Consider the following 48366-nt stretch of genomic DNA (forward strand, 5'->3'; position numbering starts at 1 on the left):
CTGACCAGACATGAAGATCACGCGGTAGCCGTCACACACCACGCCAGCGGACTTGACCCTGAGCGAACGGTTCCCGGACGCCCGCTGAGAGGAGGCACGGACGAACTCGCACCGAGCTGGTGCGCGTCGACGCGACCTGCCTCGGGGCCACGGATACAGTGGCTGACACGTGAGGTGCGTCACCCCGCGCCCGCTCCGTCGCGAGGACAGGACCGCATGCTCTACACCGCCTACGACCTCCAGCGCCGCATCGCCTCTCCGCTGGTGACCGCGTCGGAGAGGACCGCACGGGCGCTGAACGCGGTGCCGGCCCCGCTCGCCGGGTGGGGCGTCCGTCACGCCCGGGCAGCCTGCGACATCCTCGCCCATGCCCGTCCCACCCACGACCGTCCGCCATTCGGGATCGACGCTGTCCCGGTAGGCGCCCAGATGGCCGTCGTGACGGAGCACCCGACGCTCCGGACGCCGTTCGCCACGCTCATCCACTTCCAGAAGCCGTCGGTGACCGGGCAGCCACGCGTGCTCGTCGTCGGGCCGATGTCGGGGCACTTCACGACGCTGATCCGGCCCACCATCCAGACCCTGCTGGGCGACCACGACGTGCACGTCCTGGACTGGCACAACGCCCGGGACATCCCCGTCGCGGACGGCAGGTTCGGGCTCGACGAGTACATCGAGCACGTCATGCAGGCGCTCCGTCACCTCGGTCCGGACACCCACGTCGTCGCGGTGTGTCAGCCCGCCGTCCCCGTCCTGGCGGCTGTCGCACTGCTCGCCGCCGAGGGCGACGTGGCCCAGCCGAGCAGCCTGACGCTGATGGCCGGACCGGTCGACACCCGGGTGAACCCCAACCGGATCAACACGATGGCCGCGACCAGACCGCTGTCCTCCTTCGAACGCAGACTCATCGACACCGTGCCGGCGCGGTACGCCGGCGCCGGCCGCCGGGTGTACCCGGGCGTCGTCCAACTGACGGCCTTCATGTCGATGAACCCCAAGCGGCACCTGGGGGCCCACCTCCGGCTCTACCTCGACCTGGTGACCGGCGAAGACGAAAGGGCGGCCACGACCCGCGCCTTCTACGACGAGTACGGCGCGGTGATGGACGTCCCTGCGGAGTTCTACCTCGAGACGGTCGGCCGCATCTTCCAGGAGAACCGGCTGGCCACCGGGCGGCTCACCTGGCGGGACATCCCGGTCGATCCGGGGGCCATCACCAGCACCGACCTGCTCACCATCGAAGGTGCCCGGGACGACATCTGCTCGCCCGGCCAGACCCTGGCCGCGCACGGCCTCTGCACCGGGCTCCCGGACCACCGCAAGCACCAGCACCTGCAGCCTGGGGTCGGCCACTACGGCGTGTTCAGTGGCTCCCGTTGGGAGGCGGAGGTCTACCCCGTCCTCCGTGACTTCATCGCCGAGGTCGAGTGCCGGGAGCCGCTGGCCCCCTCAGCCTGAGCCGCCCCGGCACTGGCCGGAGGTGGCGGTGGCCTTCGGTCCGCGCCGTTGGGTCGTGAGCTCCTCGCCCGCGCCAGGGTCTCGGCCAACATCCCGGTTTCGTCTGTCCTCGCCATCGGCATGTCCACCGGCTCCCTGCACTTCTGCATCGGCTGCCTTGTCCAGGACCGGTGGCGTTCGTCGCGGCCAACCTCTTCGTCGTGTTCTTCGGAGTGTCCTGGGGCCCGGCGGTGTGGGTAATGCTCGGCGAGTGCCGCAAACGACGGGCAAGCAGCTCGAGGACATGGCCTGACGGAAGATGCTGCGATGGAGGTCCTGAGCAGCCGCATCCTGCTGCGACCGACCGAGCCGGCGCGGTCACATGCGTTCTACGGCGACGTCCTCGGCCTGGCCGTCTACCGGGAGTTCGGCCCACCGGAGCATCGCGGCGTCGTCTACTTCCTGGGCAACGGCCTGCTCGAGGTCTCCGGTCATGCCGAGCAGCCACCTGTGGGGCTCGGTCTCTGGTTGCAGGTACGGGACGTCGCCCAGGAACACGAGCGGCTGGCGGACGCCGGTGTCACGGTGACGCGACCGCCTCGAGCCGAACCCTGGGGACTGGTCGAGATGTGGATCGAGGACCCCGACGGCGTCCGGATCGCCGTGGTCGAGGTCCCCGACGACCACCCGCTGCGTCGCGACCAGCGCTGAACCCCCATCGGCGCACGCCAACCGGCATGCCGGGCCGCCACCGGCGGGACCGCCGAGGTGTCGCGACCGCCCGGACGCGGCGGGCACAGCGGGCGCAGCGGACGGACGGGCGTGACGGCTGCGGCCGGTGGATCGGCGTCCGACCGGCTGTCGGCACGAGATCGACGGCTCGCCGGAGGCTCGGGTCACAGCCGGGACGTCACCACCGTCCTGGACGTCACCCGAGCCAGCGTCGCCATCGGAGAGTTCGGCTCCACACGTCGACTACTCGCCCAGCGTGCGGACAGCCTCGGCGATGTCGCTCGCGGTCAGCGTCGACACGTCGGCACGGTCGAGCGCATCCACACTCCGGCCCTTGTCCCGCGTCAGCCGCAGCGCCTGGCGGTTGAGCGCCTGTTCGAACAGCGTGCGCGCGAAGCGCGCGTTGCCGGACTCCTCATCGGAACTCAGGCCAGCGAGGGTGCGGCGGAGCGTCACCTCAGCACCGGGCTCCAGGACGTACTCGTGCTGGGCCACGATGTTGGTGAAGATCGCTTCGAGTTCCTCCGTCGAGTAGTCGGGGAACTCGATCTCGCGAGCGAACCGCGAGCGGAGGCCGGGGTTCGAGCGCAGGAACGACTCCATGAGCCGGGGGTAGCCGGCCACGATCACCACCAGGCGATGGCGGTGGTCCTCCATGCGCTTGAGCAGGACCTCGACCGCCTCGGGCCCGAAGTCCAGCCGGCCGTCGCCCTCCGGGGCCAGCGAGTAGGCCTCGTCGATGAAGAGGACACCGTCGAGTGCCCGGCGGACCACGCGGTCGGTCTTGATCGCGGTCGCCCCGACGTACTGCCCGACCAGGGCAGCCCGATCGACCTCCACCAGGTGGCCCTTCTGCAGCAACCCGACCGCCCGGTACATCTCGGCCAGGAGCCGCGCCACCGTGGTCTTGCCCGTACCTGGGTTCCCGAGGAACACGAGGTGCTGGGACGTCGCCGCCTCGGGCAGGCCGTGCACCTTGCGGCGCGCCTGCACCTGCAGGAAGGCGACGAGCGCCCGCACCTGCTCCTTCACCGCCTCGAGCCCGATGAGCCCATCGAGCTCCGCCTGGATCGCCGCCAGCGGCCGAGCCGGCCCGGGGCGGCCGCCGAAGAGGTCGCTCACCAGGTCGTCCACGCCCCGCAGACCGGACCGCGGCAGTTGATCCCCCAGGCGACCGACGGTCTCACGCAGGTCGTCGAGTGGCTTGCGGTTGGAAGCCATGCCGGGAGCTTATGGGCCATGGAGGCAGCGAGCCCATCGCCAGTACCGCCGCGGCCTCGGCGGCCGAACTCGGTGAGCTCCACCTCGACACCGACCTGCTGGGACGCCGCGAGACGGACCACGTCGCGGCGGGCGCCCCCGCCTGACGTGGCCCGGCGCGATGTCGAGCCGGCTCAGCCGACCGGCACCGGCACCCGCGCGGGAGTCGCCTCGACCTCGCCTTCCACACGCACCACGGGGAGCAGCCGGTCGAGCCACCCCGGCAGCCACCAGTTGGCCTTGCCCAGCAGCGCCATCGTCGCCGGCACGAGCACCATGCGCACCACCGTCGCGTCGAGCGCGATGGCGACGGCGAGCCCCAGGCCGATCATCTTGACGAACGGTTCCGGGGTCGCGACGAACGACAGGAACACCGCCGTCATGATGAGCGCTCCGCAGGTGATGACGCGGGCGCTGGACGCCAGCCCGCGCGCGACCGCCTCGACGTTGTCCCCGGAGGCGTCGTAGGCCTCGCGGATGCGCGAGACGAGGAAGACCTCGTAGTCCATCGACAGGCCGAACAGCACGGCGAAGAAGATGGCCGGCAGCGGCGAGGCGATGAGGTAGGTGCCCTCGAGCCCGATCAGGCCGCCCAGCCAGCCCCACTGGAAGACCGCGACGACGACGCCGTAGGCCGCGCCGATCGACAGCAGGTTCATGACCACGGCCTTGAGGGCGACCGTGACGGACCGGAACACCACGACCAGCAGCAGGAACGACGCGGCCAGGACCGACCCCAGCAGCAGCGGCAGGGTCGAGCTGAGCGAGGTGTCCAGGTCGATCGCGAGGGCGGCCTGGCCGGTCACGTGCACGCCGTCGGGCGCGCTGGACCGGATCCGCTCGAGCGTCCGCGCTGTGGCCGGGTCGGCCGGCGCGGTGGTCGGCAGCGCCGTCAGCACGGCGGTGTCGCCGTCCGTGGAGAGCCTCGCCTCGGCGACCGAGCCGATGCCGGGGTCGGCTGCGATGCGCTCGGCGAGCAGCGGGACGTCGTCCACGCCCAGGCCGGAGCCCGAGAGGTCGGCGACGACGAGCAGCGGCGCGTTGATGCCGGGCCCGAAGCCCTCGGTGAGCAGGTCGTGCGCCTGCCGGTGCGTGGTGCCCACCGGCGCGTCGCCGGCGTCGGGGAAGCCGGTCTTCATCGACAGCGCGGGCGCGGCCAGCGTCAGGAGCAGCAGCGACGCCACGACCAGGTACGGCCAGGGCCGCGCGGAGATGCGGTGGGACAGCCGCCACCAGACGGTCGCCTCGACGGGACGCGCGGGACGCCGCCGTCCGACCACCCGACCGGCGTCGATGCGGTCGCCGAGCAGCGACAGCAGCGCGGGCAGCAGGGTGAGCGCCGTCGCCACGGCGAACAGCACGACGAGCGACGTCGCGAGGCCGATCGACGCGAGCACGCCCATGCCGGTCAGCACGAGGGCGGCCATGGCGAGCACCACGGTCACGCCGGCGAAGAACACCGCGGTGCCGGAGGTGCCCATCGCGGCCGACAGGGCCGTCGCGTTGTCCTGGCCCGCGATCCGGTTCTCGCGGTAGCGGGACACCAGGAACAGCGCGTAGTCGATGCCGACGCCGAGCCCGACCATCGCGGCGATCACCGGCCCGGAGGTGGAGACGTCCATCGCGCCGGCGAGCAAGGTGATGCCGCTGAGCCCGGCGGCCACCGCGATCAGCGCCAACGCGATCGGCACGAGCGCGGCCACCACCGTGCCGAACGCGACGACGAGGACGACCAACGCGACGAGGACGCCGACCGCCTCGGCGCCCGACGGCTCGGGCTCGGTGTTGAGGAACACCGCCTCACCGCCGACCTCAGCGGTGAGCCCGGCGTCGCGCGCCGGGGCGAGGGCCGCGGCGAGCGCCTCGGCCGGCTCCGGCCCGAGCTCTCCGGACGGCGCGTCCATGACGATGTCGGCGAAGCCGATCTGCCCGTCGGGCGAGACGGCGCCGCTCGCGAAGGGCTCGGTCACCGCGGTGACGCGCTCCACCGCGCGCAGCTGAACGAGCGTTGCCTCGACGTCGTCCCGGTAGCCGGTGAGGAGCTCGCCCTCGGGCGCGGCGAACACCGCGACGGCGGAGCCGACGGCCGCCTCGGGGAAGCCCTGCTCGAGCAGCTCGGTGGCGGCGGCGCTGTCGCTGCCCCGCACGGTCAAGTCGTCGAGGTAGGCGCCGCCGAGCGTGCTCGAGAGCGCGACGACGAGCGCGGCGAGCAGGGCCCAGGCACCGATCGTCCGCTTCGGGCGGCGGGCGCTCGCGGTGCCGATCCGTCGGATCCAGCCGTTCATGGTCGCTCCAGGGAGTCGGTGGGAGGCGGTCACCTCGGACTGTCCGCGAGAGCCGCGCTGCCGTCGCCCGGCGCGGGACGGGCTCGGGGCGGCGCCGTCTCCCCCTGGAGGAGGAGACCGGCGCCCGACTCCGGACCGGCGACAGCAGCGCCGGGCGCGCCTACGTTCAGCGCATGCGACCCGGCCCGTTCACCCGCTGGCCGCGGGCGGCCGACGCCGTCCTCGCCGCGGTGCTGTTCGTGCTCACGGTGTTCTTCACGACCGGGCCGGACGACTCGTGGGTGCTGCGCGACCTCGGCGACGTCCCGCTCTGGGTCGTGCTGCTGTTCGCCGTCGGCAGCGGCGCGCTGTACTGGCGCCGCCATGCACCTGTCGTCGTCCTCGCCGTCGTCCTCGCCGCGTGGGCGCTGACCCTCGGCAGCGGCCACGCCGACCTCGGCGGCCATGCGCTCTTCGCCCTGTACGCCCTCGGGCGCTACGGGTCGGTCGAGCGGTGGGGACACGTCGGGGTCGACGTCGCGCTCGTCGTGCTGGTGCTCGACGGCGTCACCGGCGACGTCCCGTGGAGCGGGGTCGGGTTCGGCGTCGTCATCTTCTTCGCGGTCTGGTACGTCGGCCGCCGGCTCCGGCTGCGCGCCGAGCGCGCCGTGCTGCAGGAGCGTGAGCTGAGGGAGCGGGAGCGTCGCATCGTGACCGAGGAGCGGTCCCGCATCGCGCGCGAGCTGCACGACGTCGTCGCCCACCGGGTCAGCCTGATGACCGTGCAGGCCGGGGCGGCCAAGACCGTCGCGGCGGACGACCCGGTGGCGGCCGCGCGCGCGATGGGCGCGGTCGAGGAGGCCGGCCGGCAGGCGCTGGACGAGCTGCGGTACCTGCTCGGCGTGCTGCGCCCGTCCGCCGTCACGGACGACACCGCCCCCCAGCCCGGCCTGGCCGACCTCCCCGCGATGGTGGCGCGGATGCGCGAGGCAGGCCTGGACGTCGACCTGGACATCGACGGCGTGACCTGCGGGCTGCCTGCGCGGGTGGAGCTGTCGGCGTACCGCATCGTGCAGGAGTGCCTGACGAACGTGGTGAAGCACGCGGGTCCCGGCGCACGCACCGGCGTCCGGCTCACGACTGAGGGACGGGATCTCGTCGTGGAGGTGAGCGACGACGGCAGCGGAGCGACGTCGCTGCCCGGCGCCGGGCACGGCATCGTCGGCATGCGCGAGCGCGCGCAGCTGCTCGGCGGCTCCCTCGACGTCGGCCCGCGTCCGGACGGCGGGTTCGCCGCGCGGGCCCGCCTGCCGCTCGACGGCGGGGCGGCATGACGATCCGGGTGGCCGTCGTCGACGACCAGGCGCTCGTGCGTGGCGCGTTCGCGATGGTGCTGAACCACCAGCCGGACATCGAGGTCGTCGCGGAGGCCGGCACCGGCGTCGAGGCGATCCACGTCGCCCGCCGGGACCGGCCCGACGTCGTGCTGATGGACATCCGCATGCCGGAGATGGACGGCCTGGAGGCCACGGCGCGCATCGTCGCCGAGCTCGGCGACGCGGTGCGGGTGCTCATCCTCACGACGTTCGAGCCGGACGAGTACGTCTACCGGGCGCTGCGGGCGGGAGCGAGCGGCTTCCTCCTCAAGGACCTGCCGCCCGAGCAGCTGGTCGTTGCCGTCCGCACGGTGGCCGACGGCGGCGCGCTGCTGGCGGCGTCGATCACCCGGCGGCTGATCGAGCGGTTCGCGGCGCAGCGCTCGCCCGACACTGCCCTCGCCGGACGGCTGGAGAGCCTGACCGCCCGCGAGCGCGACGTCGTCACCGCCGTCGCGAGAGGGCGGAGCAACGCCGAGATCGCGCGCGAGCTGTACATCGGGGCGGCGACGGTGAAGTCGCACGTGTCGAGCGTGCTCACCAAGCTCGGCCTGCGCGACCGCGCCCAGGTGGTGGTGTTCGCCTACGAGGCGGGGCTCGTCGAGCCGGGCGCCTGAACGCCGGGCGACGTCAGTCGGCCCGTCCGGGCGGCCCACAGTGCGGGCAGAAGCCTTCCCCCATGGAGCTCGGAAGCCGGATGGGGTGGCCCTGGACATGTCCATGCGTTGGCCCACGCCCCCACGACGAAACAGGTGGTACGTCGCGTGACAAGTGCACCGACGTGTCACGTCGGTGGCCAACCCACTCGACGAGGCGCAGGTGCGGCGGCTCTCGCCGCTCAGCGCCGGTGACCGGTCCGCGGACCTACACCGTCGTCCTCTCCGCGGCCGCCAAGCGGGCGACCTAGCGCGACCTCCCCCAGCCGGTGGCAGTGGCGGTCGTCGGTCTCCCTCTACGGCCCGCTGGCCTCGGATCCCCACCGCGGCGGCAAGCCCCTGCGCTTCGAGCTCGATGGCCGTTGGTCCGCACGGCGGGGCCAGTACCGCGTCCGGGTCGTGCGCATCTCGCACCGCGCGGATGCCTGTGGCTGACCCGTTCGTGCGCACGGGTGGAGGCGCGTGCGGAAGTACCGTGTCGCGCCTCGGACACCAGCAGTGGACCCCTCGGTCACCGACCGCGGGGGTCCGGCGTCCATGGGCGGCAGGTCCGGGTACCGCGGACGGCCACGCCGCCGCACCATGGGAAGCGTGGTGGAAGCGCTCGAGCAGGCCCGTGCGGCCATGGACGTCCAGGCCTGGGACGTCACCTGCAGGCTGCTCGTCGCCGTGGACTCCCGGGGTGGTCTGGCTGAACCGGAAGATCTGCAGCGGCTGGCATTGAGCGCTTGTCTCACCGGCCGGGACGAGGTGGCTGACGCCGGCTGGGAACGGGCGTACCACGCCTTCCTCGACCGCGGAGAGGTGCTGCCGGCCGTCCGGTGCGCGTTCTGGCTGGGCCTCGTCCTGAGCACCGCCCGGGACGACGAGGCACGCGGGAACGGCTGGTTCGCCCGGGCGCACAGGATCCTCGGTGAGCGAGCGCCTCGGAACTGCGCCGAGCGTGGCTACCTCCTGCTCCCGGCGGCCCTCCGGGACCTGGACGGCGGTGATCCCCAGGGCGCACTCCGCGCGTTCGCGGACGCGGCCGCCATCGGCGAGCGCTTCGGCGATGCTGACCTGTCCACGCTCGGTTGCCTCGGGCAGGGGCAGGCGCTGATCCGCACCGGCGAGACCGCGCGGGGGCTGGCCCACCTCGACGAGGCCATGGTGACGGTCGGGACCGGCTGCGCCTCGCCGATCGCGGTCGGCATCGTCTACTGCGCAGCGATCATCGCGTGCCAGCAGGTTCTCGACCTGCGGCGGGCCCAGATGTGGACGGCGGACCTGGAGAGCTGGTGCGATGCGCATCCGGATCTCGTGCCCTTCCGGGGCCAGTGCCTGGTGCACCGATCCGAGCTCGCCCGGTGGCGGGGCGACTGGGACCAGGCGGTCATCGAGATCGACCGCGCCTGCCGGTGGCTGACCGGCTCGTCGGATCCAGCGGCCGGGATGGCCCACTACCAGCGCGGCGAGCTCCACCGGCTGAGAGGAGAGGACGCGCTCGCCGAGGCGTCCTACGAGGAGGCCATCGCCGTCGGCCACGACCCGCACCCCGGCCTCGCGTTGCTGTGGTTGGCCCAGGGACGCACGGAGGCAGCGGCCACTGCGATGCGCTGCGCCGTCCAGGCGTCCTCCCCCGACCTCCCGGGTGTCGTGTCGGAGCTCCGCGCCCCCCGGCCGCGTGTGCTGCTGCTGGACACGTACGTGGAGGTCATGCTCGCGGCGGGAGACGTCGCGGCGGCCCGCGCGGCGTGCGTGGAGCTGGACGGGGTGGCGGACGTCGTCCGCACGGGCGCGGTCAGGTCCATGGCTGCCCGCGCCCGCGGGGCGGTGGCCGTGGACGAGGGGCGGTACGCACCAGCGCTCCAGGCGCTCGGCGACGCCCGCGCGGGCTGGATGCAGCTGTCCGCGCCCTGGGAGCTGGCCCGGACCCGCATCCTGCTCGCCCGGGCCCTGCGCGCGCTCGGCGACGACGAGACCGCGGCGCTGGAGGAAGCCGCGGCCGAGCGGGTCTTCCAGGCGACCGGTGCCGCACGTGAGCTCGAGGGCTCGACGGCCCAGCCGGCACCTGGTCCGGCAACTCGGCTGACCTCGCGCGAGCTGGACGTGATCCGGCTGGTGGCTGCCGGCCACACGAACCGCGCGATCGCCGAGCGGCTGGTCATCAGCGACAAGACCGTGGCACGCCACCTCCACAACGCCTTCACCAAGCTCGGCCTCCCCAACCGAGCCGCGGTCACGGCCTACGCCTACGAGCACCACCTGGTGCACGGGGACGTGCACAGGACGGTGTAGCCCCAACCGGCGCGCAGATGCACCGATCGGCCGACGCGGGGCAGCCCGGGTCCTTCCTAGCGTGGGAACCCAGAGCACCGCCGAACCGAGGAGGGGCCGTGGACCACCTGGGGAAGCACGCGATCGTTCTGGGCGCCGGCATGGCCGGGCTCGCGCACGCCGTACCGCTGGCCGAGCACTTCGACCGTGTCACGCTGGTCGAGCGGGACTCCCTGCCCGCCCGGGCCGAGACCCGGCGCGGCGTGCCGCAGGGGCAGCACATCCACCTGCTCGTGCCCGGAGGGCTGACCCGCCTGGAGGAACTGCTCCCTGGGGTGGTCGACGATCTGTCCGGCCACGGGGCCGAACTCATCGGGTCGCCGGAGTGGCGCTTCCACATGGGCGGTGGCCGGCTGGCGCTGAGGGGTTCCGACTTCCACATCACCGGGGCGACGCACCCCCTGATCGAGGACGTCGTCCGCGCCCGGGTGCTGGCGCTCGCTGGTGTCGAGGTGCTCGACGGCTGGACCGCCCGCGAGCTGCTGACCACCGACGACCGGTGCCGGGTCACCGGCGTGCGGCTGCGGTCGGAGGCTGCTCCGGCCGAGGAACGCACCCTGGAGGTCGACCTGGTCGTCGACACCACGGGCCGGGGCTCCCGGTCACCGCGCTGGCTCGCGGACCTGGGGTATCCGCCGCCGGCCGAAGAGCGCCTGAAGGTCGACGTCCACTACACCACGCGCCTGTTCCGCAGGAGTCCCGGAGACCTGGGCGGGAGCCGCAACGTGCTGGTGGACGTCCCGCACGACGGACGCCGCGGTGGCGTGGCCCTGGCGGTCGAGGAGGGACGCTGGCTGGTCACGCTCATCGGGATGCTCGGCGAGCGTCCGCCCGCGGACCTGACCGGCTTCACCGACTACGCCGCCGGGCTCTGGAACGGCGACGTCCACGAGGTCATCTCGGGCGGGGCACCGACCGGGGAGGCCGTCCGGGCTGCCTTCCCCTCCTTCTCCCGCCACCGCTACGACCGGCTGCGGCGCCTGCCCGAGAGGTACCTCGTCGCCGGTGACGCGGTCTGCTCCTTCGATCCGCGCTTCGGTCAGGGCATGACCGTGGCGATCATCGAGGCCCTGGAGTTGCGCCGCGTCCTGGGCGCGCACAGCCTGGACCACATCGGTCCCCGGGTGCTGTCGGCGGCTCGGTGGGCCGTGCAGGACGCCTGGGACCTCGCGGCGGGCGGCGACCTCACCCACCCCGAGGTCGAGGGGCCGCGGCCGCCGTCGTGGCGGCTGACCACCGCCTACCTGCAGCGCCTGCTGCCGGTCGCGCACCACGACCCGGTGGTGGCGACGGCGCTCATCCGGGTCATCGGGATGCTCGATCGTCCGCAACGGCTGATGCGCCCGCAGGTGCTCCGGCGCGTGCTGGGCGGGTCCCGCCTGAACGGCGCAACGGCGGCGCAACGCCGTCCTGCTTCTGAGACGGTCCGACCAAGCACGTCCTGAGCCACGCTCGATCGGTGTCCATGGAGGCATGGCGATGGCGGCCGTGGCCATGAGCCTCAGGTGGCGGTGCGCCCAGGACGACGGCCGGCTTCAGCCACCCCCGGACGACGCGGCCCCACGACCGGTGACGGCTGGCGCCGGTCCCGATGACACCCTGGGACTGCCAGGCCCGATTCCCGCCGCCTCGAACTCCTCGAACAGGCGCTCCATGGCCAGGCGGCCGTAGACCTGCTGCTGGGTGGCCACCCGCTGGGCGCGGCCGCGGCCGAGGAAGCTGACCATCCAGTGCAGCACAGTGGTGATGCGGCTCCTGAAGCCGACCATGTAGAAGAGGTGAACGGCCAGCCACATCACCCAGGCGAGGAAGCCCCCGAACTCGACGCTACCGATCTGCACGACGGCGGAGAAGCGGGAGACCGTGGCCATCGAGCCCTTGTCGAGGTACCGGAAGGGCCCCCGCGGGCGCTTTCCGGCGCGCCGGCGCTCGATCGCGTCCGCGGCGTACCTGCCGCCCTGGATGGCCACCTGAGCCACCCCGGGTAGTCCGTCCAACGCCGCCATGTCACCCACGACGTGCACTTCGGGATGGCCGGGCAGCGTGAGGTCCGGCTGCACGACGATCCGTCGGGCATGGTCGATCTCCGCGCCGGACTGGTCGGCCAGGATGCGGGCGAGGGGGCTGGCTTGCACTCCGGCAGCCCAGATCGTGGTCGCGGCGTCGAACCGGTGGCCGTGGCCATCGCCGTCCTCCATCTCGATGCCGTCGGTGTCGACATCGGTGACCGTGGCGCCGACGTGGACCTCTACGCCCATGCCGCTCAGCCGACGGCGAGCGAGGCCACCGAGCTTCTCCCCGAAAGCCGGCAACACGCCCGGGGAGGCATCCAGCAGCACGACCCGGGCGCTGGTCGGGTCGACGTGGCGGAAGTCCTCGCGCAGGGTCCGCCGCGCCAGCTCGGCGACCTGACCGGCCATCTCCACACCCGTCGGACCGGCGCCCACGACGACGAAGGTCAGCAGCCGGTCGATCTCTCCCTGGGTCTCGGCCAGCTCGGCCAACTCGAAGGCCCCGAAGATCCGGCCACGCAGTTCGAGCGCGTCGTCGATGCTCTTCAGGCCGGGCGCGAACTCGGCGAACCGGTCGTTGCCGAAGTAGGACTGGCCGGCCCCGGCGGCCACGATCAGCTCGTCGTAGCCGTGCACCGTCGTGCGACCGAGGACGTTCGAGGTGACCGTGCGGGCGGTGAGGTCGATGCCGGTCACCTCACCCAGGACGACGCGGGCATTTTGTTGCCGGCGAAGGATCTCCCGGGTCGGTGCGGCGATCTCCCCCTCGGACAGGATCCCGGTCGCCACCTGGTAGAGGAGGGGTTGGAACAGGTGGTGACCGGTCGCGTCGATCAGCGTGACCTCGACGTGGGCGCGGCGCAGGGCCTTGGTGGCGAACAGCCCCCCGAAACCCGACCCGATCACCACGACCCGTGGCCGTGGGTGCGTGCGGTGCTGGTTGTTCATCGTTGCTCCACGTGACGAGTGGGATGGATTCATGCACGGCGGGTGGGTGACCAGGCCCCGCCGTCAGCCGCAGCCGAGGAGGCGATCCCAGTGGTCACGAGCCAACGGCGGTCTGCTGGTCCGCGGTGTGTCGTGCCTGGATGACGGTAGGGAGGCCACCCGCGCCACACAGGTGCCGGCGGTAACCGGTCCCGGCCATGACTTCCGGCACCCGCACAAGGGCCTCGCCGTCCCTACGCTCCGGGTGGGAGGTGGCAGCCATGATGTCCCGGGCCGCGGTGCGGACCATCGCCGTAGCCGCGCTCGTCTCGCTCGTCGCCGTGGGCGCGGTGGTGCTCATGGCGCAGTTGGACCACGAGCCGGGCTCCTCGCCCGCCCACCCGGCGTGGTGGTGGACGGCCTACCTCCTCTACGTCCTGGTCTTCCTCGTCATCGGCGATTGGCTACCGCGGCCGCCCGGGGTGGCCGACGACGCGTTGGTCGTCGCGGCGGTCGTGCTCGGCATCGCCGTCTTCATGCTGTTCCCAGACCCCGGTTGGACCGCGATCGTGCTGGTCGTCACGGCGGCGGGCGCGGCATTCGTCTGGCCATCGCGCGCCGTCGTGGCCGTCATCGCCCTCCAGACCTCTGCAGTGGGGCTGGCCTTCGGCATCGGTGTGGCGACCAAGGGCTGGCCCCTCTCCCTGCTGGTGCTCTCCGTGCTGGCGGACGGCAGCTTCCAGTTCTTCGCCGCGCTGCTGGTGCGGACGGCGCGGCGGGAGGCAGAGGCCCGCACGGACCTCGCCGTCGTCCACGCCGAACTGCGCGCCGCCTACACGCTGCTCGAGGTGACGAGCCGGGACGCCGAACGGCTGCGCATCTCGCGCGACCTCCACGACGTGGTCGGTCACAAGCTCACCGCACTCGTCCTGGAACTCGAGGTCGCCTCTCATCTGGTCGGCGAAGAGGAGGGCGAGCACGTGACCCGGGCCCGGACGATCGCCAAGGACCTGCTCGGTGACGTCCGTGCGACCGTCGGCCGGATGCGGGAGAGCGGGCACCTCCTCGAACCCATGCTCCACTCCCTGGCACGTGACGTGCCGGGACTCGAGGTGTCCCTGCACGTGGAGGCGGGCCCGGTCGAGGGAGACCAGGCCCAGGCGGTGCTGCGCTGCGTGCAGGAGGCCATCACGAACACCTTGCGGCACTCGGGGGCGAACCACCTGCACGTCGCCGTCGTCGCCGACGCCTCGGGCATCTGCGTCGAGACACGGGACGACGGCTGGGGTACCGCGGTCATCGTCCCTGGGAACGGCTTGACCGGGATGCGGGAACGGTTCCAGGCACTCGGTGGCAGCCTGCACGTCGTCTCCAGCCCCGGCCACGGCTTCACTGCAACCGGACGTCTGCCGGCGAGGATCCCCGCAGGACCATCGACATGACCGACGCGCCGGTCCGCGTCCTCCTCGTCGACGACCAGACGCTGGTGCGACAAGGCATCCGCGGCCTCCTCGCTCTCACCCCGGAGGTCGAGGTGGTCGGCGAGGGCGCCGACGGTGATGAGGCCCTGCGTCTGCTCGACGAGTGCGACGTGGACGTCCTGCTCCTGGACCTGCGCATGCCCGGCCGCGACGGCATCGCCACGCTGGCGGCGATGCGCGAGCGCGACGTCCACGTCCCCGTGCTGGTGCTGACCACGTTCGACGACGAGGAACTCGTGCTGCAGGCCCTGCGCGGCGGCGCCCGTGGCTACCTGCTCAAGGACGTCACCCTGGAGCAACTCGTGAACACCGTGCGGTCTCTCGCCTCGGGTGGCACGGTCTTGCAGCCGGCGCTCACCGAGCGACTCCTGCGGGCGATGGTCGAGCGGCCAGAGATCATCGAGGGAATCCAGCGGCCGGAGCCGCTCACTGCCCGCGAGGTCGACGTGTTGCGGCTCGCAGCCGCCGGGTGGTCCAACCGGGAGATCGCCCACGGACTGCACCTGGCCGAGGGGACGGTGAAGAACCACATGTCCAGCGTCCTGCTCAAACTGGGGGTGCGGGATCGCACTCGAGCCGTCCTCCGCGCGCTCGAGCTCAGGCTCCTCACCTAGTGGTACGAGACAGCCTTGCTCAGCAGGTGGGAGTCGGAGACCGGGGTAGCTGCCAACGGGTCAGCGGGTTCGAGCCGACTCGCGCAGGGGGTGCCGGCGTGGACCTCGGTCGTGAGCCACCGGTCGACGCCGCGCCGCCTACGACCCTCGCGACTCCTGCGTCATCGCCCGCGGGAGTTCGCGGACCGGCGCGCCAGCCATGCGATGGGCAGGAACAGCCAGAAGGGCGAGACCGGCATCAGGAGGGCGCCCCACAGCCCGGTCGCGACGAGGACCGTGGCCGTCGCGGGAGGCGGGCGTCCGTGCACCTTCTCGTGACCCCGGACGATCGCGCCCAACCCGATCACGAGGAGTCCCGATGTGACGTACCAGAACCCCACGGCCCTGCGTTCGGTGAGCACGGGATCCGCGTCGACCGAGGCGATCACTCCCCCGTCCATGACACTGCGGACGGATTCGGGATAGGAGGCGTTCACGGAGGCGACGTGCGCGACGCCCAGCACCATGGTCCACAGACCCGCGCTGCGCACAGGAGGCACACCGAGCCGGCTCAAGGCAGCCGCCGACGGCGCGGTCCCCTGCCGGAGCCCTCCCGTCACGACCCGCCGCGCCGTCCTCCGGTGGAGGATCCCGACGATCACCCAGACCGCCCGGGTGAGCACCGGCCGCCGGTACCGCAGGACGGTCGTGAGCACCCTGCGCCCCGGTTCGGCATTGCGGGCGACCATCACGGTGTCCATCAGCCGGTCGGAGTCCTCCAGCACGACCACAGCGGCATCGGACTCGACGATGCGGACCGAGCCGAGGCCGTCGGCGTTGCCGGCGATCCGCTTGATCCAGGTCGGTGTGGCGTCCACTCCCGCGCGTACCCATTCCTCGGGCGAGCAGCGATCCGGCCCCTCGAGCCGCAGCTCGAAGGCGTCGGCGTAGTCATACCGCCGGGCGGCGGCGATCGGGTCGGTGACCTCCACGCGGCGCCCCAAGGTGGGGGCCCGGCCCGTCCTCCCAGCCGCCCGGCCCGACGGGGATCCGGCACTGCGGCGTGCTGCGCCGCGTCGCCCACCGTCAGCACCTGCCGCGCACCCGGGGACGGTGCAGGCTGTGCGGTCGGTTCGAGTCTTCATCGTGCTGTCCTCCAACACCTCGGGGGGGTCTGTCTCGACAATGGAGCGAGTGGTGGCCGGCGGCTTCGGCGGCGCTCGCCCACTGCCGTCGCCGACGCTAGGAGGCGCCGAGCGCTGACACAGGTGCGTGTGGTCAGCACTCCTGGCCATGACTTCCGGCATGGCTGCCCCATGGGCGGCTGGAGGCGTACGGAGGCGTGGTGCCCGACTGCTGCGCTCCCAGGGCGGGCTTCGGCGTCGGGGCATCGGGGTCCATGAGACGACGGGGATGCCCGTATGCGCCGCGCCTGGGCAGGACCGGCCCGGGACGGACCGGACGTCGTCCCGGTGGCCAGCATCGCCTGGTGCGTCGTCACCCCACCGTTCCCGCGCCGGGCGAGGTCCCGGTCGACACGCCGGGGACCGAGGAAGGTCGAACCTCTCTGGCTTCGGGGTCGGCGCCGTTGGCCGCACGGCCGCCGTCGACGGGAAGGACGGCACCGCTGATGAAGCCTGCTGCCGGGGAGAGCAGGAAGGCGACCGAGGCGGCGACCTCACGGGAAGTGCCCACGCGTCCGAGAGGGTGCAGGAGCGCCATCTGGTCGTCGGCGTCCGGGTGCTGGGCCCGGTACTCCTCGTAGCGCTCGGTGGTGATCGAGCCGAGGGCGACGGCATTGGCGCGGATGCCGTCGGGGCCGTGGTCCACAGCGACGGCGCGGGTCAGTCCTTCGATGGCCGCCTTCGCCGCCGCGTACGGCAAGGCGCCCCGGACGGGGCGTTGGGCCTGGTGGGAGGAGACGTTGACGATGGCTCCGGCTCGCCCGTGGGCGAGGAAGTGACGGACCGCGGCGGAGCAGCCGGTGACGGTCAGTGCCAGGTTCGCGGTGATGAGCTCGGTCACCTGCAGCGCCGAGGACGAGGTGAGGGTGGCGTCCCGGAAGACGGCGGCGTTGTTGACCCATCCGGTCAACGGGCCGGCGGCCTCGGCTCGGCGGGCCGCCTCGGCGGTGACCTGGGGGTCGCGGGCGTCCCCGGTGACGAGCTCGACCCGCTCGTGTCGCCAGTCGAGGCGGTCGGTGACGTCGATGACCACGACGTGACCGTCTTCGGCGAGGTGTTCGGCGATGGCCCGGCCCACTCCTCGGGCGGCGCCGGTGACGACGAAGGACGGCCAGGCGGTCACGTTCCCTGCCTCTCCCGGGAGCTCTCAGGTCCGGACGGTGTTCTGCCCGGTGGCGATGCGCAAGCCGGCCGCCGTAGCGGACGGTGGCGGTACCGAGCCCGCCAGGGGACGACCGTGCGCAGGTGAGCCTCCAGGGCTTGCCTCGATGGCAGACCCCGCGACTGGTCACCCGTACGGCATCGTCGGCGAAGAAGGCGACGTGTGCCTCGACGTCCTCCCCCGCGTGGCCTCGGCGGATGCGACGACGAAGTCCTGTCTTCCCGTGCACGACGCTAGGAGCAGCGCAGGGCCCACACAGGTGCCGGCGGACACCACCTCCCCACCATGGCTTTCGGCACGTGCGCCTCCGGACGGCTGTGGCGGGCGGGCGACCTCTCATGACCACCGTGCGAGACGTCCCGCCGAGCCTCTGGGCCGGCAGACTTGACTGCACGGGAGACCCAGGTGCTGGTGCTGATCGCCACAGGCGCGTCCGCGAACCAGGTGGCTCGCATGCTCACGGCCGTAGCCGTGTGCGTAGGTGGCGTGTCGCCCCTCGGACACCGCGTTGAACCCTCACCGCCCAGGGCCGTGGGGGTTCTGTCGTTCCTGGCTCCGGTACGTCCGGTCTCGGATGAGCCGCAGCGGACGCCCCCGCTGAGGCTCATCCGAGACGGTGGGCAGCGGTTGCGGCCAGCGCACCCAGACTGTTCGTCGCCAGGTGGAGGAGGGCCGGGGCCAGCAGGCTGCCGCTCCGGAGGCGCAGCCAGGCGAAGAGGACCCCCGCCGCCGCCGTGAACGCACATCCCAGCAGGACGGCGACGACGAGTCCCGCAGGCCCGTCGGTCAGGGTGTTGGCCGTGGCCGCGCTCAGCGTGGGACGGATGTGCCAGATCCCGAAGAGGACCGCCGAGACCGCGACGGCCGTACGCGGCCCCACAACACGCATCAGCGCCGCCAGCAGGACGCCACGGAAGGCCGTCTCCTCCCACAGGACGGTGCCGAGCGGGATCCGGACCAGCGCCTGGTAGGCGACCTCGGCGGAGCTGGCACCGGCGAGCCGTGCGTCCGCCAGGAGGGGGCGGACCGCCGAGACCGCTAGGCCGGCCGCATAGCCGGCGGCGACCACGGCGGAGCACGCTCCGCCCCATCGCAGTCCGGCCCGGACCCTCCTCGGATCGAGTCCCAGCTCCTTCCAGGTGAAGCCGACGGACCGAGCCCCCACGAGGAGCAGGCCCGTCGCCGCCAGGTTGACCGGGACGTAGGACTGCGGGTAGCCCGGCGTCCGGGTGATGACGACGTTGTTCCAGGCGGCGAGGAGCACGGCGACGGAGGCGGCGAACAGGAGCGCGCCCCGGCGGCCTGCTGGGCGAACGTGCACGCGTGAGGTCTTCCCCGTTCGCGCGCCGGCTCACCTTCGCGGCCATGGCGCTGTCCTGCGTCGCTGCTGTACTGGTCTGGGGCGAACTGTCGGTGGGGGCGCTCGTCGTGATCGGTGCCGCCGGGACCGCCGTCGTCGTCGTGGCGCTGGTGCGGCAGTCGGGCCAGACCGCTCCACCGGTGGGGCGACGAGGGCTGCCGTGGCTCGCCCTCGTGACCGCCGCCGTGTCCTGGGAACTCGTGACCCTCGCCGACGACCAGCTGCCGACGGCGAGCGATCTCGCGGATCCGTTCCTCGCCGAACCGCTGCTGCGCGGCGCCGCCACCGTGTGCTGGCTGGCCATCGGGGCCTGGCTGCTCGATCGTCCGCGCCGCCGGCCACAGCGATGACCAACGGCGTCCTCCTGAGCGCTGCCGGCTTCCTGGGGTTGCTCGTCGTCGGTGTGGCGATCGAGGTCTGCGCCCGGCTCGGACTCGGTCCGGCCACCGCGGGTCGAGCTCTGTGCGCCGCCATGCGGACGACGCCCGGCCGCGCAGTCGTCCTGCTCACCTGGCTCTGGCTCGGCGTGCACTTCCTGGCCCGTTGATGCGCACGACGCTCGTCCGGGCGGTCCGCCATGACGTCGCAGGCGTGTGCGGGCGGGCGGGCTCAGTCCCTCGTCACGTCACGTCGGAACCGCCCTGGACGATGCCGTCCTCGTACCAGCGCCGGGATCGGAACTGCCCGGGCTACCTCCGCCGCGCGGTGCCGACGATGTGCGGCGCCATGGGCAGCTGGATCCGCGTGTCCGGCATGCGACGACGCTCCAGGCGCTCCACGGTGAAGCCGGCGGCGGTGATCGCCGCGGCGGTGTCCCGTCCGACGTGGCATCCACCGCTCAGCAGCGGCCAGACGGTGCGGTCGAGGGCGTCCTGCACGATCGTCAGCGGCGGCCGCTCGGCCCGGACGTGCTCCCAGAAGACCAGCCGCCCGCCGGGGCGGAGCACCCGGTGCAGCTCGGCCAGCGCGCGCGGCTGGTCGGCCACGCTGCACAGGACCAGCGTGACGACGGCCGTGTCGAACTCGCGGTCGCCGGCGGGCAACGCCTCCGCGACGCCGTCCACCACGCTCACCGGCACGGGTGCTCGTCCGGCGGCCTGCTCGGCGAGTCGGCGCAGATGCGGCTCCGGCTCGACGGCGACCACCTGACCGACCGCGTGCGGGTAGTGCGCGAAGTTGCTGCCCGATCCCGCCCCCACCTCGAGCACCCGGCCGGCAGTGTCGGCGAGCAGTCTCCCCCGTACCTCGGCCAGCCCGAACCGCTCCCCCGCCGCGGCGAGCCGACCGAAGACACGGGCGAAGACGGGGTGGTGGACGGGAGCGACAGCGGACGGCACAGCCCCAGGATCAGTCACGCGCCTGGGCCTCCGCCGCCGGGTTCAGCGGAAGACCACCGTGCTGTGACCGTTGAGCAGCACCCGCCGCTCGCTGTGCCAGCGCACGGCCCGGGAGAGCGCGAGCGCCTCGGCGTCCTGGCCCACGGTGGCCAGGGCGCGGGGGTCGTGGGTGTGGTCGATCCGGATGACCTCCTGCTCGATGATCGGGCCCTCGTCCAGCTCGGGGGTCACGTAGTGGGCGGTCGCCCCCACCAGCTTGACGCCGCGGTCGAACGCCTGGTGGTAGGGCTTGGCGCCCTTGAAACCAGGCAGGAACGAGTGGTGGATGTTGATCGCCCGTCCGTAGAGCGACGCGCACGTCTCGTCGGAGAGGACCTGCATGTACCGGGCGAGCACCACCAGGTCGACGCGGTAGGCGTCGACCAGTTCGAGCAGCCGGGCCTCGGCTTGGCGCTTCGTGGTCGGGGTCACGGGCACGTGCTCGAAGGACAGGCCGGCGGCCTCCGCCATCGGCCGCAGGTCCTCGTGGTTGGAGACCACCGCGACCAGCTCTCCGCCGAGGTTGCCCGCCCGCCACCGGAAGATCAGGTCGTTCAGGCAGTGCCCGAGCTTGGAGACCATCACGAGGATCCGCTCCGGCTGATCGCCGGCGACCCGGTACGACATCCCGAACTGGTCGGCCACCGCGCCGAATGCCCGGGACAAGCGGTCGACGTCGCTGTCCTCGGCGCAGACGAACGCCGTGCGCAGGAACAACTGCCCGCGGAGCGGGTCGTCGAACTGCTGGTGCTCGACGATGTCGCAGCCCTGCTCGAACAGGAACGAGCTGACGGCGTGCACGATGCCCGGGCGCTCGGCGCAACTGAGCGTGAGGGTGAAGGGGTGGGACACGGGTGCCTCCTCAGCACTCGACGATGTTGAGCGCCAGCCCGCCACGGGCGGTCTCCTTGTACTTGTCCTTCATGTCCGCGCCGGTCTCGCGCATGGTCTTGATCGCCTTGTCCAGGGAGACGTGGTGCCGGCCGTCGCCCCGGACGGCCATGCGGGCCGCGGTGATGGCCTTGATCGAGCCGACGGCGTTGCGCTCGATGCACGGGATCTGCACGAGCCCCCCGACGGGGTCGCAGGTGAGGCCGAGGTTGTGCTCGATGCCGATCTCGGCGGCGTTCTCCACCTGCTCCGGGGTCCCCCCGATGATCTCGGCGAGGCCTGCGGCGGCCATGGAGCAGGCGGAGCCGACCTCCCCCTGGCAGCCCACCTCGGCACCCGAGATGGACGCGTTCTCCTTGAACAGCAGCCCGATCGCCGCGGCGGTGAGCAGGAAGCGCACCACCCCGTCCTCGGAGTAGGAGTCGACGAAGTCGCGGTAGTAGTGCAGGACGGCGGGCACGATGCCGGCGGCGCCGTTCGTGGGAGCGGTGACCACCTGTCCGCCGGCCGCGTTCTCCTCGTTCACCGAGAGGGCGTAGAGCGTCACCCACTCCATCGCCCGGAGCGGGTCGGACTCGTCCGGGTGCTCCTCCAGCTGGGTGCGGAGTGCGGCGGCGCGCCGGCGCACCTTGAGCCCCCCGGGCAGGACGCCGGAGGCCTGGGTGCCGCGGTCCACGCACTCCTGCATCACCGACCAGATGTGCAGCAGTCCGGCGCGGACCTCCGCCTCGGTGCGCCAGGCCAGCTCGTTGGCCAGCATCACGTCGCTGATCCGCAGGCCCGTCTCCCGCGTCCGGGCCAGCAGCTCCTCACCGCTGTGGAACGGGTACCGCACCGGTGTCGAGTCCTCGACGATGGCCGGGTTGCCCGCGTCGTCCTCGTCGAGGACGAACCCGCCGCCCACCGAGTAGTACTCCCGTCGGCTGATCTCGTCGCCGTGCGCGTCCAGCGCCCGGAAGAGCATGCCGTTGCTGTGGAAGTCGAGGCGCTTGCGCCGGTGGAGCACGACGTCGTCGTCGATGGAGAAGGAGATGAGGTGCTCGCCCGCCAGCCGGAGCTTGCCCTCGGTACGAACGGCGTCGACCCGGGGTTGGGCGGCCACCGGGTCGACCAGGTCGGGTCGTTCGCCCTCGAGGCCCAGGACGACCGCCTTGACGCTGCCGTGTCCGTGTCCGGTGGCACCGAGGGACCCGAAGAGCTCGCAGCGCACCCCGGCGACACGAGGGAGCAGCGCCTCGTCGTGCAGCCGGGACGCGAAGGAGCAGGCCGCACGCATGGGCCCGACGGTGTGCGAGCTGGACGGGCCGATCCCCACCTTGAACAGGTCGAAGGCGCTGATGGTCATGCAGGCTCCTCGCAGCACCGGCGGCCGGAGCGATCGCGGTCACTGGTTGATATACCAGTTGTAGGATCAGCGTATGTCTTTCACCACATGGAGGCAAGTCTCGGCGATCGTCAGCCCCTACGATCAGGGCGTGACCGCCGTACCGCTGGACCTGGACCCGTCCGCCGTCACCTCCTTGGCGGACAAGGCGTACGTGGCGATCCGGGACCGGCTGATCATGCTGGCCATCAGCCCGGGCGATCCCATCGACGACGACGCACTCGCACAGGACCTCGGCGTGGGCCGGACCCCGGTCCGCGAGGCGCTGAAGCGACTGGAGGTCGACCGTCTGGTCGTGTCGTACCCACGACGCGGCACGTTCGCGACCGGCATGGACATCTCCGATCTCGCCCACATCTCCGACATCCGCGCCCAACTGGAGCCGCTGGCGGCCCGCCGCGCCGCGGACCGGGCCTCCCGAACCGGGCCGGCCGAACTCGAGGAGCTGGCCCTGCGCATCGAGCACCTCGACGTGGGCCAGCTCGACCGGACGGAGCTGATGCGCTGGGACCTGGCCGTGCACCGGACCATCTACCGGGCCGCCGGCAACCCGCACCTCGAGGACGTGCTCATCCGCTACGACAACCTGGCGACGCGCATCTTCTGCCTGTTCCTGGACCGCCTGCCGAAGGTCGACGAGCACGTCGGGGAACACGTGGACCTGCTCCGGGCGATCGCGGCCGGTGAGCCCGACCGGGCCAGTGACCTGGCCCGTGAGCACGTGCTGGGCTTCGAGCGGGCCATCCGTGCGGTGATCTGACAGCCGCCGGGCCCCGTCAGACCGTCTCGACGGCCGCCAGGACGGCGAGGACGTCCCGCGTGGCCGCCACGTCGTGCACGCGCAGCACCGCAGCACCCCGCTGGGCGGCGATGACGGCCGCGGCCAGGGAGGCGGGCAGCCGCTCCCCCACGGCCCGACCGGTGAGCTGCCCGAGCATGGACTTGCGGGACAGCCCGACCATGATCGGCACACCGAGGCTGCTGAGCCTGCCGAGGGACGCCAGGAGCGCGAGGTCGTGCGACAGGTCCTTCCCGAACCCGAAGCCCGGATCGACCACCAGGTGCTCCGGCCGGATGCCGGCCTCCACGCAGGTCCGCAGTCGCTCGGCGAGGAAGGCACGCACCTCGGGCACGACGCCCTCGTAGCGGGGCTCGCGCTGCATGGTGTCCGGCGAGCCCTGCATGTGCATCAGGCACACCGGCACCCCCGACTCCGCGGCGGCCTCCAGTGCACCCGGTGACCGGAGTGCCCGTACGTCGTTGATCATGCTCGCGCCGGCGGCGACGGCCTCCCGCATCACCTCGGGCCGCGAGGTGTCCACGGACAGCGGCACCGCGAGCCGCCGCACCAGTTCCTCGACCACCGGGACGACGCGATCCAGTTCCTCGGCGAGGGTCGGCGGGTGGGACCCGGGCCGGGTGGACTCCCCGCCGACGTCGATGAGGTCCGCCCCGTCGTCGGCGAGCGTGCACCCGTGCTCCACGGCTGCGGCGACGGTGGGACACCGCCCCACGTCGGAGAAGGAGTCGGGAGTGACGTTGAGGATGCCGCAGACCAACGGCCGCCTCGCCGCGAGAGCCCCGCCGAGGGAGTGCGGCGAGCCGGCACTGCCCGCCGGCAGACCGGGCACAGCGTGCGCCAGGGTCATGACGTCGTCCGATCTGTCTGTCCCCGGCACGCCGTCCGGTGGCATGCCGAGGAAGGGGTCCGGTCTCAGCCGCGGATCCGGGTCATCTCCGGGTCCACCAGCGGTTCGGCGGCGACCGTCGCCCGGATGCGAGTGCCGAAGTACTCGATCTCGACGGCCGTGCCGACGGTCGCCGAGGCCGGGAGCCAGGCGTAGGCGATCGACCGGCCGACGGTGTGCCCGAAGGCCGCGCTGGTCACGTAGCCGACCGGACGCCCGTCGACGAACACCGGCTCGTGGCCGAGGACGACGCTGCGTCCGTCGTCGATGGTCAGGCAGGACAGCCGGCGGCTCACCGTGTCCTCGCTGAGCCCCTCGACGGCCTGGCGGCCCACGAAGTCGGTCTTCTTCTGCTTGCGGACGGCGAAGCCGAGACCGGCCTCGTACGGGTCGTGCTCCGTGGTCATGTCGTGGCCCCAGGCGCGGTAACCCTTCTCCAGCCGGAGGCTGTTGAAGGCGGCCCGGCCGGCGGCGACCACGCCGAGGTCCTGGCCGGCCCGCCACAGCACGTCCCACAACCGCTGACCGTTGTCGGCGCTGGTGTAGATCTCCCAGCCGAGCTCGCCGACGTAGGACAGCCGCATCGCCGTGACCGGCACTCCCCCGATCCGGGCCGGCTTGGCGCGGAAGTACTTCAGCCCGTCGTTGGTGAAGTCGTCGGAGCTGACCCGCTGGACCAGGTCGCGGGCCCGTGGGCCCCACAGGCCGATGCAGCACGTGCCCCCGGTGATGTCCCGGATCTGGACGGTGCCGTCCTCGGGCGCCTGGCGTTGCAGGTGGTCGTGGTCGAGGGGTCCGTTGGCCCCGATCTGGAACAGCTGCTCACCCAGCCGGGCAACGGTGAGGTCGCTGCGGACGCCGCCGGCCTCGTCCAGGACGAGGGTGTAGGTGACCGCCCCGACCGACTTGTCCATCTCGCCCGTCGTCAGCCGCTGCAGGAGGCCGAGGGCGCCGGGACCGCTGACCTCGAGCCGCTTGAGCGGCGTCATGTCGTACATCGCCACGGCCGTGCGCGTGCGCCACGCCTCGGCGGCCGCGATGGGCGAGTGGAACTGCGCGCTCCACGGGTCACGCGCCGGCGGGGTCCACTCCGGAGGCAGCTCCGCCAACAGCGCCGCATTGGCCTCGTACCAGTGCGGACGCTCCCAGCCGGCCCCCTCGAGGAAGACGGCGCCGAGCTCGCGCTGCCGGGCGTGGAAGGGGCTGACCCGCAGGTCGCGCGGGGACAGCCGTGGCTGCAGCGGGTGCAGCATGTCGTAGACCTCCACGAAGTTCTGCTGCGAGGTCTCGCTCACGTACTCCGGCCCGAGCTGGACCTCCTCGAACCGGTGGACGTCGCACCCGTGCAGGTCGACCTCCGACCGCCCGTCGACGAGCAGCTGGGCCACCGCCCTGGCCACCCCCGCCGAGTGGGTGACCCAGACCGCCTCCGCGATGAAGAAGCCCCTGACGTCGCGGGACTCGCCGACCAGCGGGCCGCCGTCCGGGGTGAAGGAGAAGACCCCGTTGAAGCCGGAGTCGATCTTCGACGAGCGGAGGGAGGGCAGGAGGAGCTGGCTCTCCTCCCAGACCGGGGCGAAGTCCTCCTCGGTGAAGGGCAGCATGGACGGCATCGACGACTCATGCACGCCGTCCCCCTGCGGCAGCTCGCGCAGGTCGACCGGCATCGGCCGGTGGGCGTAGGAGCCGATGCCGAGGCGGTCGACGCGCTCGCGGAAGTAGAGGTCCTGGTCCTGGTGGCGCAGGATCGGCAGGCTCGCCTCGCTCAACTCGTCGTTGCGGCCGACCAGTTCCGGCACCTGCCCCGTCCAGGCGAACTGGTGGGCGAGCGGCAGCAGCGGCACGTCCATCCCGACCATGGCGCCGAGCTCCACTCCCCAGAAGCCGGCGCAGGACACCACGATGTCGGCGGGGATGACGCCGTCCGGGGTCCGGACGCCGGTCACCCGGCCGCCGGTCTGCTCGACACCGGTCACGCGGGTCGAGCCCTGGAAGCGGGCTCCCCGGGCCTCCGCGCGACGGGCCAGCGCGACGACCGCCCGCGAGGCCTTCGCCAGGCCGTCGCTGGGGATGTGCAGGCCGCCGAGGATCCGGTCGCGGTCGACCAGCGGGTGCAGTCGCACGCACTCGTCCACGTCGACCACCTGCGCCTCGACACCCCAGGAGGTGGCCCAGCCCTGCTTGCGGTGCAGGTCAGCCAGCCGCTCCGGCGTGGTCGCGATCTCGAGCCCGCCGACCTGGTTGAAGCACCAGGCGCCGTCGACGTCGATGCTCGAGAACTTCTCCACGGTGTAGCTGGCCAGCGCCGTCATCGTCTTGGACGCGTTGGTCTGGAAGACCAGCCCGGGCGCGTGGGAGGTGGAGCCCCCGGTGAGCGGGAGGGGTCCCTGATCGACCACGGTGACGCGGTCCCAGCCACGGGCGGTCAGCTCGTCGGCCAGGTTGGCGCCGACGATCCCCGCTCCGATGATGACCACACGTGGGGTGCTGGACATGGCTTTCGCTCCTGACGTGCCGGTGGATCCGGGGACGGACGACGAGGGTCGTTCAGCTGTCGTGGGTGGGGGTGAACTCGAGGGCCGCGTCCAGCAGCCAGTCGGCGAGGTAGCCGGCGAAGGACGAGCGGACGAGGACCACGAAGTCGTCGCCGGCGTCGGAGAGGGCCATCAGCACGACGCCGGCCTGACCCAACAGCGTCTGCGCGCTGCTCCCCCGGCCGAAGACCCGCGGGTGCAGGTCGATCGAGCAGCCCTTGGCGAGCACGTCGCGCACCCGCTCGCCGGTCAGCCGCAGGCCGATCCGCTGGGCGGAGACGTCGGTCACCGACCCGCCCAGCGGGACGACCGCGGCACGGATCCGCGCCTCGAGCTCCTCCGGGGTGTCCGTGGTGCTGCTCAGCAGCCACTCGTCCGGACCGAGCCAGACCGCCCGGCCCGATCCGGCCGGCACCCAGGTGTTGGGCGTCGTCGGCAGGCCGGCGCCCAGTGCCTCCGACGCCGCACCGACCGCACCGAGCCGGACGACGGCCATCGCCACGAACGGTTCGACGGTGATGCCGACGGTGTCGGGCAGCCGCTCCAGGGCGGTGCTCCACGCCTCGAGCGGGTGGGTTCGCAGCAGCTCAGCCATCGCGACGGGCTCCTTCGGGGTCGACCAGCACCGAGCCGGTGACCTCGACCGGGACGAGGGTGCCGTCGACGGGGACGTGGACGGTGTCACCGATGCGCGACCGGCCCCCCTTGACCAGGGCGAGGGCGAAGGGACGCGCCAGCTCGGCGCTGCGGTAACTGGAGGTGACGTGGCCGAGCATGGGCACCGGCGGTGGTGGCAGCTGGCCGTCGGCGTGGAGCTCCACGATCTGCGAGCCCTCCGGCAGCACCGTCCGCCGGTCGACGGGCAGGAGCCCGACCAGCTGCTTGCGCAGCGGGTCCTGGTTGGCCTGGCGGGCGAAGGAGCGCTTGCCGACGAAGTCGGGCTTCTTCTTCGACACCGCCCACGCCATGCCCAGGTCGTGCGGGGTGACGGTGCCGTCGGTGTCCTGCCCGATGATCGGGTAGCCCTTCTCCGCGCGCAGGACGTGCATGGTCTCGGTGCCGTACGGCGTGATCCCGTACGGGCGGCCGGCCTCGAGCAGCCGCTCCCACACCGCGACCCCGTACCAGGGGTTGACGTAGACCTCGAAGGCGAGCTCGCCGGAGAAGCTGATCCGGGCCAGCCGGACCGGCACCCCGTCGAGGGTGGCGTCCCGCCAGGTCATGAACGGGAACGCCTCGTTGGCGACGTCCACCTGGGGGAAGACGGCGCCGATGACGTCGCGGGAGCGGGGGCCGACGACGGGGAACGTGTTCCACTGCTCGGTGACCGAGGTGCAGTGCACCCGCAGGTCCGGCCACTCCGTCTGGGCCCACTCCTCCATCCAGTCGAGGACCTTCGCCGCACCGCCGGTGGTGGTGAGCAGCAGGAAACGGTCCTCGGCCAGGCGCAGCACGGTGCCGTCGTCGATCACCATGCCGTCGACGCCGCACATGACGCCGTAGCGGACGGAGCCGACCTTGAGGCTGCTCATCAGGTTCGTGTACAGCCGGTCGAGGAGGACGGCGGCATCGGGGCCCTGGACGTCGATCTTGCCCAGCGTCGAGCCGTCGAGGAGCCCGACGCCGGTGCGGGCGGCGGCGCACTCGCGGAGGACCGCAGCCTCCATGTCCTCACCGGGCCGCGGGTAGTGGCGGGGACGCTTCCACTGACCGACGTCCTCGAAGACCGCGCCGGCCGCCACGTGCCAGTCGTGCAGCGACGTGACCCGCTCGGGGTCGAAGAGCCGACCGCGGTCGCGGCCGGCGAGGGCAGCGAAGGCCACCGGGGTGTAGGGCGGGCGGAACGTGGTGGTCCCGGTGGCCTGCACCGGGACCCCGAGCAGCTCGGCGGTGATCCCCGAGGTGAGGACGCCGGAGGTCTTGCCCTGGTCGTGCGCGGTCCCGATCGTCGTGTAGCGCTTGATGTGCTCGATGGAGCGCAGGCCGGCGCCGACCGCCCGTTCGATGTCGGCGACCGTCGCGTCGCGCTGCAGGTCGACGAAGGAGGTGTGCCCGCCGGCGCCGGAGGTGTCCGGCACCCGCCACAGCACCAGGGGCGCCGCTGGCGCGACCGGCTCCGGCGCCGTGGGCAGCCGGTCCTCCCCCGGCGGCGGGACCGCCAGCGCGGTCAGGGCGGCGCGGGCCACGCGCTGCCCGTCGGTCAGGCACCCCGCCAGGTCGAACACACCGGCCGCCGCACCGGTGACCGACAGGCCGTCGAGCTCCTCCGCGGGGAGGAACGCCCCGAGGGCCTCGTCGTAGCGGAGCCGTCCGCGGGCCTGGCTGAACAGGTGCACCGCCGGGTTCCAGCCACCGCTGACCAGCAGCACGTCGCAGGCGATCGCGCTGACGGCGCCGACCTCTCCGTCCGCGAACGCGGCGACGCGGGCGTGCGTGATCCGCTCGACGCCCTGCGTCCCCGTCACGACGGCCCCGGACAGGACCCGGATCCCGGCGCGCTCGCACTCCTCCCGGCGCGGCGAGCCCGCCGGCCGGGCGTCGACCACTGCCTGGACGCGCACGCCCGCGCGGTGCAGGTCCAGGGCGGCGTCGTAGGCGCTGTCGTTCGTGGTGAACACGACGGCCTGGCGGCCGGGCAGCACGCCGTAGCGGTGCAGGAACGTGCGCGCGGCGCCGGCGAGCATGGTGCCCGGGCGGTCGTTGTCGCTGAAGACCACCGGCCGCTCGTGGGCCCCGGTCGCGACGACGACGGAGCGGGCTCGGAGGCGCCACACCCGCTGACGCGAGACGTGTTTGGGCGCCGCCGTCCCGAGGTGGTCGGTGCGCCGCTCCAGGGCAAGGACGAAGCCGTCGTCGTAGCTGCCGAAGGCGGTGGTGCGCTGCAGGTGCAGGACCTCGGGGTGGCCGGCGAGCTCGGCGACCGCCGCGGCGACCCACTCCAGCGCCGGGCCGCCGTCGAGGCGGTCGGTGCCGCTCAGCAGCGAGCCGCCCGCCTCGGACTGGTCGTCGACCAGGGCGACGCGGGCACCGGAGCGGGCGGCGGTGAGCGCGGCGGCCAGGCCCGCCGGCCCGGCACCCACCACGAGCACGTCGACGTGGTGGTGGACGGCGTCGTACCGGGCGGAGTCGGAGATCTCGGCGAGGCGGCCCTGCCCCGGCAGACCGTGGGCGACCAGCCCGTCGTGGAGTTCCACCGTGGTGGCCAGCAGCATGGGCTCGGGGAAGGGCTCCTCGATCTGCACCAGGCCACCCGGGTCCTCGGCCCAGGCCGCGGCGATGCCGCGGGGTGGGCCCAGCTTGATGCTCGTGGCGACCTGGTGCCGGCCGGCGGCGAGCAGGGCCGAGGCGAGCGTGTCACCGGGATGGCCGGTGTGGGTCTGCCCGTCGAAGGTGAACTCGAGGGTCGTGGCGCGGTCGATGCGGCCGCCCTCGGCGGTGCGGAAGGGGCTGGTCATGGGGCTGTGCTCCTGCGTGACCTCGCGAGCTCGGTCGCGTGCGGCTGGGGGGCGTCGAGGCGGTGGACGCTCTCGAAGCGGTAGGTGGCGGTGTCGCGGATCGCGTTGAACCAGCGACGGCAGCCGGCGCTGTGGCACCAGCGCTCGGCGAAGCGGCCCTTGGTGTTGTCGCGGAAGAACACGTAGTGCGCCCACTCCTCGTCGGAGACCTCGGCGGGGTGGTCCGGGTACGGGACGTGGGCCTGGCCGCCGTAGTGGAACTCGACCTCCTCGCGGGGGCCGCACCACGGGCATTCGATGAGCTGCACGGGGACTCCCTGGTCAGTGGGCCACGGCGGCGGCGCCGTGCTCGTCGACCAGCGCGCCGGTGACGAAGCGGTCGAGGGTGAACGGCGCCACGTTCGCGTGGGGCTCGCCGTGGGCGATGGTGTGCGCCAGTGCCCAGCCGACGCCGGGGGTGGCCTTGAACCCGCCGGTGCCCCAGCCGCAGTTCAGGTAGACGTTGTCGTAGGGGGTCCGGCCCACGATCGGCGAGGCGTCGGGGCTGGTGTCGACGATCCCGGCCCAGGTGCGCAGCAGGTGGGCGCGGGCGAACACCGGGAAGAGCTCGACCGCGGCGGCCATCTGACGTTCGATGACGTGGAAGGCGCCGCGCTGCCCGTAGCCGTTGTAGGAGTCGACGCCGGCGCCCATGACCAGCTCGCCCTTGTGCGCCTGGGAGACGTACACGTGCACGGCGTTGGACATGACCACCGTGGGGTGCACGGGCTCGAGCAGTTCGGAGACCAGCGCCTGCAGCGGGTGGCTCTGCACCGGCACCCTGATCCCGAGCATGTCGGTGAGCACCGAGGTCTGGCCGGCGGCGCAGAGGGCGACCGTGCCGGCGGCGATGGTGCCGCGCGTGGTCTGCACACCGGTGACCCGGTTGCCGTCGGTGGCGAACCCGGTGACCTCGCAGTCCTGGATGAGGTCGATGCCGGCCTCGTGGGCGCGGCGGGCGAAGCCCCAGGCGACGTAGTCGTGCTTGGCGATGCCGGCCCGAGGCTGGTAGGTGGCCCCCAGGACGGGATAGCGGATGTCGGTGGAGGTGTTGACGATCGGGCAGACCCTGCGGACCTCGTCGGGCTCCAGCCACTCCGCGTCGACACCGTTGAGCTTGTTGGCCTCGACCCGCCGCACGCTGTCGCGGACGTCCTGCAGGGTGTGGGCGAGGTTGAGCACGCCGCGCTGGCTGAACAGGATCGGGTAGCCGAGGTCCTCCTCGAGCCCCTCCCACAGCTTGAGCGACTGCTCGTAGATCGCCGAGCTCTCGTCCCACAGGTAGTTGGAGCGGATGATCGTGGTGTTGCGGGCCATGTTGCCGCCCGCCAGCCAGCCCTTCTCCAGGACGGCGACGTTCGTGATCCCGTGGTTCTTCGCCAGGTAGTGCGCGGTGGCCAGGCCGTGCCCGCCCCCGCCCACGATCACCACGTCGTAGGACCGCTTCGGCTCCGGGTCACGCCACAGGAAGTCGGGGTGCTCCGGCAGGTCCGCGCCGGGGGTGCGTGGGGCGTGGGAGGGACCGGGACTCATCGGGGGACCTCCGTCAGGTCGGGGTAGAGCGGGTGCCGGCCGGCCAGCCGGGTGACCCGCGCGCGGAGCCCCGCGAGCTGCTCCTCGCCCACCGCGGGCCGCAGGGCTGCGGCGATCACGTCGGCGACCTCGGCGAAGTCGTCGAGGTCGAAGCCGCGCGCCGCCAGGGCAGGGGTGCCGATCCGGACACCGGAGCTGACCATCGGCGGGCGGGGGTCGAAGGGCACCGCGTTGCGGTTGACGGTGATGCCGATCGAGTGCAGCCGGTCCTCGGCCTGCCGGCCGTCCAGCTCCGAGTGCCGCAGGTCCACCAGCACGAGGTGGACGTCGGTGCCGCCGCTGACCACGTCGATGCCGGCCTCGCGGGAGTCGGGGGCGAGCAGCCGCTCGGCCAGCAGTCGGGCGCCGGCCAGCGTGCGCTCCTGGCGCTCCCGGAAGGCCGGTTCGCCCGCGAGCTTGAAGGCGACGGCCTTGGCGGCGATCACGTGCTCGAGCGGGCCACCCTGCTGACCGGGGAAGACCGCGGAGTTGAACTTCTTGGCCAGCTCCCCCGTGGCGAGGATGACGCCGCCGCGCGGCCCGCCGAGCGTCTTGTGGGTGGTCGAGGTGACCACGTGTGCGTGCGGGACGGGCGACGGGTGCAGCCCGGCGGCGACCAGCCCCGCGAAGTGCGCCATGTCGACCATCAGGTAGGCCCCGACCTCGTCGGCGATCCGCCGGAACTCGGCGAAGTCGAGCTGCCTGGGGTAGGCCGACCAGCCCGCCACGATGAGCCGGGGCTGCCGCTCGTGGGCCAGCCGCTCCACCTCGGCCATGTCCACGAGGTGGTCGTCGGCTCGGACGTGGTACGCCGCGACGTCGTAGAGCTTGCCGGAGAAGTTGAGCCGCATGCCGTGGGTCAGGTGCCCCCCGTGGGCCAGGTCCAGGCCCAGGATGGTGTCGCCCGGGTCCAGCAGGGCCGACATGGCCGCGGCGTTGGCCTGCGCACCCGAGTGCGGCTGCACGTTGGCGTACTCCGCGCCGAACAGCCCCTTCAGCCGGTCGATGGCCAGCTGCTCGATCACGTCGACGTGCTCGCACCCGCCGTAGTAGCGCCGCCCCGGGTAGCCCTCGGCGTACTTGTTGGTCAGCACCGAGCCCTGGGCCTGCATGACGGCCACCGGCGCGAAGTTCTCACTGGCGATCATCTCCAGCGTCTCCTGCTGCCGGGTCAGTTCGGCCGAGATCGCGCGGTGGACCTCCGGGTCGGTGTCCGCCAGTGAACGGTCGAGCACGGGGTCCGGGACGGCCACGGCCCGCAGAGCTCCTTCGACCTGCGCCACCATCCGGCTCCTCCTGTCAGAGATTGGAGAACGGGGACTGGTATATCAGTGGTGCACCACAGTAGGGTCGAGGACGAGCGGGGTCAAGGAGTCCGTGGCAGCGATGTCCCGCTCGCCGGCACCGAGGCGGTTCCCCGACCGAGGGAGCCGGACCACCGCCTCCGCCACGCACGTCCCGAGTGAAGGAGACCCCGCCATGGCCCACGAGGTGAAGGGCGTCGTCGGCCGCAAACAAGGGCGCACCGGTGACCGTCGAGACGATCGTGGTCCCCGATCCCGGCCCGGGTGAGGCCGTCGTCGATGTGCAGGCCTGCGGCGTTCGACCTGTACCTCCAGGGCCGCTGCCCGCTGGACGAGTTCGTCAGCGAGGCCATCGGTCTGGACGACGTCGAGGAGGCCCTGGACGACCTTCCGCCGGGGCGAGGTCCTGCGCTCGGTCGTGGTCCTGGACAAGTGAGCGAGCGCGTCGTCCCGGTCGCCCCCCCGTCGGGCCGACCGCACGACGGGGGACATGTGCGTGGCCACGGGCACGCGCCGCGGGGCCGGGAAGACGTCGCTCCCCCGACCCCGCGGCGGTCGGTGCCTGCTCAGCCCGACAGGCGCTGCGTCAGCCACTCGTGGAAGGCGCCGATGTGGTGCTCGGAGGGCACGAGGACGCCGCCGTTGGCGTAGGCACGTGAGGACATGGCCGGCTGGGTCCGCTCGCACGCGGCGAAGTCCTGCTGGTTGACCCGGTGGAACAGCTCCACCGACCGCGTCACGTCCCTGCCGGACTCGACCACGTCGCGGGTGTACAGCCAGTCGCACTGCACGATCGTCCGGTCGGCCGAGACCGGGAACATGCGGTGGAAGATGACGTGGTCCGGCGCCAGGTTGACGAAGACCGTCGGCCGGACCGTGATGGCGTAGTAGCGGCGGTCCTGGTCCTCGTCGACGCCCGGGAGCCGGTCGAAGCCCTCGCTGCCGTCGACGGTGAAGCCCTTGACGTCGTCCCCGAACTCCGCGCCGTGCCCGACGAAGAACTGTGCCGCGTACCCGTCGGCGAACTCGGGGAGCACCTCGGTGAGCTCCGGGTGGATCGTCGCGCAGTGGTAGCACTCCATGAAGTTCTCGATGATGAGCTTCCAGTTCGCCTCGACGTCGTAGGTGATGCGGCGCCCCACGGACAGCGAGTCGACGTCGTAGCTGTCGATCACCTCCACGCTCCCGAGGCGCTCGACGACGGCGCCCACGACCTCGTCCTCGAAGGACGGGGGCTCCTTCGCCAGGCACACCCACGCGTAGCCCAGCCACTCACGCAGCGCCACCGGCACCAGGCCGTACTCGACCCGGTCGACGTCGGGCATCTTGGTCAGGTTGGGGGCCGCGATCAGCTTGCCCTCGAGGTCGTAGGTCCAGGCGTGGTACGGGCACTGGAAGGCCCGCTTGACCGTGCCCGAGTCCTCCGTGCAGATCTGCGCACCGCGGTGCCGGCAGATGTTGAGGAAGGCGCGCAGCTGCCCGTCCCGGCTGCGGACCACGAGCACGCTCTCCTTGCCCACCTGGACCTTCTCGAAGGATCCGGGCGTCGGCAGGTCGCTCGATCGCACGACGCAGAACCACATGTCCTCGAAGACGCGCGACTGCTCCAGCGCGAAGACGGCGGGGTCGGTGTAGTAGCGGCCCGCCAGCGTGGAGATGAGGCTCGCGGGCTGTTCGGTGATGGTCATGCGGCACCTCGGATGGCGTCGGCGACCCGGAGGTACGCCGGAACTCGGACAACACAGGCCCTGCGACTGCTCACGGACGTCACCCGTCAGCGAGCTCGCGACGACCGGTGTGTTTCACATTACACATCTGGTCTCGCATGCCGCAACAACTCGCGGAGTGTGGACAGCACTCGAACAGCCCCGATCGCCGCCCCGTCCGCGTCAGGCGCACGCAGCGATGACCAGGGCGAGGTGACCGACGAGGTCAGGACCGCGCGTCGACCCCGTTGCCGGGAGGAGGACCCGCTGGGTCAGCGCGGCTGACCGAAGAAGCCCAACCTCCGACTCAGCTCGTCCGCGCCCGCCATCACCCGCCGGGCCAGCCGGGGATGGTCCTCCTGGTGCATGCGGAAGGCCGGTCCCGAGACGCTGAGGGCCGCGATGATGCTGCCATCGGCGCCCCGGACGGGTGCGGCGACGGCGTTGAGCCCCACCTCGAACTCCTCGACGGTGCAGCCCCACCCCTGCTCGACGATCTGGTCCAGGTTCTGGCGGAGTGCTTCGGGATCGGTGAGCGTGGCCGGGGTGAAGCTCTGCATCCCCCGGGAGAGCAGGTCCTTGCGAAGGGCGTCGGGAGCGTGGGCCAGGAGCACCTTGCCGCTCGACGTGGCGTGCAGCGGCGTGCCCTGCCCCACCCAGTTGAGGGTGCTGAGCGCCGCCGGCCCGCGGGCCTGGGTCACGTTCACCGCTCGATCGCCGTCCAGGATGGCGATGTTGACCGTCTCCTCGAGGTCGGCGGCGAGCGCCTCGCAGATCGGCCGGCCCTCCCGGGCGATGTCCAGCTGCGCGACGGCCGCGCCGGCCAGGCGCACGACCCCGAAGCCCAACCGGTACTTGCCCCGATCAGCCAGTTGCTCGACGAAGCCCCGGCTCTCCAGCGTCGCCACCAGCCGGAAGGCCGTGGACTTGTGCACGCCGAGTTCGGCGGCCACCTCCGTGACGCCCGCCTCGCCCTCGGCCGCGAGGATCTCGAGGACGCTCAGCGCGCGGTCGACGGACTGGACACCAGCGACTGGGCCGCGATCTTCGCTCTCGCTCTGCGGCTCACTCATGGAGCCAGCCTAGGTGGACCACGGCGGAGCACCCCTTTCTTCCTCTTGACGATGGGATGAAGCCCGACGATGCTGTTGCGCTATCAGCGCAGCGTTGCGGTCATCGCAACATGTTTCGCCTGGAGCGCCCATGATCCCGGTCTGCCCCACGACAGCGTTGCCACCCGGCGAGGCGATCCGCGTGGAGGCTCCTGAGCCCATCGCGGTCTTCAACGTCGACGGCGACTTCTACGCGATCGACGACACGTGCACGCACCAGGACGCCTCGCTGGCCGACGGCTGGCTGGACGGGTGCGCGGTGGAGTGCCCCCTGCACGCCTCGTGCTTCGACCTGCGCACCGGGAAGGTGTCCGGCCCGCCGGCGAAGACCCCGGTCCGGACGCACCGGGTCGTCGTGCAGGGCGGCACCGTCTACGTGCAGCCGGGGACCGCCGCGGACGGTGCCGCATGAGCCGTACGGTCGCCGTGGTCGGAGCCTCCCTGGCCGGCCTCTCGGCGGCCCGAGCGCTTCGCGAGCAGTGCTACGACGGCCACATCGTGGTCATCGGCGACGAGGCGCACGCCCCCTACGACCGCCCACCCCTGTCCAAGGAGTTCCTGGCGGGAAGGGCGTCGCTCGACGACATCGCACTGGGCACGCCGGACGACGCGGACCTCGACCTCGAGTGGCGGCTGGGTACGACGGCGGTCGGCCTCGACCACCTGGGCCGCTCGGTGCTGCTGGCCGACGGCAGCGAGGTGCGGGCCGACGGCGTCGTCCTCGCCACCGGAGCCCGCGCCCGACGCCTGTCCGGCAGCGAGGGGCTGGGCGGGGTGCACGTGCTGCGCTCGCTGGACGACGCGGTCGCCCTGCGCGAGGACCTGGCCACGGCCGGACGTCTGGTGGTGATCGGCGCGGGGTTCATCGGCGCCGAGGTCGCCTCCACTGCCCGCACGCTGGGGCTGGAGGTCACCGTCATCGAGACCCAGCCCGTCCCGCTCGCCGGCCCGCTGGGTGCCGACATGGGTGCGGTGTGCGCCCAACTGCACGCCGACCACGGCACCCGCCTGCTGGTCGGCACCGGTGTCGCCGGGCTGGTCGGCACCGGCAGGGTCGAGGCCGTCGAACTGACAGACGGCACCCGCCTGCCCGCCGACGTGGTGGTCGTGGGGATCGGTGCCGTCCCGAACATCGAGTGGCTCGCCGACTCCGGCGTGTCCCTCGGCAACGGCGTGCTCACCGACGCGCACTGCGCCACCAACGTCCCGGGCGTGGTCGCCGTCGGCGACTGCGCTGCGGCGTGGTCGGCCTCCCGCGAGCGGCACGTCCGCATCGAGCACTGGGCCCACGCCCTCGAACAGCCGGCCACCGCGGTCGCCACCCTGCTGGGCACCGACCGGCCGGCGTCGACGCCCGTGCCCTACTTCTGGTCCGACCAGTACGGCGCACGCATCCAGTTCGCGGGGTCGCGCCGCGAGGACGACGTGGTCCGCGTCCTGGAGGGCAGTTGTGCCGACCGCAGCTTCCTGGCGGTCTACGAGCGCCACGGGCACCCCGTAGCCGTCCTCGGGATGAACCAGCCCCGCCTGTTCACCCTTTGGCGCCGCCAGCTGCGTGCCGCCGTCCTGACGCACTCCTGACCCCGACCGGTCCGTCCACAGCACTGCCCTGCCCGGACCGGTGGGCGCCGATCGGGTGGAGTCGCCGGGAGCCGTCCTCGCACGGACCCCCACCGGTTCGTCACCGCCCCGACACGCTGGGTCGACTCGCGGAAGTTTTGTGCTCCAGGTCACTGTTTTCTCTTGTTCCACGGTGGGCCGTCTGGTTCCCTCATGCGCACCTGGTCGCGTAGTACGCAACGGCTAGGAGAGAGCCATGGAACACCCGGGTCCCGAGCAGGTCTCACCTCCCAGCTCCCCGAGTGCCGGGCCGACGGGTGGCCCTCCGACTGGCGCCGCGTCGACCGCTGCCCGGGAGCCCACCGCCCCGCCGCAGACCGACCGGGTCGTCTTCGGCGTCTCCCTGGCGCTGGTGGTGGCGTTCGCACTCTGGGGGGCGCTCGCCAGCGACAGCCTCTCGACCGCGGTGAGCGCCGCGTTCGGCACGGTCATCACCAACGCCGGCTGGGTCTTCGTCGTGACGAGCTCGGGGTTCGTCGCCCTCGCGGGGTTCCTGGCGCTGTCCCGCTACGGACGCATCCGGCTGGGGAAGGACGACGAGCGCCCGGAGTTCAGCACGGGCTCGTGGATCTCCATGCTCTTCGCGGCCGGGATGGGCATCGGGCTGCTCTTCTGGGGCGTCGCCGAGCCGCTCTCCCACCTCGCCGCCGCCCCGCTCGGCCTCGAGGAGGGCGGGACCCCGGAGGCTGCCCGGCTGGGGCTGCAGTACACGATCTTCCACTGGGGCCTGCACCCCTGGGCGATGTACGCCGTCATGGCGATGGCCCTCGCCTACGGCGTCTTCCGCAAGGGCCGGCCGAGCCTGGTCAGCTCCGCGGTCGTCCCGCTGGTGAACGAGAAGCGCACGGGCGTCCGCCGTGCCGTCGACATCCTCGCCATCTTCACCACGGTGTTCGGCGCGGCCACCTCGCTCGGTCTCGGCGCACTGCAGGTCAACAGCGGGCTGGCCGCCAACTACGGCGTCCCGCGCAACAACGGCGTGGCCGTGGCCATCATCGCCGGCCTGGCGCTGCTCTACGTCCTGTCCGCGGTCAGCGGCGTGCACAAGGGCATCAAGCTGATCAGCAACACCAACGTGGTGCTGGCCGCCCTGCTCGTGGCCTTCATCTTCGTGCTGGGCCCGACCACGCACGTCCTCAACACCATCACCGACGCCACCGGGGACTACCTGACCGCCCTCCCCGCCATGAGCCTGGCCTCGGGGGTCTGGGGCGGCCAGGAGTGGCTCGCCGGGTGGACGTTGTTCTACTGGGCGTGGTGGATGTCCTGGACGCCGTTCGTGGGGACGTTCATCGCGCGCATCTCCCGCGGCCGAACGATCCGGCAGTTCGTCACCTTCGTGATGATCATCCCGACCATGGTCAGCATCGTGTGGTTCGGCGTGCTGGGCGGCACCGCCACCCACCTCGAGCTCACCGACCAGGCCGAGCTCAGCCAGGCCCTGCTCGACGACGGCACCGAGGGTGCCCTGTTCGCCCTGCTCGGTGAGTTCCCGGTGGTCACGCTCACCGTGCTGCTGGTGATGGTGCTGATCACGCTGTTCTTCGTCAGCAGCGCCGACTCCGCCTCCATGGTCCTCGGCATGCTCTCCCAGCGGGGCACGACCTCGCCCGCCCGCGCGGTGGTCATCCTCTGGGGCATGTGCATCGCGGCCGTCGCCGCAGCGCTCACCCTCGCCGGGGGGCTCCAGGTCATCCAGTCGGCCACCATCCTGGTGGCCACCCCCTTCGTGGTCGTGCTCATCGCCATCTGCGTGAACCTGGTCCGCGAGCTCCGCCAGGAGCCCTACACCTCGACGCTGGACCCGCAGGTCCGGCGAGCCGTCGTCGCCCACCTCCACGACATGCCGCACCCGAACGGAGCAGGGCCCACCTCGCCCGGGGTCCCGGTGGTCACCGACCCCGACCGTGAGCCGGCCGGTCAGCAGTAGGGCAGCGGGGAGCTGATCACTCTCGGGGCGTCCGGTCCGCCGGACGCCCCGAGTGCTGCGCCGTCACACCCGTCGGCCGCACGGACCGGAGGTCGGTCGGCACCGGCACATCAGCCGCCCGGCTCGGCGGGCAGGGCACCGCGGGCGACGGCCTGCACCAGCGTGTGGTGGTCCCGCTCCGTCTGGTCGGCGTAGGCGCGGGCGAAGCGGCACAGCGCCACGTCGACGTTGTCGGACTTGCCCAGGTAGCCGGCGATCATCGACGCGCCGCTGGTCCGGGCGTGCCCCTTGGCCAGCAGCCGGCCGCACACCCCCGCGTAGTCGCTCAGCGCAGCGGCGTCGAGGGAGTCGACCGCGATGGTGCCCTTCATGTTCCTGAACTGGCGGACGTAGTACTGCCGGGACCCGATCGTGGCCCAGCCCAGCAGCGGGTCGCTGACCGTCTGCAGCGCCTGCTGGTACTCCACGACCCGCTGCCCCTGGTGGGCGTGCCAGGCCGACTCGCCGTGGACGTGCTGGGCCACGACCGACCGTCGGGCCTGCTTCAGCTGCAGGAACACCACGTCGTCCGGGCTGCTGCCCTCGCACAGGGCCACGTAGGCACGCAGCCCCACGCTCCCCACCCCGACCACCTTGTGGGCGACGTCCACGACCGTGTACCCGCTGAGGACCCGTCGCCAGTGGGACGGCAGCGTGTCGACGTAGCCGTCCAGCCCATCGACCACCTCGGCGGCCTCGTCCCGGTCGAGCCGGGTGATCAACGGCGGCTCCTCGATGATCCGCCGCCCGTCCTCCCGCTCCTCGGTGAACCGCGGCAGCGCCCGGTCGCTGACCCGCTTGCGGGCCCGCCGCGAAGCGCGCCCGATCTCCTTCCGCAGCGACCGGTCCTCCACCGTGGTGTGCAGCCGTGAGACGTCCAACCGCTCGAACGACCGTGCCAGCAGCGGCTCCCCGGCCAGCCAACGCACGTGCTCCCGGTAGCGGCGTCCCATGGACGCGACCGCGTCCGCGCACTGCTCCTCGGTGGCCGAGTTCTGCCGCCCGGCGACCCAGACGCTCGCGGCCAGCCGGCGGAGGTCCCACTCCCACGCACCCGGGTGCGCCTCGTCGAAGTCGTTGAGGTCGATGACCAGGTCACGCTCCGGCGAGGCGTAGAAGCCGAAGTTGCCCAGGTGCGCGTCCCCGCAGACCACCGGCCGGATCCCGGTGGCCGGGAGACCGGCGAGGTCCGCGGCCATCACCACCGCCGTGCCCCGGAGGAAGCCGTAGGGCGAGGCGGCCATCCGGGCCACCCGCACCGGGACGAGGCGCTCCACGCGTCCGACGTGGGACTCGCGGACCTGGTCGACCACGTCGGGCCGGTCGACCGGGGCACTCCACCGCCCGAGCTCGGACCGCGGCACCTGCTTGCGCAGCGACCGCCCGAGGGCGTACCGCTCCGCGCGAGGTGTGGCGGGACGCCGCAGCGATCCGTAGCCCTCGCCGTCAGCTGCCGTGAGCACCACGTGCCCACCCTGTCGCGCACCGGCCACGGGACTCCCCAGACAGTCGACGGACGGCTCTCGGCCCTCGGTGCATCCTCCTCCCCCAGCCGCTCGACCGTCAGGGCGTGGGAACCGCTGGCAGCCGCGAGGTGATCAGGTGCGGACCCGGTCGGCGTCGGTCGCCGTGAGGTAGGTCTGCAGGGTCACGTCGTCGAGGTGCAGGAGCTCCGGGGCAGGCCTGCGGTCGGCGCGGCGTGGGGGCAGGGACACCGGCACCAGGGTGATGGTCCGCAACGCGTCGCCGGCGGCGAGGAGGCGCTGCAGCGCATCGGTGATGGTGACGTAGGTGTCGAAGGACGTCAGCGGGGGCGCGAGGCGGAGGTCCTCACCAGGTGCCGGAGCGTCGCAGTGCCCTTCGCCGCCGTAGCACCCGCCGTGGCCGAAGACGGTGTAGCGGCCGGCATAGCCCCGCTCGGCCGTGCGCGGTGTGGTGGCGGTGGCGTCGGGGTCGTTGAGGAAGAGCCTGACCTCGTAGGACGTGCTCGAGTGGTCGACACCGGTGACGACCAGGTCGGCGCGGCTGAAGGGCGCCGGTGGGACGTCCACGGGGAAGACGAGGTCGATGACACGGGTCTCGTCGTCCCGTCCGGCGCGTGCTTGGTCGAGCGTCGCCATCGCGGCCTCCTCAGCCGATGACCTGGGCGGCGTACTCGTAACCCAGGCTGGAGATGTCCAGGGTGTCGCGCACCGTCGTGGGGAACGGCGGCAGCGGTCGGTCGAGGAGCCTGACCGGCGGATCGCCGTTGCGCGGGGAGAGCTGCCACAGGTACCACAGCCGGTCGATCATCGCGTGGTGCGCCCAGAAGACCGGGTCGAAGGCCGCAGTCGGCGCTGCGGACATGGCTCCCCCGACCCAGCCGTGGACGCCGTTGTGGATGCTCTCCAGGATCCGGCTGAAGTCGGTGAAGGTCGTGGCGCGCAGCGCGCGCTGCACGGTCGGGTCCCGCGGCAGTTCGGCGGGCTCCTCCGGGTCGCGCAACGTGACCGGGTCCTCGCCCTCGCTGATGGCACCGGGGAGGTTCTCCCGCACCAGTCGCAGGTCGTCGGGGCCGAGCACGACCGGGCCGGCGCTCAGCGGGTTCGTCGGGCCGTCCGCAGTCGACCGGAACGGGGTGGGCAGGCCCCGGTCCTGCGAGACCGCCGAGGACCAGTCCCACCACGGGAGACCCACCTCGACGGTCTCGTCGCCACGCGCTCGACGCAGGGCGGCGGTGAGCGCCCGTTCGAAGTGGTACAGGTACGCCCGGTGCCACGGCAGGAAGAGCGCGGTGCCGTGTTCGCAGTAGACCGGCAGCGGCAGGCCGTGGATCCCGGCGAAGAACCCGAAGCCGCGATCGTCGTCGATCCGGTAGACCGCCTCGAACGCCTCGCGCAGGTCGACCAGCTCGGACGGCGTCAGGTTCTCGGCGTTCTTCCGCACTCCCACGGGCACTCCTCAGCCACATCTCCCGCCCTGCGGTCATCGTCGCGGCTGGCGACCGGGGTGTCCACCACCTGTCAGGATCCGCCGGCACAGTCGTTGACCTGGCCCCAGGGGCCGGGCACACGCTGGGGTGAGGCAGTCCCGACTCGAGCGAGGAGACGCGTGCACACCCATCTGAGCGCCGGTGAGTTCACCGCGCTGACCGGCTTGTCGGCCAAGGCACTCCGGCTGTACGCAGAGCGAGGAGTCCTCTCCCCCGACACCGTCGACCCGCACACCAACTACCGCAGCTACTCCCCCGCGCAGTTGCGCCAGGGCGTCACGGTGGACCTCCTCCGCCGGGCGGGGGTGCCGGTGACCGAACTGACCCGATGGGCCGACTACCCCTTCGCCGATCGACGGCAGGAGCTGGCCTTGCGCCGGGCGATGGAGGACTTCTCCCTCGACGTCGCCGAGGAGATCAGCCGCTCCGACCTCGCACGCCTGACTGTGCAGAGCACGCCGGCCGACCCCCTGCCGTGGGCAGGCGTCTCGTACGGGTTCCCGGTCCCCGGCGAGGCCCAGGAACGCATCGAGGTGTTCGGTGCCCAAGCCCTCGTCCTGCCCGCTGTCGACGCCGCCTTCGAAGAAGCCATGACCGACCTCGGCCTGGCCCCAGCGACGCACCGGTGGACCGCTGTCCCCGAGGCGACCGGCCCGGCAGCTGCCCAGCAGGCAGCCATGGTGATCGCCCGCCCCTGCTCCACCGACCTGTCGGCTGCCGGACGGCGGCACGTCGCCGAACGCGTCCAGCAGCACTCCGGTGTCGCGGTCGCCGTCGTCACCGGCACCCTCCCCCGTCGGCTGGAGATCACCTTCCCAGTGGACGGCCTCGACGAGCGCACCCCGGTCCAGGAGGCTGCGCACGACTACCAGCAGCTGCTCGCCTTCGCGCACCACTGCACTCGCGAGGGACTGACCATGATCGGGAAGTCGGCACGTCAGGTCGTCGCCGGTTCCTCGCTCAGCACACCGGCTGCGCCACCGACCACCGTCTTCGACGCCCAGCCGAACGCCTGACGGCCGTCGGCAGCTCCCTAGGAGGCGGGTGTGGCCTCCACCGTGGGCGCAGGCGCGTCGAACTGCTCGGCTGCCGGTGGCTCGTGCGTCGGCATCATCGGGCCGTCACCGGCCGGGTCGAGCACGTCCTCCTCGAACCACGCGTACCGGCCGGAGAGCACCTGCTGGGCGGCCCGGTACTGGTCTCGGTCGTCGTTGTCCCACAGCTCCGCGAACAGCCGATCGGCCCGGCGACGGGCCTGACGGCAGAACAGGTCGGCCAGTTCCGCGGCCTCCTGCCGGCGGGCGGGCTGCTCGCTGCCGATGGTGTCCGCGTACACGCAGGCGCACGAGATGGCGTACAGCTCGGCGCCGATGTCGACGATCCGGCCGAGCAGGTGGCCCTTCTGCTCGAGGCGGGCCCGATGTCGGCCCATCGCGTAGAAGGTCGAGCGGGCGAGCTTGCGGGAGTGTCGTTCGACGTAGCGCAGGTGCCTGGCCAGCTCCCCGAACTCGGCGTAGGAGCCGGGGCGCTGTCCGGCGCCGGTGGCCAGTGTCGGGAGCCACCGGGCGTAGAAGGTCCCCGCCTTCGCGGCGGCCTTGACCTTCTCGGCGTGGCGGGCGTCCCCGAGCACCAGGTCCCCCGCGACCTCGAGGTGCGCGTCGACGGCCTCGCGGGCGATCAGCAGGTGCATGATCTCCGTGGACCCCTCGAAGACCCGGTTGATGCGCATGTCCCGCAGCAGCTGCTCGGCCGGCACGGGCTTCTCGCCGCGCCGAGCGAGCGACTCGGCGGTCTCGTAGGCGCGCCCGCCCCGGATCTGGACCATCTCGTCGACGGCGGTCCAGCCGAGCTCGGACGAGTACAGCTTGGCGAGGGCTGCCTCGATGCGGATGTCGTTGCGCTTGTCGTCGGCCAGGCGACTGGACACGTCGAGCACCGCCTCGAGGCCGAACGCCGTCCCCGCCAGCCAGGCGAGCTTCTGCGCGACCGGGTCGTGCTCGCCGATCGGCCGCCCCCACTGCCTCCGTTCGACCGACCACTCGCGAGCGATCTTCAGCGAGTACTTCACCGCCGAGGAACAGAACGCCGGCAGCGACAGGCGGCCGGTGTTCAGCGTGGTGAGGGCGATCCGCAGGCCCTTGCCCTCGCCGCCGATCACGTCTTCGGTGGGGACGAGGACGTCGTCGAAGCGGGTCACAGAGTTCTCGATGCCCTTGAGGCCCATGAACTCGTTGCGGTGCTCGACCGTGATGCCCGCGCGGTCGCACGGGCAGAGGAACGCGGTGATGCCGCCCCGATGGCCGTCCGACCTCGGGACGACGGCCATGACCACGACGACGTCGGCGATGGCGCCGTTGGTCGCCCACAGCTTCGTGCCGTTGATCCGGTAGCCGGTGCCGTCGTCGGTCGGGACGGCGGTCGTGCTCATCCGCGCCGGGTCCGAGCCGACGTCCGGCTCGGTGAGCAGGAACGCCGAGATGTGGTCCCTGGCCAGCCTGGGCAACCAGTGGCGCTTCTGCTCCTCGGAGCCGAACAGCCGCAGCGGCTCGGGCAGGCCGATCGACTGGTGTGCGGAGAGCAGCGTCGAGATCGACGAGTGCCACGTGCCGGCCATGGCCAGCGCCCGGTTGTAGTACACCTGGCTCAGCCCGAGGCCCCCGTACTCCTCGGGGATCTTCATGCCGAGCGCGCCCAGCTCCCCGAGGCCCCGGAGGACGTCGTCGGGGATCTTCGCCTCGCGCTCGATCCGCTGCCGGTCGACGCGCTCGGTGAGGAACGTGCGGAGGCGCTCGAGGAACGCCTCGCCCTTCTCCACCGCGGCCACGTCGAGCTCCGGTTGCGGGTGGACGAGGTCGAGCCGGAAGTCGCCGAGGAACAGCTGCTTGCCGAACGACGGCTGGGTCCACTCGGTCTCGCGGCTGGACTCGGCGACCTGCTTCGACTGCTCGTACGACGGTTGCGACGCCATGCACCAGCATCGCCCCCGCGCCCCCCGTGAGGCAACGCCCCTCGGCGCCGTCGGTGACAGGAGCAGGGTGGCGGTGGCCGTGCCGCCGGCGCGCGGGCCCCAGCGGCAGGCTTAAGGTCGCGCGTGGACTTCGCCGACCTGAGCCGGCCGTTCGTCATCGCCCACCGCGGCGGCTCCCTGCAGGTTCCCGAGCACACGATGGAGGGCTACCGGGTCGCGGTGGGCCAGGGCTCGGCGGTCATCGAGCAGGACGTGTCGAGACTCGCCGACGGCGGTCTGGGTGTCATGCACGACGGCACCGTGGACCGCATGACCACCTCCAGCGGCAACGTCGCCCACCACACGTCGGTGACCTGGGGACAGCTCGACATCGACGCCTCGGTCACCCTCGGCGGAGGCTGGCCCGACGGGCTGCGCCCGCCGCTGTTCGAGGAGGTGCTCACCGAGTTCGGCAACCGCGTCCTCCTCTGCGCCGAGGCCAAGAGCAGCGATGCGATGGGCCCGACGATCGACGCGCTCGAACGACACGGGATCCACCCGGCGTCCGTGCTGCTCCAGTCCTTCGCCCTCGCCGACTGCCGGCTGGCGCTCTCCCGGGGCTGGCACGTCATCTGGCTCGGCAGCACCGACGTCGCCCGGGCCGCCGCCGAGGGCATCGGCTGGATCGGCCCGCCGGCAGGTCGCGTCACGGCGGCGGTCTGCGACGCCGCACATGGGGCGGGGATCGAGGTGGCCTGCTACACGGTGAACCGCCGCCACCAGCGGGACGCCGTCGTCGCCGCCGGCGTGGACGCGATCTTCTCCGACGACCCCCGCTACGTCGCTGGGGACGCGGGCCGCCGCACCTCGGACCTCTTCGCCCGACAGACCTGGCTGCCCGGGATGCTGCCGGACACCAGCCGCGGCCGGTTCCACCCGGACGACTCGTCCTGGGGCCTCGACGCTTGCGACACCGTCCACTCCACGCTCATGGGCTTCCTCGCACCGCCGGACCCCAAGGCGTTCACGCTGGACCTCGACGTGCGGGTGGACCAGGCGTGCCGCAGGAGCGGTGGGCTCGTCTTCCTGAGCACCGACGACCGCCCGTACCGGCCGTCGTCCCGGTCATCGCCCGGCGCCGACGGCTACCTCTGCACGCTGCGGGGGGACGGCAGCCTGGACGTCCAGCGGGTCGTCGGGGGTGTCGCCACCACGCTGGCGTCCTCGACGGGGGGAACGGCGCCGACGCCGGGCACGTACGCCCGGCTGCGGATCACGGTCACCGGCGCGGGGCTCTCCTTCGCGCGCGCCGACGCCGACGCCGAGACCCTGGCCGTGGCGGACGCCACCTGTCGTCCCGTGCCCGTCGTCCACCTCGGCAGCGCGTTCGCCGGGGTCCGTTTCAGGAACGTGGTGCTCACATGACCGACCCCTGCGAACGCCCAGGCCACGGCCCGGCCGACCCGGAGGGCTACCTCGTCGAGCGGACCCCGGACGGCTACCGGTGGACGTGCCGCGCCGACGGCCGCACCGCCGGGCCGTTCCCCAGTCGCGAGGAAGCCGTGGTCTCCGCCGAGGCCGACCAGACCGCCTGAGGCACCGGGAGGCATGGGGTGTGAGTCCGCTGCCGAGCTCTCGCCGACCGTGGTCGTCGGGAGCGAGTACCTGACCGACCCGTCGTCGCGGCAGGTGCGCGAGGCGATGGCCCGCCGCTGACTCGTACTGCGTCGGCGAGCGCCGTGGCGAGCCGCCACAGCCGCACGGCCAGCGGGGTGTTGCGGCCTGCAGCGGCCGCGGGTGAGATGAGCCATGGTGTGGGCTCGGGGAGACGGGCGCGGGACGCGGACCGCAGCGCCTGGCCGTCGTCCCCCGGCCAGCGACGCCGACTCGCCCCGGAAGATCTCCGCCCTCGGCTGGCGCCGCATCCTCCGGCGTGTCCGGGTGCACGTGATCAGCGATCGGCTGATGGTGCAGAGCGCAGCGGTGGCGTTCTTCGCCATCCTGTCGATCGCCCCGGTGCTGGTGACGGCGATATCGGTCTACGGCGCGGTCAACACCCCCGAGGGAGCGCTCCAGCAGCTGTCACGCGTGACCGGGATGCTCCCCACCGAACTCCGGCCGATGGTGGCCGACCAGCTCACGACGATCACCGCCGCCTCGACGCACGTGCTCACCTGGCGCGGGCTCGCCGGGCTGGTGGCCGCGCTCTGGACGGCGACGACCGCCATGACCTACCTGATCGACGGGTTGACCCTCGCCTACCACGAGACCGAGACCCGGAGCTTCTTCCGTCGCGGCGGCCTCGCGGTCCTCCTCGTCCTCGGTGGTGCTCTGGTCCTGGGGGCCCTGGTCACTGCGGCCGGCGTCGTCTCGAGATCGCTCGCCGCGGCTCCGGACTTCGTCCGCACGCTCTCGCCCGTTCTCGCCTGGCTGTGCCTGGCCGCCCTCATGACCTCGGCGCTCGCCGTGCTGTACCGGGTGGCCCCTGATCGCAAGGAGGCCCGCTGGCGGTGGACCACGGCGGGCTCGACCGTCGCGATGCTCCTGTGGTTGGCCACCACGCTCGGGTTCTTCGCCTATGTCGAGCGCCTGGGCACTTACCACACGACCTACGGGGGCCTCGCCGGGGTGGCGATCAGCATGGTCTGGCTGTGGGTGACCGTGTTCCTGATCATCGTGGGCGCGGCGATGAACGCCGAGACCGAACGCGAGACGACCCATGACTCGACGGTCGGACCGGAGCAGCCGCTGGGTGAGCGCGGGGCGGTCGTGGCCGACAGCGCACCGCCGTACCCGGACGAACGATGAAGCCCCCACCCCTGAGGACGGCGGGAACCGTCTCTCCGACCGTCGTCTCGCACCCGGTGCGTCACTCCGATCGCCGACGAGCTACGAGCGGAGGACCGTGGGCCCGTCGTCGCCCATGGCCGCGCCAGGTCCGGAAGGAGGTCGCGTGAGACTGGTCCACCTGCTCGCCACGGGCGGCACCATCGCCAGCCGGCAGGGGCCGGACGGGCTCGCGGCGGTCACCCCCGCCG

40 protein-coding genes are annotated in these 48366 nt (G+C 72.4%); 18 read left to right on the forward strand and 22 right to left on the reverse strand.

The genetic code is table 11. The features are described 5' to 3' along the window. The first annotated feature begins 216 nt into the window (after window positions 1-216). Both phaZ and IN07_RS19350 read left to right on the forward strand, forming a co-directional pair. Window positions 217-1458: a polyhydroxyalkanoate depolymerase gene (gene phaZ / locus IN07_RS19345; protein ID WP_036339095.1), complete on the forward strand. Its 1242-nt coding sequence runs from the start codon at window positions 217-219 to the stop codon at window positions 1456-1458. A gap of 306 nt (window positions 1459-1764) precedes the next feature. Further along, window positions 1765-2148 carry a VOC family protein gene (locus tag IN07_RS19350; protein WP_036339100.1) on the forward strand — a complete coding sequence of 128 codons (384 nt, stop codon included), beginning with the start codon at window positions 1765-1767 and terminating at the stop codon, window positions 2146-2148. A 264-nt stretch (window positions 2149-2412) separates the two neighbouring features. On the opposite strand, the gene IN07_RS19355 is transcribed toward IN07_RS19350, so the two are convergent. Together IN07_RS19355 and IN07_RS19360 are read right to left on the reverse strand one after the other, a co-directional pair. Next, complete coding sequence (locus IN07_RS19355) at window positions 2413-3390, reverse strand: AAA family ATPase (protein ID WP_036339104.1); 978 nt, start codon at window positions 3388-3390, stop codon at window positions 2413-2415. A 173-nt stretch (window positions 3391-3563) separates the two neighbouring features. Then, window positions 3564-5714 carry an MMPL family transporter gene (locus tag IN07_RS19360; RefSeq protein ID WP_036339108.1) on the reverse strand — a complete coding sequence of 717 codons (2151 nt, stop codon included), beginning with the start codon at window positions 5712-5714 and terminating at the stop codon, window positions 3564-3566. A 173-nt stretch (window positions 5715-5887) separates the two neighbouring features. Here IN07_RS19360 and IN07_RS19365 point away from each other — a divergent pair, with 173 nt between their 5' ends. From IN07_RS19365 to IN07_RS19380, 4 genes are all read left to right on the forward strand, one after another. After that, window positions 5888-7027 carry a sensor histidine kinase gene (locus tag IN07_RS19365; protein WP_036339113.1) on the forward strand — a complete coding sequence of 380 codons (1140 nt, stop codon included), beginning with the start codon at window positions 5888-5890 and terminating at the stop codon, window positions 7025-7027. Continuing rightward, a complete protein-coding gene (locus IN07_RS19370; protein WP_036339119.1) occupies window positions 7024-7686 on the forward strand; it encodes a response regulator in 663 nt (220 codons plus the stop codon). The genes IN07_RS19365 and IN07_RS19370 overlap by 4 nt, the downstream gene beginning before the upstream one ends. 630 nt (window positions 7687-8316) lie before the next feature. Continuing rightward, window positions 8317-10002 carry a response regulator transcription factor gene (locus IN07_RS19375; RefSeq protein ID WP_156119290.1) on the forward strand — a complete coding sequence of 562 codons (1686 nt, stop codon included), beginning with the start codon at window positions 8317-8319 and terminating at the stop codon, window positions 10000-10002. Window positions 10003-10100: 98 nt separating this feature from the next. Beyond that, entirely contained in the window at window positions 10101-11486 is a 1386-nt protein-coding gene (locus IN07_RS19380; protein WP_036339130.1) for an FAD-dependent oxidoreductase, read from the forward strand. A gap of 90 nt (window positions 11487-11576) precedes the next feature. Here the strand turns inward: IN07_RS19380 and IN07_RS19385 are convergent, their stop codons facing one another. After that, window positions 11577-13001: an NAD(P)/FAD-dependent oxidoreductase gene (locus tag IN07_RS19385; RefSeq protein ID WP_052091518.1), complete on the reverse strand. Its 1425-nt coding sequence runs from the start codon at window positions 12999-13001 to the stop codon at window positions 11577-11579. Window positions 13002-13261: 260 nt separating this feature from the next. On the opposite strand from IN07_RS19385, the gene IN07_RS19395 reads away from it, so the two are divergent. Together IN07_RS19395 and IN07_RS19400 are read left to right on the forward strand one after the other, a co-directional pair. Continuing rightward, complete coding sequence (locus IN07_RS19395; protein WP_081975561.1) at window positions 13262-14422, forward strand: sensor histidine kinase; 1161 nt, start codon at window positions 13262-13264, stop codon at window positions 14420-14422. Beyond that, window positions 14419-15075 carry a response regulator gene (locus IN07_RS19400; RefSeq protein ID WP_036339134.1) on the forward strand — a complete coding sequence of 219 codons (657 nt, stop codon included), beginning with the start codon at window positions 14419-14421 and terminating at the stop codon, window positions 15073-15075. Before IN07_RS19395 ends, IN07_RS19400 begins: the two co-directional genes overlap by 4 nt. 161 nt (window positions 15076-15236) lie before the next feature. Here the strand turns inward: IN07_RS19400 and IN07_RS24195 are convergent, their stop codons facing one another. From IN07_RS24195 to IN07_RS19420, 3 genes are all read right to left on the reverse strand, one after another. Beyond that, window positions 15237-16046, reverse strand: a complete 810-nt coding sequence (locus IN07_RS24195; RefSeq protein WP_052091520.1) for a DUF6463 family protein — start codon at window positions 16044-16046, stop codon at window positions 15237-15239. Window positions 16047-16551: 505 nt separating this feature from the next. Then, the gene (locus IN07_RS19415) at window positions 16552-17361 is read right to left on the reverse strand and encodes an SDR family NAD(P)-dependent oxidoreductase (protein WP_064972459.1); all 810 of its coding nucleotides are present in this window, start codon (window positions 17359-17361) and stop codon (window positions 16552-16554) included. Window positions 17362-18004: 643 nt separating this feature from the next. After that, entirely contained in the window at window positions 18005-18721 is a 717-nt protein-coding gene (locus IN07_RS19420) for a CPBP family intramembrane glutamic endopeptidase (RefSeq protein WP_036339137.1), read from the reverse strand. A gap of 2 nt (window positions 18722-18723) precedes the next feature. On the opposite strand from IN07_RS19420, the gene IN07_RS19425 reads away from it, so the two are divergent. Continuing rightward, a complete protein-coding gene (locus tag IN07_RS19425) occupies window positions 18724-19110 on the forward strand; it encodes a hypothetical protein (protein WP_231558480.1) in 387 nt (128 codons plus the stop codon). After that, window positions 19107-19307 (forward strand): DUF6186 family protein, encoded by a 201-nt coding sequence (locus IN07_RS19430; protein WP_036339140.1) that lies wholly within the window; start codon window positions 19107-19109, stop codon window positions 19305-19307. The genes IN07_RS19425 and IN07_RS19430 overlap by 4 nt, the downstream gene beginning before the upstream one ends. Window positions 19308-19449: 142 nt before the next feature. Here the strand turns inward: IN07_RS19430 and IN07_RS19435 are convergent, their stop codons facing one another. From IN07_RS19435 to IN07_RS19445, 3 genes are read right to left on the reverse strand one after another with little or no spacing between them, the layout of a single operon-like run. Beyond that, window positions 19450-20097, reverse strand: coding sequence for a class I SAM-dependent methyltransferase (locus IN07_RS19435; RefSeq protein ID WP_036339143.1), 648 nt, complete (start codon window positions 20095-20097; stop codon window positions 19450-19452). Between the two features lie 42 nt (window positions 20098-20139). After that, window positions 20140-20988 carry a formyltetrahydrofolate deformylase gene (gene purU, locus IN07_RS19440; protein ID WP_036339146.1) on the reverse strand — a complete coding sequence of 283 codons (849 nt, stop codon included), beginning with the start codon at window positions 20986-20988 and terminating at the stop codon, window positions 20140-20142. A gap of 10 nt (window positions 20989-20998) precedes the next feature. Beyond that, window positions 20999-22372: an L-serine ammonia-lyase gene (locus IN07_RS19445; RefSeq protein WP_036339149.1), complete on the reverse strand. Its 1374-nt coding sequence runs from the start codon at window positions 22370-22372 to the stop codon at window positions 20999-21001. 130 nt (window positions 22373-22502) lie between these two features. On the opposite strand from IN07_RS19445, the gene IN07_RS19450 reads away from it, so the two are divergent. Continuing rightward, window positions 22503-23171 (forward strand): GntR family transcriptional regulator, encoded by a 669-nt coding sequence (locus IN07_RS19450; protein ID WP_052091522.1) that lies wholly within the window; start codon window positions 22503-22505, stop codon window positions 23169-23171. 16 nt (window positions 23172-23187) lie between these two features. Here the strand turns inward: IN07_RS19450 and folP are convergent, their stop codons facing one another. From folP to IN07_RS19495, 9 genes are all read right to left on the reverse strand, one after another. After that, window positions 23188-24060, reverse strand: coding sequence for a dihydropteroate synthase (gene folP / locus IN07_RS19455; RefSeq protein WP_036339152.1), 873 nt, complete (start codon window positions 24058-24060; stop codon window positions 23188-23190). Window positions 24061-24125: 65 nt separating this feature from the next. Then, window positions 24126-26594, reverse strand: coding sequence for a GcvT family protein (locus tag IN07_RS19460; RefSeq protein WP_036339155.1), 2469 nt, complete (start codon window positions 26592-26594; stop codon window positions 24126-24128). A gap of 52 nt (window positions 26595-26646) precedes the next feature. After that, complete coding sequence (locus IN07_RS19465; RefSeq protein WP_036339158.1) at window positions 26647-27228, reverse strand: sarcosine oxidase subunit gamma; 582 nt, start codon at window positions 27226-27228, stop codon at window positions 26647-26649. Continuing rightward, the gene (locus IN07_RS19470; RefSeq protein WP_036339160.1) at window positions 27221-30088 is read right to left on the reverse strand and encodes a 2Fe-2S iron-sulfur cluster-binding protein; all 2868 of its coding nucleotides are present in this window, start codon (window positions 30086-30088) and stop codon (window positions 27221-27223) included. The genes IN07_RS19465 and IN07_RS19470 overlap by 8 nt, the downstream gene beginning before the upstream one ends. Continuing rightward, entirely contained in the window at window positions 30085-30396 is a 312-nt protein-coding gene (locus tag IN07_RS19475) for a sarcosine oxidase subunit delta (protein WP_036339163.1), read from the reverse strand. The genes IN07_RS19470 and IN07_RS19475 overlap by 4 nt, the downstream gene beginning before the upstream one ends. 13 nt (window positions 30397-30409) lie before the next feature. Then, window positions 30410-31660, reverse strand: coding sequence for a sarcosine oxidase subunit beta family protein (locus tag IN07_RS19480; RefSeq protein WP_036339166.1), 1251 nt, complete (start codon window positions 31658-31660; stop codon window positions 30410-30412). Further along, complete coding sequence (glyA, locus tag IN07_RS19485) at window positions 31657-32952, reverse strand: serine hydroxymethyltransferase (protein ID WP_036339220.1); 1296 nt, start codon at window positions 32950-32952, stop codon at window positions 31657-31659. Before glyA ends, IN07_RS19480 begins: the two co-directional genes overlap by 4 nt. A gap of 617 nt (window positions 32953-33569) precedes the next feature. Further along, window positions 33570-34691, reverse strand: coding sequence for an aromatic ring-hydroxylating oxygenase subunit alpha (locus IN07_RS19490; protein ID WP_036339169.1), 1122 nt, complete (start codon window positions 34689-34691; stop codon window positions 33570-33572). 290 nt (window positions 34692-34981) lie between these two features. Further along, window positions 34982-35782, reverse strand: a complete 801-nt coding sequence (locus tag IN07_RS19495) for an IclR family transcriptional regulator (RefSeq protein ID WP_036339172.1) — start codon at window positions 35780-35782, stop codon at window positions 34982-34984. A gap of 130 nt (window positions 35783-35912) precedes the next feature. On the opposite strand from IN07_RS19495, the gene IN07_RS19500 reads away from it, so the two are divergent. From IN07_RS19500 to IN07_RS19510, 3 genes are all read left to right on the forward strand, one after another. Continuing rightward, window positions 35913-36233 (forward strand): bifunctional 3-phenylpropionate/cinnamic acid dioxygenase ferredoxin subunit, encoded by a 321-nt coding sequence (locus IN07_RS19500; RefSeq protein ID WP_036339175.1) that lies wholly within the window; start codon window positions 35913-35915, stop codon window positions 36231-36233. Further along, complete coding sequence (locus IN07_RS19505; RefSeq protein WP_036339178.1) at window positions 36230-37402, forward strand: NAD(P)/FAD-dependent oxidoreductase; 1173 nt, start codon at window positions 36230-36232, stop codon at window positions 37400-37402. The genes IN07_RS19500 and IN07_RS19505 overlap by 4 nt, the downstream gene beginning before the upstream one ends. 235 nt (window positions 37403-37637) lie before the next feature. Then, window positions 37638-39371, forward strand: coding sequence for a BCCT family transporter (locus IN07_RS19510; protein WP_036339181.1), 1734 nt, complete (start codon window positions 37638-37640; stop codon window positions 39369-39371). 110 nt (window positions 39372-39481) lie between these two features. Here IN07_RS19510 and IN07_RS19515 read toward each other — a convergent pair whose 3' ends face one another. The 3 genes from IN07_RS19515 to IN07_RS19525 all read right to left on the reverse strand — a co-directional run bounded on the left by IN07_RS19515 (window position 39482) and on the right by IN07_RS19525 (window position 42341). Continuing rightward, a complete protein-coding gene (locus IN07_RS19515) occupies window positions 39482-40873 on the reverse strand; it encodes a DUF2252 domain-containing protein (RefSeq protein ID WP_081975564.1) in 1392 nt (463 codons plus the stop codon). Between the two features lie 135 nt (window positions 40874-41008). Continuing rightward, a complete protein-coding gene (locus IN07_RS19520) occupies window positions 41009-41530 on the reverse strand; it encodes a hypothetical protein (protein WP_036339186.1) in 522 nt (173 codons plus the stop codon). A 10-nt stretch (window positions 41531-41540) separates the two neighbouring features. Beyond that, window positions 41541-42341 carry a tyrosinase family protein gene (locus tag IN07_RS19525; RefSeq protein WP_197058568.1) on the reverse strand — a complete coding sequence of 267 codons (801 nt, stop codon included), beginning with the start codon at window positions 42339-42341 and terminating at the stop codon, window positions 41541-41543. Window positions 42342-42500: 159 nt separating this feature from the next. On the opposite strand from IN07_RS19525, the gene IN07_RS24200 reads away from it, so the two are divergent. After that, window positions 42501-43397: a MerR family transcriptional regulator gene (locus IN07_RS24200; protein WP_052091524.1), complete on the forward strand. Its 897-nt coding sequence runs from the start codon at window positions 42501-42503 to the stop codon at window positions 43395-43397. 17 nt (window positions 43398-43414) lie between these two features. Here IN07_RS24200 and IN07_RS19535 read toward each other — a convergent pair whose 3' ends face one another. Then, complete coding sequence (locus tag IN07_RS19535) at window positions 43415-45349, reverse strand: acyl-CoA dehydrogenase family protein (RefSeq protein WP_036339192.1); 1935 nt, start codon at window positions 45347-45349, stop codon at window positions 43415-43417. Window positions 45350-45472: 123 nt separating this feature from the next. On the opposite strand from IN07_RS19535, the gene IN07_RS19540 reads away from it, so the two are divergent. From IN07_RS19540 to IN07_RS19545, 3 genes are all read left to right on the forward strand, one after another. Then, the gene (locus IN07_RS19540; RefSeq protein WP_036339195.1) at window positions 45473-46753 is read left to right on the forward strand and encodes a glycerophosphodiester phosphodiesterase; all 1281 of its coding nucleotides are present in this window, start codon (window positions 45473-45475) and stop codon (window positions 46751-46753) included. Next, window positions 46750-46923 (forward strand): hypothetical protein, encoded by a 174-nt coding sequence (locus IN07_RS25440; RefSeq protein WP_156119292.1) that lies wholly within the window; start codon window positions 46750-46752, stop codon window positions 46921-46923. Before IN07_RS19540 ends, IN07_RS25440 begins: the two co-directional genes overlap by 4 nt. A 352-nt stretch (window positions 46924-47275) precedes the next feature. Further along, window positions 47276-48136: a YihY/virulence factor BrkB family protein gene (locus IN07_RS19545; RefSeq protein ID WP_052091526.1), complete on the forward strand. Its 861-nt coding sequence runs from the start codon at window positions 47276-47278 to the stop codon at window positions 48134-48136. Window positions 48137-48366 lie beyond the last annotated feature (230 nt).

This window comes from Modestobacter caceresii, from assembly GCF_000761485.1.
GTDB classification, from domain to species: Bacteria; Actinomycetota; Actinomycetes; order Mycobacteriales; family Geodermatophilaceae; genus Modestobacter; species Modestobacter caceresii.

What these genes read in the sequence shown, in the direction of transcription:
- folP (WP_036339152.1), bottom strand. Translation starts at nt 24,060, where the DNA reads ATGACCCTGGCGCACGCTGTGCCCGGTCTGCCGGCGGGCAGTGCCGGC.
- IN07_RS19400 (WP_036339134.1), top strand. Translation starts at nt 14,419, where the DNA reads ATGACCGACGCGCCGGTCCGCGTCCTCCTCGTCGACGACCAGACGCTG.
- IN07_RS19365 (WP_036339113.1), top strand. Translation starts at nt 5,888, where the DNA reads ATGCGACCCGGCCCGTTCACCCGCTGGCCGCGGGCGGCCGACGCCGTC.
- IN07_RS19370 (WP_036339119.1), top strand. Translation starts at nt 7,024, where the DNA reads ATGACGATCCGGGTGGCCGTCGTCGACGACCAGGCGCTCGTGCGTGGC.
- IN07_RS19445 (WP_036339149.1), bottom strand. Translation starts at nt 22,372, where the DNA reads ATGACCATCAGCGCCTTCGACCTGTTCAAGGTGGGGATCGGCCCGTCC.
- IN07_RS19480 (WP_036339166.1), bottom strand. Translation starts at nt 31,660, where the DNA reads ATGAGTCCCGGTCCCTCCCACGCCCCACGCACCCCCGGCGCGGACCTG.
- IN07_RS19520 (WP_036339186.1), bottom strand. Translation starts at nt 41,530, where the DNA reads ATGGCGACGCTCGACCAAGCACGCGCCGGACGGGACGACGAGACCCGT.
- IN07_RS19505 (WP_036339178.1), top strand. Translation starts at nt 36,230, where the DNA reads ATGAGCCGTACGGTCGCCGTGGTCGGAGCCTCCCTGGCCGGCCTCTCG.
- IN07_RS19465 (WP_036339158.1), bottom strand. Translation starts at nt 27,228, where the DNA reads ATGGCTGAGCTGCTGCGAACCCACCCGCTCGAGGCGTGGAGCACCGCC.
- IN07_RS19430 (WP_036339140.1), top strand. Translation starts at nt 19,107, where the DNA reads ATGACCAACGGCGTCCTCCTGAGCGCTGCCGGCTTCCTGGGGTTGCTC.
- IN07_RS19355 (WP_036339104.1), bottom strand. Translation starts at nt 3,390, where the DNA reads ATGGCTTCCAACCGCAAGCCACTCGACGACCTGCGTGAGACCGTCGGT.
- IN07_RS19395 (WP_081975561.1), top strand. Translation starts at nt 13,262, where the DNA reads ATGATGTCCCGGGCCGCGGTGCGGACCATCGCCGTAGCCGCGCTCGTC.
- IN07_RS19350 (WP_036339100.1), top strand. Translation starts at nt 1,765, where the DNA reads ATGGAGGTCCTGAGCAGCCGCATCCTGCTGCGACCGACCGAGCCGGCG.
- IN07_RS19460 (WP_036339155.1), bottom strand. Translation starts at nt 26,594, where the DNA reads ATGTCCAGCACCCCACGTGTGGTCATCATCGGAGCGGGGATCGTCGGC.
- IN07_RS19385 (WP_052091518.1), bottom strand. Translation starts at nt 13,001, where the DNA reads ATGAACAACCAGCACCGCACGCACCCACGGCCACGGGTCGTGGTGATC.
- IN07_RS19500 (WP_036339175.1), top strand. Translation starts at nt 35,913, where the DNA reads ATGATCCCGGTCTGCCCCACGACAGCGTTGCCACCCGGCGAGGCGATC.
- IN07_RS19490 (WP_036339169.1), bottom strand. Translation starts at nt 34,691, where the DNA reads ATGACCATCACCGAACAGCCCGCGAGCCTCATCTCCACGCTGGCGGGC.
- IN07_RS19510 (WP_036339181.1), top strand. Translation starts at nt 37,638, where the DNA reads ATGGAACACCCGGGTCCCGAGCAGGTCTCACCTCCCAGCTCCCCGAGT.
- IN07_RS19470 (WP_036339160.1), bottom strand. Translation starts at nt 30,088, where the DNA reads ATGACCAGCCCCTTCCGCACCGCCGAGGGCGGCCGCATCGACCGCGCC.
- IN07_RS19495 (WP_036339172.1), bottom strand. Translation starts at nt 35,782, where the DNA reads ATGAGTGAGCCGCAGAGCGAGAGCGAAGATCGCGGCCCAGTCGCTGGT.
- IN07_RS19360 (WP_036339108.1), bottom strand. Translation starts at nt 5,714, where the DNA reads ATGAACGGCTGGATCCGACGGATCGGCACCGCGAGCGCCCGCCGCCCG.
- IN07_RS19535 (WP_036339192.1), bottom strand. Translation starts at nt 45,349, where the DNA reads ATGGCGTCGCAACCGTCGTACGAGCAGTCGAAGCAGGTCGCCGAGTCC.
- IN07_RS25440 (WP_156119292.1), top strand. Translation starts at nt 46,750, where the DNA reads ATGACCGACCCCTGCGAACGCCCAGGCCACGGCCCGGCCGACCCGGAG.
- phaZ (WP_036339095.1), top strand. Translation starts at nt 217, where the DNA reads ATGCTCTACACCGCCTACGACCTCCAGCGCCGCATCGCCTCTCCGCTG.